At 65.7% G+C, this 56,388-nt stretch carries 54 protein-coding genes and 3 tRNA genes (1 of these 57 only partly in view); 29 read left to right on the top strand and 28 right to left on the bottom strand.

Annotated elements, in window-relative coordinates:
* A protein-coding gene (locus tag ABUA28_RS08570) for an alpha-galactosidase (RefSeq protein WP_349903627.1) crosses the window boundary here: on the top strand, nt 1-1,095 show its 3' portion. It extends 1,008 nt beyond the left edge of the window; only the last 1,095 of its 2,103 coding nucleotides appear in the window; its start codon lies off the left edge, out of view; its stop codon occupies nt 1,093-1,095.
* 21 nt (nt 1,096-1,116) lie between these two features.
* Here the strand turns inward: ABUA28_RS08570 and ABUA28_RS08565 are convergent, their stop codons facing one another.
* Nucleotides 1,117-2,301 carry an MFS transporter gene (locus tag ABUA28_RS08565; protein ID WP_349903626.1) on the bottom strand — a complete coding sequence of 395 codons (1,185 nt, stop codon included), beginning with the start codon at nt 2,299-2,301 and terminating at the stop codon, nt 1,117-1,119.
* 422 nt (nt 2,302-2,723) lie between these two features.
* On the opposite strand from ABUA28_RS08565, the gene ABUA28_RS08560 reads away from it, so the two are divergent.
* From ABUA28_RS08560 to ABUA28_RS08550, 3 genes are all read left to right on the top strand, one after another.
* The gene (locus tag ABUA28_RS08560; RefSeq protein ID WP_349903625.1) at nt 2,724-3,839 is read left to right on the top strand and encodes a substrate-binding domain-containing protein; all 1,116 of its coding nucleotides are present in this window, start codon (nt 2,724-2,726) and stop codon (nt 3,837-3,839) included.
* A gap of 2 nt (nt 3,840-3,841) precedes the next feature.
* Nucleotides 3,842-4,951, top strand: coding sequence for an ABC transporter permease (locus ABUA28_RS08555; RefSeq protein WP_349903624.1), 1,110 nt, complete (start codon nt 3,842-3,844; stop codon nt 4,949-4,951).
* Between the two features lie 76 nt (nt 4,952-5,027).
* Entirely contained in the window at nt 5,028-5,816 is a 789-nt protein-coding gene (locus ABUA28_RS08550) for an ATP-binding cassette domain-containing protein (protein ID WP_349903623.1), read from the top strand.
* A 9-nt stretch (nt 5,817-5,825) separates the two neighbouring features.
* Here the strand turns inward: ABUA28_RS08550 and ABUA28_RS08545 are convergent, their stop codons facing one another.
* A complete protein-coding gene (locus tag ABUA28_RS08545; protein ID WP_349903622.1) occupies nt 5,826-6,665 on the bottom strand; it encodes a helix-turn-helix transcriptional regulator in 840 nt (279 codons plus the stop codon).
* 147 nt (nt 6,666-6,812) lie between these two features.
* On the opposite strand from ABUA28_RS08545, the gene ABUA28_RS08540 reads away from it, so the two are divergent.
* Nucleotides 6,813-7,751 (top strand): SDR family oxidoreductase, encoded by a 939-nt coding sequence (locus tag ABUA28_RS08540; RefSeq protein ID WP_349903621.1) that lies wholly within the window; start codon nt 6,813-6,815, stop codon nt 7,749-7,751.
* On the opposite strand, the gene ABUA28_RS08535 is transcribed toward ABUA28_RS08540, so the two are convergent.
* The gene (locus ABUA28_RS08535) at nt 7,737-8,108 is read right to left on the bottom strand and encodes a glyoxalase superfamily protein (RefSeq protein ID WP_349903620.1); all 372 of its coding nucleotides are present in this window, start codon (nt 8,106-8,108) and stop codon (nt 7,737-7,739) included. The two genes, ABUA28_RS08540 and ABUA28_RS08535, sit on opposite strands and share 15 nt — an antisense overlap.
* 82 nt (nt 8,109-8,190) lie before the next feature.
* On the opposite strand from ABUA28_RS08535, the gene ABUA28_RS08530 reads away from it, so the two are divergent.
* Both ABUA28_RS08530 and ABUA28_RS08525 read left to right on the top strand, forming a co-directional pair.
* A complete protein-coding gene (locus ABUA28_RS08530) occupies nt 8,191-9,183 on the top strand; it encodes a helix-turn-helix transcriptional regulator (protein WP_349903619.1) in 993 nt (330 codons plus the stop codon).
* A 99-nt stretch (nt 9,184-9,282) separates the two neighbouring features.
* A complete protein-coding gene (locus ABUA28_RS08525) occupies nt 9,283-10,569 on the top strand; it encodes an adenylosuccinate synthase (RefSeq protein ID WP_349903618.1) in 1,287 nt (428 codons plus the stop codon).
* Between the two features lie 49 nt (nt 10,570-10,618).
* Here ABUA28_RS08525 and ABUA28_RS08520 read toward each other — a convergent pair whose 3' ends face one another.
* From ABUA28_RS08520 to ABUA28_RS08480, 9 genes are all read right to left on the bottom strand, one after another.
* Complete coding sequence (locus tag ABUA28_RS08520; protein WP_349903617.1) at nt 10,619-12,052, bottom strand: rhamnulokinase; 1,434 nt, start codon at nt 12,050-12,052, stop codon at nt 10,619-10,621.
* A gap of 34 nt (nt 12,053-12,086) precedes the next feature.
* Nucleotides 12,087-14,123, bottom strand: a complete 2,037-nt coding sequence (locus ABUA28_RS08515) for a bifunctional aldolase/short-chain dehydrogenase (protein ID WP_349903616.1) — start codon at nt 14,121-14,123, stop codon at nt 12,087-12,089.
* Between the two features lie 2 nt (nt 14,124-14,125).
* Nucleotides 14,126-15,292 (bottom strand): L-rhamnose isomerase, encoded by a 1,167-nt coding sequence (rhaI, locus tag ABUA28_RS08510; RefSeq protein WP_349903615.1) that lies wholly within the window; start codon nt 15,290-15,292, stop codon nt 14,126-14,128.
* Nucleotides 15,289-15,711, bottom strand: coding sequence for an L-rhamnose mutarotase (locus ABUA28_RS08505; protein ID WP_349903614.1), 423 nt, complete (start codon nt 15,709-15,711; stop codon nt 15,289-15,291). Before ABUA28_RS08505 ends, rhaI begins: the two co-directional genes overlap by 4 nt.
* A gap of 80 nt (nt 15,712-15,791) precedes the next feature.
* On the bottom strand, nt 15,792-16,802 hold the full coding sequence (locus ABUA28_RS08500) for a LacI family DNA-binding transcriptional regulator (protein WP_349903613.1): 1,011 nt from the start codon (nt 16,800-16,802) through the stop codon (nt 15,792-15,794).
* 39 nt (nt 16,803-16,841) lie between these two features.
* Complete coding sequence (locus ABUA28_RS08495) at nt 16,842-19,523, bottom strand: family 78 glycoside hydrolase catalytic domain (protein ID WP_349903612.1); 2,682 nt, start codon at nt 19,521-19,523, stop codon at nt 16,842-16,844.
* 8 nt (nt 19,524-19,531) lie between these two features.
* Nucleotides 19,532-20,356: a carbohydrate ABC transporter permease gene (locus tag ABUA28_RS08490; RefSeq protein WP_349903611.1), complete on the bottom strand. Its 825-nt coding sequence runs from the start codon at nt 20,354-20,356 to the stop codon at nt 19,532-19,534.
* The gene (locus ABUA28_RS08485) at nt 20,353-21,297 is read right to left on the bottom strand and encodes a carbohydrate ABC transporter permease (protein WP_349903610.1); all 945 of its coding nucleotides are present in this window, start codon (nt 21,295-21,297) and stop codon (nt 20,353-20,355) included. The genes ABUA28_RS08490 and ABUA28_RS08485 overlap by 4 nt, the downstream gene beginning before the upstream one ends.
* A 7-nt stretch (nt 21,298-21,304) precedes the next feature.
* Nucleotides 21,305-22,612 (bottom strand): ABC transporter substrate-binding protein, encoded by a 1,308-nt coding sequence (locus ABUA28_RS08480; protein ID WP_349903609.1) that lies wholly within the window; start codon nt 22,610-22,612, stop codon nt 21,305-21,307.
* A gap of 494 nt (nt 22,613-23,106) precedes the next feature.
* On the opposite strand from ABUA28_RS08480, the gene ABUA28_RS08475 reads away from it, so the two are divergent.
* Nucleotides 23,107-24,114 (top strand): LacI family DNA-binding transcriptional regulator, encoded by a 1,008-nt coding sequence (locus ABUA28_RS08475; RefSeq protein WP_349903608.1) that lies wholly within the window; start codon nt 23,107-23,109, stop codon nt 24,112-24,114.
* On the opposite strand, the gene ABUA28_RS08470 is transcribed toward ABUA28_RS08475, so the two are convergent.
* The 5 genes from ABUA28_RS08470 to ABUA28_RS08450 all read right to left on the bottom strand — a co-directional run bounded on the left by ABUA28_RS08470 (nt 24,111) and on the right by ABUA28_RS08450 (nt 27,443).
* Nucleotides 24,111-24,539: a type II toxin-antitoxin system VapC family toxin gene (locus ABUA28_RS08470; RefSeq protein WP_349903607.1), complete on the bottom strand. Its 429-nt coding sequence runs from the start codon at nt 24,537-24,539 to the stop codon at nt 24,111-24,113. The two genes, ABUA28_RS08475 and ABUA28_RS08470, sit on opposite strands and share 4 nt — an antisense overlap.
* Nucleotides 24,539-24,796, bottom strand: a complete 258-nt coding sequence (locus ABUA28_RS08465) for a hypothetical protein (RefSeq protein WP_349903606.1) — start codon at nt 24,794-24,796, stop codon at nt 24,539-24,541. The genes ABUA28_RS08470 and ABUA28_RS08465 overlap by 1 nt, the downstream gene beginning before the upstream one ends.
* Nucleotides 24,797-24,904: 108 nt before the next feature.
* Nucleotides 24,905-25,630: a FadR/GntR family transcriptional regulator gene (locus tag ABUA28_RS08460; protein WP_349903605.1), complete on the bottom strand. Its 726-nt coding sequence runs from the start codon at nt 25,628-25,630 to the stop codon at nt 24,905-24,907.
* Between the two features lie 86 nt (nt 25,631-25,716).
* Nucleotides 25,717-27,021 (bottom strand): MFS transporter, encoded by a 1,305-nt coding sequence (locus tag ABUA28_RS08455; protein WP_349903604.1) that lies wholly within the window; start codon nt 27,019-27,021, stop codon nt 25,717-25,719.
* A gap of 5 nt (nt 27,022-27,026) precedes the next feature.
* On the bottom strand, nt 27,027-27,443 hold the full coding sequence (locus ABUA28_RS08450; protein ID WP_349903603.1) for a MarR family winged helix-turn-helix transcriptional regulator: 417 nt from the start codon (nt 27,441-27,443) through the stop codon (nt 27,027-27,029).
* A 149-nt stretch (nt 27,444-27,592) separates the two neighbouring features.
* Here ABUA28_RS08450 and ABUA28_RS08445 point away from each other — a divergent pair, with 149 nt between their 5' ends.
* From ABUA28_RS08445 to ABUA28_RS08425, 5 genes are all read left to right on the top strand, one after another.
* Complete coding sequence (locus tag ABUA28_RS08445) at nt 27,593-28,477, top strand: alpha/beta hydrolase (protein WP_349903602.1); 885 nt, start codon at nt 27,593-27,595, stop codon at nt 28,475-28,477.
* 11 nt (nt 28,478-28,488) lie between these two features.
* Nucleotides 28,489-28,917, top strand: a complete 429-nt coding sequence (locus tag ABUA28_RS08440) for an HIT family protein (protein WP_349903601.1) — start codon at nt 28,489-28,491, stop codon at nt 28,915-28,917.
* A 29-nt stretch (nt 28,918-28,946) separates the two neighbouring features.
* A complete protein-coding gene (locus ABUA28_RS08435; protein ID WP_349903600.1) occupies nt 28,947-29,996 on the top strand; it encodes a lipoate--protein ligase family protein in 1,050 nt (349 codons plus the stop codon).
* A gap of 31 nt (nt 29,997-30,027) precedes the next feature.
* Complete coding sequence (locus tag ABUA28_RS08430; RefSeq protein WP_349903599.1) at nt 30,028-30,315, top strand: hypothetical protein; 288 nt, start codon at nt 30,028-30,030, stop codon at nt 30,313-30,315.
* 199 nt (nt 30,316-30,514) lie between these two features.
* The gene (locus ABUA28_RS08425) at nt 30,515-31,381 is read left to right on the top strand and encodes a DNA-methyltransferase (RefSeq protein WP_349903598.1); all 867 of its coding nucleotides are present in this window, start codon (nt 30,515-30,517) and stop codon (nt 31,379-31,381) included.
* Nucleotides 31,382-31,406: 25 nt separating this feature from the next.
* Here the strand turns inward: ABUA28_RS08425 and ABUA28_RS08420 are convergent, their stop codons facing one another.
* Nucleotides 31,407-31,802, bottom strand: a complete 396-nt coding sequence (locus ABUA28_RS08420; RefSeq protein ID WP_349903597.1) for a RidA family protein — start codon at nt 31,800-31,802, stop codon at nt 31,407-31,409.
* 103 nt (nt 31,803-31,905) lie between these two features.
* Here ABUA28_RS08420 and ABUA28_RS08415 point away from each other — a divergent pair, with 103 nt between their 5' ends.
* Entirely contained in the window at nt 31,906-32,286 is a 381-nt protein-coding gene (locus ABUA28_RS08415; RefSeq protein ID WP_349903596.1) for a Fe-S oxidoreductase, read from the top strand.
* Between the two features lie 120 nt (nt 32,287-32,406).
* A complete protein-coding gene (locus ABUA28_RS08410) occupies nt 32,407-33,741 on the top strand; it encodes an MFS transporter (protein ID WP_349903595.1) in 1,335 nt (444 codons plus the stop codon).
* Nucleotides 33,742-33,753: 12 nt separating this feature from the next.
* Here ABUA28_RS08410 and ABUA28_RS08405 read toward each other — a convergent pair whose 3' ends face one another.
* The 4 genes from ABUA28_RS08405 to pgm form a co-directional block, all read right to left on the bottom strand.
* Nucleotides 33,754-34,824 (bottom strand): LacI family DNA-binding transcriptional regulator, encoded by a 1,071-nt coding sequence (locus ABUA28_RS08405; RefSeq protein WP_349903594.1) that lies wholly within the window; start codon nt 34,822-34,824, stop codon nt 33,754-33,756.
* A gap of 130 nt (nt 34,825-34,954) precedes the next feature.
* Nucleotides 34,955-35,983, bottom strand: a complete 1,029-nt coding sequence (locus ABUA28_RS08400) for a LacI family DNA-binding transcriptional regulator (protein WP_349903593.1) — start codon at nt 35,981-35,983, stop codon at nt 34,955-34,957.
* A 33-nt stretch (nt 35,984-36,016) separates the two neighbouring features.
* On the bottom strand, nt 36,017-37,465 hold the full coding sequence (locus tag ABUA28_RS08395; RefSeq protein ID WP_407075432.1) for a GH1 family beta-glucosidase: 1,449 nt from the start codon (nt 37,463-37,465) through the stop codon (nt 36,017-36,019).
* 160 nt (nt 37,466-37,625) lie between these two features.
* A complete protein-coding gene (gene pgm, locus ABUA28_RS08390; protein WP_349903592.1) occupies nt 37,626-39,263 on the bottom strand; it encodes a phosphoglucomutase (alpha-D-glucose-1,6-bisphosphate-dependent) in 1,638 nt (545 codons plus the stop codon).
* 173 nt (nt 39,264-39,436) lie between these two features.
* On the opposite strand from pgm, the gene pheA reads away from it, so the two are divergent.
* From pheA to ABUA28_RS08375, 3 genes are read left to right on the top strand one after another with little or no spacing between them, the layout of a single operon-like run.
* The gene (pheA, locus tag ABUA28_RS08385; RefSeq protein ID WP_349903591.1) at nt 39,437-40,390 is read left to right on the top strand and encodes a prephenate dehydratase; all 954 of its coding nucleotides are present in this window, start codon (nt 39,437-39,439) and stop codon (nt 40,388-40,390) included.
* On the top strand, nt 40,390-40,851 hold the full coding sequence (locus ABUA28_RS08380) for a hypothetical protein (RefSeq protein ID WP_349903590.1): 462 nt from the start codon (nt 40,390-40,392) through the stop codon (nt 40,849-40,851). The genes pheA and ABUA28_RS08380 overlap by 1 nt, the downstream gene beginning before the upstream one ends.
* Nucleotides 40,852-40,853: 2 nt before the next feature.
* Nucleotides 40,854-41,105: a hypothetical protein gene (locus ABUA28_RS08375; protein WP_349903589.1), complete on the top strand. Its 252-nt coding sequence runs from the start codon at nt 40,854-40,856 to the stop codon at nt 41,103-41,105.
* Between the two features lie 238 nt (nt 41,106-41,343).
* On the opposite strand, the gene ABUA28_RS08370 is transcribed toward ABUA28_RS08375, so the two are convergent.
* A complete protein-coding gene (locus ABUA28_RS08370; RefSeq protein ID WP_349903588.1) occupies nt 41,344-42,309 on the bottom strand; it encodes a diacylglycerol/lipid kinase family protein in 966 nt (321 codons plus the stop codon).
* Nucleotides 42,310-42,351: 42 nt separating this feature from the next.
* On the opposite strand from ABUA28_RS08370, the gene serS reads away from it, so the two are divergent.
* From serS to ABUA28_RS08340, 6 genes are all read left to right on the top strand, one after another.
* Complete coding sequence (serS, locus tag ABUA28_RS08365) at nt 42,352-43,617, top strand: serine--tRNA ligase (RefSeq protein ID WP_349903587.1); 1,266 nt, start codon at nt 42,352-42,354, stop codon at nt 43,615-43,617.
* Nucleotides 43,617-44,438 carry an HAD family hydrolase gene (locus tag ABUA28_RS08360; protein WP_349903586.1) on the top strand — a complete coding sequence of 274 codons (822 nt, stop codon included), beginning with the start codon at nt 43,617-43,619 and terminating at the stop codon, nt 44,436-44,438. Before serS ends, ABUA28_RS08360 begins: the two co-directional genes overlap by 1 nt.
* A 47-nt stretch (nt 44,439-44,485) precedes the next feature.
* The gene (locus ABUA28_RS08355) at nt 44,486-45,742 is read left to right on the top strand and encodes an LCP family protein (protein WP_349903585.1); all 1,257 of its coding nucleotides are present in this window, start codon (nt 44,486-44,488) and stop codon (nt 45,740-45,742) included.
* 77 nt (nt 45,743-45,819) lie between these two features.
* Nucleotides 45,820-45,904: transfer RNA gene (locus ABUA28_RS08350), tRNA-Ser, on the top strand.
* 47 nt (nt 45,905-45,951) lie between these two features.
* Nucleotides 45,952-47,199, top strand: coding sequence for an LCP family protein (locus ABUA28_RS08345; RefSeq protein WP_349903584.1), 1,248 nt, complete (start codon nt 45,952-45,954; stop codon nt 47,197-47,199).
* A gap of 6 nt (nt 47,200-47,205) precedes the next feature.
* On the top strand, nt 47,206-48,279 hold the full coding sequence (locus ABUA28_RS08340; RefSeq protein ID WP_349903583.1) for an acyltransferase family protein: 1,074 nt from the start codon (nt 47,206-47,208) through the stop codon (nt 48,277-48,279).
* On the opposite strand, the gene ABUA28_RS08335 is transcribed toward ABUA28_RS08340, so the two are convergent.
* Nucleotides 48,276-48,404, bottom strand: coding sequence for a hypothetical protein (locus ABUA28_RS08335; RefSeq protein ID WP_349903582.1), 129 nt, complete (start codon nt 48,402-48,404; stop codon nt 48,276-48,278). The genes ABUA28_RS08340 and ABUA28_RS08335 overlap by 4 nt on opposite strands.
* Before the next feature lie 193 nt (nt 48,405-48,597).
* Between ABUA28_RS08335 and ABUA28_RS08330 the strand changes: the two genes are divergently transcribed.
* A tRNA-Ser gene (locus ABUA28_RS08330) sits at nt 48,598-48,688 on the top strand.
* Nucleotides 48,689-48,742: 54 nt separating this feature from the next.
* Here ABUA28_RS08330 and ABUA28_RS08325 read toward each other — a convergent pair.
* Entirely contained in the window at nt 48,743-49,576 is an 834-nt protein-coding gene (locus ABUA28_RS08325) for an alpha/beta fold hydrolase (RefSeq protein WP_349903581.1), read from the bottom strand.
* A gap of 191 nt (nt 49,577-49,767) precedes the next feature.
* Between ABUA28_RS08325 and ABUA28_RS08320 the strand changes: the two genes are divergently transcribed.
* A tRNA-Arg gene (locus ABUA28_RS08320) sits at nt 49,768-49,843 on the top strand.
* 63 nt (nt 49,844-49,906) lie between these two features.
* Here the strand turns inward: ABUA28_RS08320 and ABUA28_RS08315 are convergent.
* Nucleotides 49,907-50,803: an amidase domain-containing protein gene (locus ABUA28_RS08315; RefSeq protein ID WP_349903580.1), complete on the bottom strand. Its 897-nt coding sequence runs from the start codon at nt 50,801-50,803 to the stop codon at nt 49,907-49,909.
* Between the two features lie 100 nt (nt 50,804-50,903).
* The gene (locus ABUA28_RS08310; protein WP_349903579.1) at nt 50,904-52,862 is read right to left on the bottom strand and encodes an MDR family MFS transporter; all 1,959 of its coding nucleotides are present in this window, start codon (nt 52,860-52,862) and stop codon (nt 50,904-50,906) included.
* A 192-nt stretch (nt 52,863-53,054) separates the two neighbouring features.
* Between ABUA28_RS08310 and ABUA28_RS08305 the strand changes: the two genes are divergently transcribed.
* The 3 genes from ABUA28_RS08305 to ABUA28_RS08295 are packed head-to-tail and all read left to right on the top strand — an operon-like array spanning nt 53,055 to nt 55,805.
* Nucleotides 53,055-53,975, top strand: a complete 921-nt coding sequence (locus ABUA28_RS08305) for a pseudouridine-5'-phosphate glycosidase (RefSeq protein ID WP_349903578.1) — start codon at nt 53,055-53,057, stop codon at nt 53,973-53,975.
* Complete coding sequence (locus ABUA28_RS08300) at nt 53,976-54,863, top strand: carbohydrate kinase family protein (RefSeq protein ID WP_349903577.1); 888 nt, start codon at nt 53,976-53,978, stop codon at nt 54,861-54,863.
* Nucleotides 54,864-54,902: 39 nt separating this feature from the next.
* Nucleotides 54,903-55,805, top strand: coding sequence for a hypothetical protein (locus ABUA28_RS08295; RefSeq protein ID WP_349903576.1), 903 nt, complete (start codon nt 54,903-54,905; stop codon nt 55,803-55,805).
* Here ABUA28_RS08295 and ABUA28_RS08290 read toward each other — a convergent pair.
* Entirely contained in the window at nt 55,799-56,245 is a 447-nt protein-coding gene (locus tag ABUA28_RS08290; protein ID WP_349903575.1) for a MarR family winged helix-turn-helix transcriptional regulator, read from the bottom strand. The two genes, ABUA28_RS08295 and ABUA28_RS08290, sit on opposite strands and share 7 nt — an antisense overlap.
* Nucleotides 56,246-56,388: the final 143 nt, after the last annotated feature.

The following is a 56,388-nucleotide window of genomic DNA, read 5'->3' as shown; positions in this document are numbered from 1 at the left end:
GATACGGCGGGCCTGGGAGACTGGTACGTGGATGAGGATGTCTGGCCGGGTGGGCTGACGCCGCTCATCGACGCGGTGACCTCCCGCGGCATGAGGTTCGGCCTGTGGGTCGAGCCGGAGATGGTCAACGAGGACTCCGACGTGATTCGCGCCCACCCGGACTGGATCAGCGGGCCGGGCACGCACATCCCGCCGCAGTGGCGAAACCAGCAGGTGCTCGACCTCGTGAACGCGGAGGCGTGGCAGTACATCTACGACCGGCTCGATGCCCTGCTCGGCGAGAACGACATCTCCTATCTCAAGTGGGACCAGAACCGCGATCTCACCGAGGCGGGCCACGAGGGGCAGGCGTCGACGCACGAGCAGACGCTCGCCGCGTATCGGCTGTTCGACGCCCTGCGCGCCGCGCATCCGGACGTGGAGATCGAGAGCTGCTCCTCCGGTGGTGCGCGCGTGGATCTCGGAATCCTCGAGCGCACCGACCGGGTGTGGGCCTCCGACTGCAACGACGCGCTGGAGCGGCAGACCATCCAGCGGTGGACCCAGTCCGTGCTTCCGCCGGAGCTCGTCGGCAGCCACGTCGGCCCTCCTACCTCGCACACGACCGGCCGCACCCACGATCTCTCCTTCCGCGCCGCGACCGCGCTGTTCGGCCACTTCGGCATGGAGTGGGACATCCGCGAGGCCGAGGGCGAGGTGCTCGCCGAGCTGAAGGATGCCGTCGCGCTGTACAAGAAGCACCGCGCGCTGCTGCACTCGGGCGTCGCCGTGCACGCCGACCTCGTCGACCCCGCGTACCTGCTGCACGGCGTGGTCGCGCAGGATGCCTCCGAGGCGCTGTTCGCGTTCGTGAGCGTTGCGAGTTCGTTCGCCGAGCACCCCGGCAGGGTGCAGTTCCCCGGGCTCGACCCCGAGCGGCGTTATCGCGTGACGGTGGCGTTCCCGACCGGTGGACATCCATTCATTCAGCGACAGGCACCCGGATGGCTCGCCGCGGGATTCGAGGCGACCGGCCTCGCACTGGCGAAGGTCGGCCTGCCGATGCCCATACTGAACCCCGAGCACGCGATCGTGCTGGAGGTCGTGGCCGCCTGATCGGGCATCCTGCTTCGGCGATCAGCGAGCGGTCTCCTCGACCGGCTCCGCGGCATCAGGAGTTCGTCTGGCACCCCTGCGCGCGAACTCGACCAGGACCAACGCGACCACGGTGAGCGCCGCGCAGATGACGAAGACACCCTGGTAGCCCATCGCGGTCGTGGCGCCCAGCCCGATGATCGGGCCGGAGATGATGGCACCGACACGACGCGTGTTCGTGAACAACCCGGATGCCACCCCGGGCCGCCGGATGATCTGCTGGAACAGCGTGAGGCCGATCCCCGCGACCACTCCGAAAAACCATGCATTGAGCACCTGCAGCGCGACCAGGGCGATCGGCCCCGTGACGAGCGCCATCGCCGCGTAGTAGACGATTCCGGCGATGCAGCCCGAGGCGATGAGCGCGAAGCTGGACACGCGTTGCACCAACCGCCCGATCGTGAGCAGCGCGGGAATCTCCAGCAGCGCCGAGACGCCGAGCGCGACTCCCGACCACAGCAGCGGGAGCCCGAGTCGATCCGTCACAAACAGGCTCATGATCGCCACGGCCGCGTTGTTGGTCGCCTGCAGGGCGACGAATCCCGCGACGATGGCGATCAGCGCCCGTCGCGGCACCTGACGATGATCGTCGTCGGCCGATCCACGAGGTGTGAGCGAGACCGGATGCCTGCGCTCACGGGCAATCGTGAGGAGTGCCGTGGCCACGTTGAAGACGGCGACCACCGCGAGCACCGGCAGGATCGATCGGTTGCCCAGGGCTCCCATGATGATGGTCGCGAGCGGCGGTCCGGCCACCCACGCGAACGACACGACGGCGCGCGCGTTCACCACCGATCGGGGTCCCGCACCCGAGTGCTTGAGGTCGGCGAACAGCAGCGAGGATCCGACCCCGGCAGGGCCCCCCAGTACGACGAGCGCGATGACGACGATCGGCAGTGAGGTGGTGAGGGCGAGTGCGCAGACCAGCGCGAACGTCAGGATGCCGCACACCAGCATCGGGCCGAGGTAGTTGCGGTGCCGATCCGCGTAGGCGGGCACGATGAGCGACGCGATGAACCCGCTCGCGTTGTAGACCATGAGCACCCAGCCGACCTCAAGCGGTGTCGCGCCGAACAGCGAGACCAGCAGCAGGGCCAGCACGGGGTTGAGAAACGCGGCCTGGAGTCCCCAGAACAGAGCAGAGGACGACGAGAGAAGTCGCTTCATGCGACGGGTGCGCTCAGCACGGGATGAGCTGCGTGCCGTTGCCGGTCGCTGGCGCGGTACTTTGACGCATTCTTCCTCCAGTCGGCGACGATACACCGTCGGGACCGCGGCCGGAAATATAAAGATTTCCTGAGGATTTAGCCCTTGTGGCGTCACGGCGGCGAAGTAATACTATGGTTTTGTTAGCGTTCACACTGTAGGTTGTTAGCGTTAACAATTCGGTGGGCTGTTCCTGGGCTCACCCGGATAGAGGCGAAGGAGTCACACGGCCGATGACGGTTACGCGCAGCTCCTCGTCAGTCACGCGATCAGGCGCAAATGCCACGGGCTTCCCTGCCCACCCACAGCTCAACAGACGTGAGGGTGTTCGGGTTTAACCGCGTGACGTGGCACCAAGTAGATATTCATTCGAGGAGGAAACGATGTCTGAAAGTACGAAGTTCGATACTGAGGTTGCCCCGGAGCGTTTAGCGCTGTCACGGCGGCGTCTGCTTCGCAATGTCGGGATCATGGGTGTCGGCGCGCCGGCCTTGGTCGCACTGCTTGACGCATGCACCGGCACGAGCACAGCGGATGCGACGACGGTCGCGGGCGGGGGTGTCTACCCCGGTCACAAGAAGTACAACTTCACGCTCGTGAACCACGTGACCACGAACTCGTTCTTCACGCCGACCCGTTTCGGCGCAGAGGATGCGTGTGCACTACTGGGCTGCAGCTACAGCTGGACCGGGTCGAAGGACTCGATCGTGTCCGAGATGGTCAACGCGATGAACAGCGCGACCACCGCCAAGGTTGACGGCATCGGTGTTCCGGTGATCGACCCGACCGCCTTCACGGCGCCCACCGAAAAGGCGCTTGAGGCCGGTATCCCGGTCGTCGCGTACAACGCGAACCCACCAGCAGACAGCAAGACCCCGATTATGTCGTACATCGGCCAGGACAACACCGCGGCCGGCGTTGCCGCAGGCAAGCGAATCCTCGAGCAGGTGAAGCCGGGCGACACCGTGGCCTGCATGATCGCCACGCCCGGCAGCGGCAACATCCAGCCGCGCGCCGACGGTGCCAAGGGCGTGCTCGAGGCCGCTGGCGTGAAGTACGTGCAGGTGGCAACGGGAGCTGCGGAGGGCGCTGAACTCTCGGCAGTCGAGGCATGGTTCCAGGGCCACCAGGATGCGAAGTTCCTCTACGCTGTCGACTCCGGCAGTGGAATCGCCGTCGCCAAGACGGTCGAGAAGTTCGCATCGACCGGCGTCAAGGGCTCCGGCTGGGATGTCGGAACGCCGACGCTCGACCAGGTGAAGGCCGGCAAGCTCGACTTCACGATCGACCAGCAGGCCTACATCCAGGGCTTCCTGCCGATCCTGCAGCTGTTCCTGTACCAGGTCTCCGGTGGACTCATGGGTCCGGTCAACACGAATACCGGACTCAAGTTCGTGCTTAAGAGTAATGTCGACCCCTACACGGCGAGCAAGAGCCGCTTCGAGGGTTCGACCAGCAAGGCGGCTGTGCTCGCTGCACCGTCCTCGATTCAAAGCTGACAATGAGTTCATCAGTTTCTTCCGCTACGCCGGGCGGCGCAAGCCGCCCGGCGGCAGCGCCGTCTGCTGCCCGACTGCGGTGGCGTCGATTCCTTCAGGGCCAGGAACTGGTCATCGGGATCATCGGCATCGCATTGATCATCTTCTTCAGCGCGGCGACTACCTCGTTCGGCACTCTCTCCAACCTGGCAACGGTGTCCAGCTACGTCGCTCCCATCCTGTTGGTGGCCGTCGCTGAGGTCTCCGTGCTGACGCTCGGCGAGATCGACCTGTCGGTCGGTGGCGTGTACGTGCTCTCGCCATTCCTGGTCGTCTACCTGAATGACGCGGGCCTGCAGGTCATCCCCGCGATCATCGTCACTCTGCTGATCTCGATCGCCATCGGGTGCGTCAACGGCCTGATCACCGTGCTGCTCAAGGTGCCGTCGTTCATCACGACCCTCGGCACCGTGTTCGCTCTCGAGGGCTTCGTTCTTCTGTCGTCAGACGGAATCCAGATCAACCCCGCGGGAGAAGGCGCCATCACCGACGTGCTCGGTGGCTGGGAGTACTCCTCGATTCTGTGGGCCCTGGGCATCGGCGTGATCCTGCACATCGTGTTCAAGCGCACGACGTTCGGCCTCCACGTGGTCGCTGTCGGCGGAAACCAGACGGCAGCGGGCGAGGCGGGCATCCGAGTTGCCTGGGTCAAGGTCGCGTGCTTCGCCATCTGCTCCCTGCTCGGTGGCTTCCTCGGACTGCTGGATGGCTACCGGATCGGCAGCCTGAACCCCGGCACCGACGGACTGACCCTGATGTTCTACGGTGTCGCAGCGGCCGTCGTCGGCGGTACAGCACTGACCGGCGGGCGGGGCACCATGATCGGTGCCGGCATCGGTGCAATCGTCCTCGGCGTGCTGCAGGACGGCTTCAACATCATGGGCGTCAACGCATTCGCCTACCAGCTCGTTCTGGGCCTGGCGATCCTGGCCGCGATGATCCTGAACATTCAGATGGATCGTGTTCGCACCGGACGCGACAAGCGCGTGGTCCCGAAGGGCGCGCCGCGTGCGGCAGCAGCCAAGGCGGCCGATGCGCCACCGGCCAATTCCGCTCCTCCCGGAGCGAACTGACCACTCACTCGCCAAGCGAACCACGAACATCGGCGGCCTCGAGTACCGCGAGCGTACCGAGGCCAAGGGAGACACAATGGAACAATCACAAGGCAATAACGGGGTGCCCGACATCCTTCGAACCGAAGAGGTCGCGAAGAGTTTCGGACCGGTCACGGCGCTCGAAGGAGTCAGTCTCCATCTGGCTCCGGGCGAGGTGCTGGGGCTCGTCGGCTCGAACGGCGCGGGCAAGTCGACCCTCGTCAAGATCATCACCGGGTACTACCGTCCGGACGCTGGCCAGATCTACATGGATGGCGAGCCGGTCAACTTCCGGTCCGTCGAAGACGCGCGCAAGCACGGCATCGAGACGGTGTTCCAGGATCTGGCTCTCGTCGACGAGCTGTCGGTGTTTCACAACCTGTTCCTCAACCGGGAGCCCACCTTCGGTGGTCCGTTCCGGTTCCTGAACAATCGGCGGATGAGGGAAGAGGCCAAGCAGTACCTGCGCGACATCCAGGTCAACATCCCTTCGGTGGATGTTCCCGTGGAGAAGCTCTCCGGCGGTCAACGCCAAGCCATCGCGGTGGCTCGCGCGACCAGGCAGCCCGGCGTGAAGGTGTTGCTGCTGGACGAGCCGCTTGCCGCCATGGGTGCGCGCGAGGCGTCGCTCATCATCGAGCTGGTCAGGAACCTGGCCAAGTCCCGAGGTGTCGCGATGCTGGTGGTCGATCACAACTACACGCACATCTTCGAGCTGTGCGACCGCATCAACGTGATCGAGCAGGGTCGCGTGACGCTCGACAAGCGCATCGAAGACACCTCGCTGAACGAGCTGACCGAGTTCATGATCACCTCGTACCGCGAGCAGCTCCAGGGCGCCTGAGCCGCGCGGTCAGGCAGTCATGCTGTCGACGCCGATCACCGAGAGCAGTTCGAGTTTCTCGTAACTCTCGGTGCCCGGCGTCGCGGTGAAAACCAGCAGGGTCTGCGACTGGTCTGCGTCGAAGAGTCGCTGGCAGTCCAGTTCGAGAACGCCCAGTTCCGGATGCCGGATGCGCTTGCGACGGTCCGGGTGTCCGTCGACGAGATGCCGGGCCCAGAGTGCCGCGAACTCGGCGCTGGTCTCGAGGAGGTGATCGATCATCGGGACCAGCTGCGGGTTGTTCGGCTCCCGCGTCGCGGCGATCCGCAGCTCGGACACGACGATGCGGCTCTGCCCGGCGTGCTCCTCCTCCGGGTAGATGCACCGCGCATCCGGATCGGTGAACCAGCGGTAGCCGACGCTGCGTGACATCCCGGTGAACTCCGTCTCGACCCCGAGCAGGGCGATCGCGAGCCGGTTCTGCAGGAGCGTCTCGCCGAGGCCGCCCATGATCTGGGCCGGAGTGTCCTGCATGCGATCCATCACCCGAAGCAGGCCGGGGGTGATGTGCGTGCTGTGCAGCGAACGGGCCGGTGCGTTGTGCCCGGCGAGCCTGAACAGGTGGTCGCGCTCGTCCAGGCTCAGGTGCAGCGCGCGAGCGATCGAGGCGAGCATCGGCAGCGAGGGCTGTGGGCCACGCTGCTGCTCGAGCCGGCTGAGGTAGTCCGTCGACATCCCGGCCAGGAGCGCGACCTCTTCGCGGCGGAGCCCGGATGTGCGCCGTCTGGCGCCGCGGGGGAGTCCGACGTCCTGCGGCTGAAGCGCTTCGCGACGGGTGCGAAGAAAATCGGCCAGCTGCTCTCTGTTCACTCAGCCCAATATCGTCGGTGTCCGGGCCATTAGCAAGGGATCGGCGATCCGTGGTTGTGTGCGCCCTGGCTGTCCCTCGGCGAGGGTGTGAGTCTGGGGATGCGGTGCCCGGGTGTGGTGCCTGACCAGACAGGACGAAGGAAGACCATGACTCGCTCGACATTCATCGACCTCCCCGATTTCAGGGGACAGCGCGCGATCATCACCGGCGCGAGCGACGGCATCGGGCTCGAGATCGCGCTCGGGTTCGCGCGGGCCGGGAGCGAGCTCGTGCTGCCGGTGCGGACTGTGGCGAAGGGCGAGGCCGCGGTGCGGAAGATCCGGGATGCCGTGCCCGGCGCCGTGGTATCGACCAAGGCGTTCGACCTGTCGTCGCTCGAGTCCGTCGCAGCCTTCGCCGACGGGGTGCTCGCCGACGGGGCGCCCGTGACGCACCTCATCAACAACGCGGGCGTCATGACTCCGCCGCTGCGGCAGCTCACTGCAGATGGATTCGAGCTGCAGTTCGGAGCAAACTATCTGGGGCACTTCGCCCTCGTGCAGCGACTCATGCCCCTGCTGCGCGCGGGAGGCGCGCGGGTCGTGAGCCAGACGAGCTTTGCCGCGGATGGTGCCCGGATCAACTGGGACGACCTGCAGTTCGCGCGTCGCTACAGCGCGCAGAGGGCCTACGGGCAGTCGAAGCTCGCCCTGATGCTGTTCGCCCTCGAGCTCGATCGGCGCAGCGAGGCCGGCGGGTGGGGGATCGAAAGCAGTGTCGCGCATCCCGGTATCGCCCTGACCAACCTGCTGGCCGCGCATCCGGAGCTGGGGCGCACTCGCGACACGGGGCTCGTGCGCGTCATCCGGCTGCTCGTGCGCCTCGGCATCCTGGTGCAGACCGCGGGGGGCGGTGCTCTTCCCGCGTTGTACGCGGCGAGCAGCGTGAGACACGGTGCGTTCTTCGGCCCAGGTGGGTTCCTGCACCTGTCCGGGGCACCGGCGGAGCAGGAGGTGTACGGGTCGGCGAGCAGCCGCAGCGACGCAGAACGGCTGTGGGACGTTTCAGAGTCGCTCACCGGTGCCGCGTTCTCAGCGCGGCAGTAGTTCCTGGAGCGACCACGTGTTGCCGTCTGGATCAGCGAAGCGAACGAAACGACCCCAGGCCAGGTTCTCGACTTCACTCGCCTCGACACCTTTTTCGAGAAGGTGCTCGCGAGCCTCGTCTGCGTCCGGGATCACCACTTGGATGCCTCTCTGGGTGCCGGGGAGCATGTCGATGCCGAGACCGGTTCCGAAGGCGATCGAGCAGGCAGAACCCTCTGGTGTCAGCTGCACGAAGCGCAACTCTTCTGTGACCTGCTGGTCGAAGTCTGCGTGGAACCCGACCTGGTCGACGTAGAAGGCCTTGGCCCGGTCGACGTCGGTGACGGGGATGAAGATGAGTTCGATCTTCCAGTTCATGATGTTCTCCTTGGGTTGGTGTTTCTCCACGGTAGAAGACAATCAGGTCGCTTTCCGTCCTGATTGATCAGAGAATGGGGACATGGCAGAAACGACGTCTCGGACCCTCGCGCTGCTCAGCCTTCTACAGACTCACCGGCAGTGGTCTGGCCCGGAGTTGGCGGAGCGACTCGGTGTGACCGGGCGCACTCTGCGCCGCGACATCGAGCGCCTGCGAGAGCTCGGATATCGAGTAGGTGCGGCACGCGGCGCCGCCGGAGGCTACCGACTCGAGGCCGGGTCGCAACTCCCCCCGCTGCTGCTCACCGACGAGGAGGCGGTCACGATGGCGATCGGTCTGCGCATTGCGGCGACCCGGGGTCTGGTCAATGGCGAGCAGACTTCGCTGAGCGCGCTCGCCAAGTTCGAGCAGGTGCTGCCGTCGGCACTGCGGCAGCGGGTGAACGCCCTCGCGGGCAGTGTGCTCGCCGGTCGACCGCGGCCGCAGGGTTCGCACGGTGTCCCGGTGTCATCCGAGCTGCTCGTTTCATCCGAACTTCTCGGTCAGCTCGCGCTCGCCTGCCGCGATCACGAGCGCATCCGCTTTCACTATGTCGCGGCGGGCGGCGCTGAGACGGATCGCGCGGTCGAGCCGCACACGCTCGTCGCGGCCGAGCGCAGCTGGTTCCTGGTCTGTTGGGACCTGCAGCGCGGCGACTGGCGCACCTTTCGCGTCGACCGGATGAGCAGTTACTTCGGCACTCGGCGGCACTTTGTGCCGCGAGAGCTTCCCGCAGTGGACGCGGCAGAGTTCGTGACGGCGGTAATCGCATCCATGCACAGCCGAGTCCAGGCGGAGGTCGTCATGCGGATGCCTCTCGCGGCCATGCGCGAACATTTCGGCCCGTGGTCGGAGGGTGCGGTCGCGATCGATGAACACACCACGAGTTGGCCGATCAGCGGGGACACGTTCGAGCTCATGCTCTCGGCCCTGGTTTGGGTTCCCGCGGGCATGGAATACGAACTGCGCGGCAGCGACGAGTTTCTGGCGTTCGCGCGTGAGGCGGCCACGCGCATGTCTCGCGCCGTTGCCTGACCGGCCTGGCTCTGACGGGAGTCGACCTTTTCTAGTGGCCTGTCAGTGGCTACACGATAGGCTGGGGTGTAATCCCCACCGATCTCGAAGGGATCAGTTATGCCTGCAATCGTTCTGATCGGCGCCCAGTGGGGCGACGAAGGCAAGGGCAAGGCCACCGACCTTCTCGGCAGCCGCGTCGACTACGTCGTCAAGTTCAACGGCGGCAACAATGCCGGGCACACGGTGGTCGTCGGCGACGAGAAGTATGCGCTGCACCTGCTCCCCTCCGGCATTCTGACCGAGGGCGTCACGCCGGTGATCGCCAACGGTGTCGTCATCGACATCGAGGTGCTCTTCGAAGAGCTGGATGCGCTCAGCGCCCGCGGCGTCGACGTCTCGCGCCTGCTCGTGAGCTCAAACGCGCACGTCATCACGCAATACCACCGCACCCTCGACAAGGTGACGGAGCGCTTTCTCGGCAAGCGACAGATCGGCACGACGGGGCGGGGAATCGGTCCGGCGTATGCCGACAAGATCAACCGGGTCGGCATCCGCATCCAGGACCTGTTCGACGAGAACATCCTGCGCCAGAAGATCGAGGGCGCGCTCGCCCAGAAGAACCACCTGCTGGTGAAGATCTATAACCGTCGCGCGATCACCGTCGACGAGATCGCGGATGAGCTGCTCAAGTATGCGGATCGCCTGCGCCCCATGGTCGCTGACACCGGCCTCCGCCTGAACCAGGCCCTCGACGCGGGAGACACCCTGCTGTTCGAGGCGGGCCAGGCCACGATGTTGGATGTCGACCACGGCACCTACCCGTTCGTCACGTCGTCGTCGGCCACCTCGGGTGGTGCGGCAACGGGATCCGGGGTCGCACCGAACCGCTTCGACCGCGTGATCGGAGTCGTCAAGGCGTACACGACCCGCGTCGGCGCCGGCCCGTTCCCCACCGAGCTGTTCGATGAGTCTGGCGACTTCCTGCGCGAGAACGGCTTCGAGTTCGGCACGACCACCGGGCGCCCGCGCCGCTGCGGCTGGTACGACGCTCCCATCGCTCGCTACGCCTCGCGCGTCAACGGCATCACCGACTTCGTGCTCACCAAGCTCGACGTGCTCACCGGGCTCGAGCAGATCCCGGTCTGCGTCGCCTATGAGGTCGACGGAGTGCGCGTGGATGAGGTGCCGACCTCGCAGACCGACTTCCACCACGCGATCCCCATCTACGAGAACTTCCCGGGCTGGAGCGAAGACATCACCGGAGCTCGCAGTTTCGAGGATCTGCCGCAGGCCGCACAGGACTACGTGATCTCGCTCGAGAGGATCAGCGGATCGCGCATCTCGGCGATCGGCGTCGGCCCCGGCCGCGACGCGATCGTCGTGCGGCACGACCTGTTGGGGTAGCAATGTTCCCTGAACCGCGGCCGCGGCCGCGGCCGCGACTGTGGCCGCGTCAGCGGGGTGCGGAGGTTCGCGGGCGGTAGGCAACGGGGTGGAAGGCTGCCGCGACGAGTGCGCGAAGTGCCTCAAGGTCACCACTGACGGCATCCTGGGCCCGCGCCTGCACGAGCACGTTGCCGATCGCTGTCGCCTCGACCGGGCCCGCCAGCACAGGCAGGCCGCTGCGGTCGGCGGTGAGCTGGCAGAGCAACTCGTTCTGCGAGCCGCCGCCGACCAGGTGGATGACCGAGACCGGTTTCCCCGACAACTCTGACGCGCGCCGCACTGCCGTGGCAAAGGCATCCGCAAGGCTTTCGAGAATGCAGCGCACGAACTCCGCGCGGCTCTGCGGAACCGGCAGTCCGCGCTCGGCCAACCAGTCGGAAATGCGCGCGGGCAGGTCGCCCGGCGCGAGGAAGCGCTCGTCGTTCGCGTCGAAGATCGGGACCGGCGTGGTCACCGCCGCAGCCGCACCGAGGAGCGACACGAGATCAATGGATGGGCCATCCGACTCCCACACGCGCACCGACTCGCTCAACAGCCAGAGGCCCATCACGTTGTGCAGGAAGCGCACGCGGCCATCGACGCCGCCCTCGTTGGTGAAGTTCGCCGCGCGGCTCGCCTCGGTGAGCACGGGGGCCTCGAGCTCCACGCCGACCAGGCCCCAGGTGCCGCAGGAGATGTAGGCGAAATCCGGGGCGCTCGCCGGGATGGCGACGACAGCGGATGCCGTGTCGTGCGACCCGACGGCCGTCACGGTGAGTCCTGGCCCGGCGCCGATTCTCGCGGCAACATCCGGGAGCAGTCCGCCCACGCTCGACCCCGGCGTGACGAGCTCGGGGAAGATGCCGCGCGGGAAGCCGAGCCGACGGATGAGGGCGTCGTCCCACTCGCCGCTGCTCACGTTCACCAGCCCCGTCGTCGAGGCGTTCGTGCGCTCCGCGCGGCGCTCGCCGGTGAGCCAGAAGTCGATCAGGTCGGGGATGAGCAGCATGGTGTCTGCCTCATCCAGCAGCCGGGGCGACAGCTGCTCCGCGGCCAGCTGGTACAGGGTGTTGAAGGGCAGATGCTGCAGGCCGTTCGCGGTGTAGAGCTCTGCGGGGCTCGCGATGGCGTGAACTCTCTCGACGCCGGCCGCGGATCGCGCGTCGCGGTAGTGAAACGGGGGCGCGAGCATCCGCCCACCCCTCAGCAGCGCATAGTCGACCGCCCAGGTGTCGACGCCGATGCTGGCGAGGTCCGGCTCTTCGCGCAGGGCCGCGGTGAGCCCGTCCAGCACGCTCTCGTAGAGCGCCTCGATGTCCCAGTGCAGGCCTTCCGCCGCCGCTACCGGGCCGTTGGGAAAGCGCGCGACCGGTCGCAGGCTCAGCTCGTTATGGCCGACGTACCCGAGCATGACCCGCCCGCTGGTCGCGCCGAGATCGACCGCCGCGACCGCGGTCAGCATAGTTGCTCCTCGCTACTCGACCAACAGATGAGGTTCATCGCAGGAACGCCGCCGCGACGCCCGCATCCACGGGGATGTGCAGGCCGGTCGTATGGTCGAGGTCCGACGAGCAGAGCACGAACACCGCGTTCGCGACGTTCTCCGGCAGCACCTCGCGCTTCAGCAGGGTGCGCTGCGCGTAGTATTCGCCGAGCTTCTCCTCCGGGACGCCGTAGACCGCAGCCCGCTTCGCGCCCCAGCCACCCGCGAAGATACCGGAGCCGCGCACGACACCGTCCGGGTTGATGCCGTTGACCTTGATGCCGTACTCGCCGAGCTCCGCCGCGAGCAACCGCACCTGGTGCGCCTGGTCTGCCTTGGTCGCCGAATAGGCGATGTTGTTCGGGCCAGCGAACACCGAGTTCTTCGAGGAGATGTAGACGATGTCTCCGCCGAGCTTCTGGTCGATGAGCACCTTCGCCGCCGCCCGGCTCACGAGGAATGAACCCTTGGCCATCACGTTGTGCTGCAGGTCCCAATCGGCGACCGTGGTCTCGAGCAGCGACTTAGAGAGCGAGAGTCCGGCGTTGTTGACGACGAGGTCGAGGCCGCCGAACGCGAGCACGGTCTGGTCGATCGCGGACTGCACCTGGCGCTCGTCGGTGACGTCCGCCTTGATGCCGATGGCGACATCCGTGGTGCCCAGCTCGGCAGCGGCGGCCTGTGCCTTCTCCAGGTCGAGGTCGGCGATGACTACGCAGGCTCCCTCGGCGGCGAGGCGCGTCGCGATGGCCTTGCCGATGCCGGATGCCGCCCCGGTCACGAGCGCAACGCGCGACTGGAGAGGCCTGGGCTTTGGCATCCGCTGCAGTTTGGCCTCTTCGAGCGCCCAGTACTCGATGCGGAACTTCTCGCTCTCCGGGATCGGGGTGTAGCTCGAGATGGCCTCCGCACCGCGCATCACGTTGATCGCGTTGATGTAGAACTCTCCGGCGACCCGCGCGGTCTGTTTGTTGGCGCCGTAGCTGAACATGCCGACCCCGGGGATGAGTACGACGAGTGGATCCGCACCCCTGATTGCGGGTGAGGCCTCCGTTGCGTGCCGGTCGTAGTACGCCTGGTAGTCGGTGCGGTACTCCTCGTGCAACTCGTGCAGCCGTGCGATCGTCTCCTCGATGGAGGCGCTCGCAGGCAGGTCGAGCAGCAGCGGCTTCACCTTGGTGCGCAGGAAGTGGTCCGGGCAGCTGGTGCCGAGCGCCGCAAGGCGTGGGTGCTCTGAACGGGACAGGAAGTCGAGCACGACCTCCGAGTCCGTGAAGTGCCCGACCTGGGCTTTGTCGGTGGAGACCAGTCCGCGGAGGGCCGGCGCGATCGCGGCAGCCTTGGCTCTGCGCTCTGGCTCGCTCAACGGCCCGTAACCATCAATGACGGTTCCAAAGGGATCCGTGCGCCCGTGCTCCTGTATAAAGGCCTCCGCGGTCTCGATGATCCAGAGCGAGTTGGCCTCGGCCTCCTCGGACGTCGAGCCCCATGCCGTGATGCCGTGGCCGCCGAGAATGCAGCCGAGTGCCGCAGGGTTGTTCCGCCTGATCGCCGCGATGTCTTCGCCGAGCTGCCAGCCGGGGCGTCGCCAGGGGACCCACGCGACCTTGTCGCCGAAGGCCTCCGCGGTGAGCTCCTCACCATCGGAGGCGGTGGCGAAGGCGATGCCGGAGTCCGGATGCAGGTGGTCGACGTGTGCCGCATCCACCAGCCCGTGCATGGCGGTGTCGATCGACGGGGCGGCCCCACCCTTGCCGTGCAGCACGTACTCGAACGCCGCGACCATCTCATCTTCGCGCTCGACGCCCGGGTACACCTTCGACAGTGCGCGCAGTCGGTCGAGCCGCAGCACCGAGAGACCCTGCTCGGTGAGGGTGCCGAGGTCTCCGCCCGAGCCCTTGACCCAGAGCAGTTCGACCTGCTCCCCGGTTGCCGGGTCGATCTCGAGGCCCTTGGCGGAGGTGTTGCCGCCGGCATAGTTGGTGTTGCGAGGGTTGGCGCCGAGTCGGTTGCTGCGGGCGATGAGCTCTGCGGCGGTCGGATTGGTCACGCTCACGCCCCCCAGCTGGCCTGCTGGCCGCCGACGCGGTCCGCGACGATCTGCTCGCGGTATCCGCTGGAGTTGTAGGCCGCGATGGGGTCTCGCGGAAGGCCGCGACTCTCGCGCCAGTCTGCGAGCATCGGGCGCACATCCGTGTAGAAGGCGTCCATGAGGATGCCGTTGGCCGCAAGCACATCGCCCGCGGCCTGGGCGGCGGCGAGGGCTTCGGTGTCGACCAGCAGCGCCCGCGCCGTCATCTCCTGCACGTTGAGCACGGAGCGGATCTGGCCGGGAATCTTCTCTTCGATGTTGTGGCACTGGTCGAGCATGAACGCGACTCCGGACGACGCGCCGTACCCACCGCCGCGGATGACCTCGTACAGGATGCGGAACAGCTGGAACGGGTCTGCCGCCCCCACGATGAGGTCGTCGTCCGCGTAGAAGCGCGAGTTGAAGTCGAAGGAGCCGAGCTTTCCGAGCCGCAGCAATTGCGCGACGATGAACTCGATGTTGGTGCCAGGCGCGTGGTGTCCGGTGTCGAGGCAGACCATGGCGCGCTCGCCGAGTGCCGCGACCTGCGCGTACGAGGTGCCCCAGTCCGGAACATCCGTGTGGTAAAAAGCCGGCTCGAAGAACTTGTATTCGAGCACGAGGCGCTGGTCGTCGCCGATCCTGGCGTAGATCTTCTGCAACGAATCCGCGAGGCGATCCTGGCGGGCGCGGATGTCGTCCTGGCCCGGGTAGTTCGTGCCGTCGGCGAGCCAGATCTTCAGGTCGCGCGAACCCGTCGCATTCATCACGTCGATGCACTCGAAGTGGTGATCGATGGCCTTCTGGCGTATGCGCGGATCGGAATGCGTGACGGAACCGAGCTTGTAGTCGTCATCCTGGAAGGTGTTCGAGTTGATGGTTCCGAGCGCGACGCCCTGATCTTCGGCATAGTGCCGGAGTGCGGAGTAGTCGTCGACCTTGTCCCACGGGATGTGCAGGGCGACCGTCGGGGCGAGGCCGGTGAGCCTGTGCACCTGGGCGGCATCCGCGATCTTCTCCTCCGGCGTGCGCGGGCCGCCCGGCTGGCTGAACACTTTGAAGCGTGTTCCCGAGTTGCCGAAGGCCCAGGAGGGCAATTCGATTGCCTGCTCTGCGAGCAGCGGTGCGATCGAGTCGAAGGTGGTCATGGTGTTGTCCTGTTCTGTGTGTTGCTGGTGGGGATGCCCTCGGCCGCATGGTGGGTGGCTAATTGCTCCTCGAGGTTGAAGATTTCGTCGAGCACGAGAAAGCCGGTGTCTGGGGGCTGGTCGCCGAGATCCTCGAAGAACTCGGCCATCTCCGCCTGCCACCTGGCGTTGATCTCCGTGTCGGCCATGCCCGCCTGGGCGGCCTCGAGCGACGGAGTCTCGAAGTATCCGATCAACAGACCGTCCGGACGTAGGAAGATCGAGTAGTTGTGCCATCCCGTGGAGGCGAGGGCGTGCAGCATGTCTGGCCAGACGGCCGTGTGGCGCGTGCGGTATTCGGCGATGCGGTCTGGTTTCACCTGGAGCTGGAAGCAGACTCGCTGAAGGTCGGCAGCGTTCGTGATTCCTCCTTGAGTCACCTCACACCCGTTTATGAATCGTTTCACAAAGTGTAGCGGCAATCGCGAGAGGTCACAGCACCTCGGTGATGTTTCTTCCGCTACCGCACCCCGCTGCTGGCGCGCACGATCAATTCGGGCTGAAGCAGGTGTCGTCCATGCCTGTGGTTCTCGTCACCTGTGACCTCCTGCTCGAGCAGCTCAAGCGCAGCGCGGGCCAGGGACTCCCGCGGCTGTCGGATGGTGCTGAGCGGCACGACCGTGGATGCCGCGAAGTCGATGTCGTCGTAGCCGACGACAGCGATGTCGCGGGGGATGGACAGCCTGCGATCCACGATGAGGGCCTGGACGACGCCGATCGCGAGCAGGTCGTTCGCGGCGAACACGGCATCCGGTCGGTCCTCCTCACGCAGCGCGAGGATCCGTTCGGCAACGAGCCGTCCGTGTTCGACCGTGAGGTCGGGCGTTTCGATGATCGACAGGGTCACACCCGGCGTCTCCTGCGCGGCTCGGGTCGCCCCGGCCAGGCGGTCGCCGATCTGCGACAGTGGACCGCCGGCGACGACCAACCGTCGCCGACCCGACTCGACGAGGTGTCGTACCGCGAGGTATCCGCCCGCCGACCCGTCCAGTCCGACCGAGCACACTTCATCGGACTCGATGTTGCCGTCGAAGAGCACAACCGGAGTCCCGCTCGCACGCAGTCTGCTGAGGCGCGGGGTGAGCCCCTGCTGGGGCACGATCAGCAGCCCACGCACGCGATGCTCGTCGAAGAGGTCGATGTAGCGACGTTCCCTCGCGGCGTTCTGATCGCTCGAGCCGAGCACGATGGTGTGACCGACCTCCTCTGCCGCCGCTTCGAGCTCGTGCGCGAGGTCGGCAAAGAACGGGTTCGCGATATTGACGACGACGAAGCCGATCGCCGCACTCCTGCCCATGCGAAGCTGGCGCGCCAGGTCGTTGCGCACGAACCCCAGGGACTGCATCGTTTGCTGCACTTTGGCGAGTGTCTTTGCACTCACCTGGTCCGGGTAGTTCAGCACGTTCGACACTGTGCCGACGGAGACGCCGGCGGCCTGGGCAACGTCGCGGATGCCTACGTTGGCCCTCATGTGATCGCTGGCAGGTTAATCATGGGAATAAGGTGCAGCCTACCGGCGAGCCCGCCTCTCGGAGCTCTGCCTCTGGCCGTGATGTCGTCCCACGGCAGACGTCTCGAAACCCGTGTCGGAGGAGTACGCGTGGTGACCGTGTTCGACGTGTGAGTGCACGGTCCCGTCCGGCAGTTCGACGGTCGCCGTCACGCCGACCGGTACCAAGAGCTCGAGCTCGAAGCGATGATCCACCTGTTCCCAGTCCACCCGGATACGGCCGTAGGGCGAGTCGTAGGTCATGGTTCCGCTCGTGAGCCCGGCGCCCGGAACGGGAGCCACCCGCACCGTCCGGCTGGCCGGCGAAAGTTCGCCGAGGCCGCCAATGGTGCGGTGCATCCAGTTCGCCACGGCACCGAAGGCGTAGTGGTTGAACGACGTCATGGTGCCGGGGTTCACCCTGCCATCCGCGAGCAGGCTGTCCCAGCGCTCCCAGATTGTTGTTGCGCCGAGGTCGACCGCGTAGAGCCAGCTGGGGAATGCCCGTGTCGTGAGCATCCGGTACGCGTCGTCCGTGCGCCCGGCGAGAGTGAGAGCGTGCAGCACGACGGGGGTGCCGAGAAATCCTGTCGCCACGGTGAACCCCTGGGATTCCACGAGTTCGGCAAGGCGCTCGCCCGAGCGTGACCGCACGGACGGATCGTCGATCAGGTCCCAGGCCAGCGCGAGTGCGTACACTGTCTGGCAGTCGCTCCTGATGTGCCCATCATCCTGCACATACGCCGTGGAGAAGGCCGCGCGGATGTTCGTTGCGAGTGTCGCGTAGCGCTCGGCGTCGGCGGCAAGCCCGAGTGCTTGCGCGCTGGACGCGAGCAGGTCGACCGAGTGATAGAAATACGCGGTGGCGACGACGTCAGGATCGGCCTGGGCCGCGGCGGGATCGTTCGGGGGTGCGAGCGGATCGAGCCAGTCGCCCAGTTGCTGGCCGCCGCGCCAGAGCAGTTCATCGCCTGCGAGGCTGCGCACGTGGTCCACCCATGCGGTCATACTCGCGTACTGCCGACGGAGAACGTCGACATCGCCGTAGCGCTGGTACAGCACCCAGGGCACGACCACGGCAGCGTCGCCCCAGCCGGCCAGGGCAGATTCGTCGAGGAAGACCCGTGGCACAGTGGCGGGAACGGTGCCGTCCGGCAGCTGGTCCAGGGCGAGCGTCTCAAGCCATCCGCCGAGAAAGGCCGAGACATCGAACAGAGTGGATGCGGTGGGCACGAACACCTGGATGTCGCCGGTCCACCCCAGACGTTCGTCGCGCTGCGGGCAGTCGGTCGGAATATCGAGGAAGTTGCCGACCATGCTGTTCACGACGTTGCGATGCAGTTGCGTCAGCGCGGCGTCGGAACAGGAGAACCAGGCGGTGCGGGTCAAAGCACTGCCCAGAGACACCGCTTCGAGTGCGATGATCGCATCGGACGGGAGGCCGTTGATCTCTGCATAGCGAAAGCCGTGGTAGGTGAAGCCGGGTTCGAGCAACTCGCTGGCTCCGCCGGCAAGCAGATATCGATCGGTGGCCTCGGCGGAACGCAGCGGGCGAATCGAGAGCTCGCCCAGCTCCATCACCTCGGCGTGACGAACGGTCACCGCCGTCCCGACGGGTGCCGTGACTCGCAGCCTCACCCAGCCCACGAGATTGCGCCCGAAGTCGACGATGATCGTGTCTGACTGATCGGGGCGCGCTGGTCGCCTGATAAGAGCGGACGGCGCGACCGTCTCCAACTCCCTGACGGGGGGAGCTGCGGCGAAGCCGAGTCGCGCGGGCTCGACGCTGAGGCGCTCGACGGGGGCGTCCAGCGATGGCCGCACGGGCATCCGCAGGTCTGTCGTCTGTCCGTCGTAGAAGTCGTTGGCGAGGACACGCGAGGGGGCAGTTCGCCAGTTCTCATCGGTGCCGATCGTGACGCGTCGGCCGTCAGGGTATTCGAGTTCGAGCTGCGCGAGCAGGGCAAGCCGGTCACCGTAGGTGCTACCCCGATGAATGGGCAGCGAGGCGATCCGCCCGCGATACCAGCCGTTGCCGATCACCGCACTGAGCTCGTTGGTTCCCTCGTGCAGCAGCGCCGTCACGTCATAGCTGCGAAAGCGAACGAGTCTGTCGTACGTCGTCCAGCCGGGCGTGAAGTGATCGCCCGATACGCGTTCGCCGTTGATTTCGGGAACGACGATGCCGAGCGCGGTGATGTGCAGCCTGGCGGTGATGAGGCGGGCATCCACCTTGAGAGTCGTGCCGATGATGGGTGCCGGATCGTCGACAGTGGCTCCATCAGCCGCCGTGATCCAGCTCCCGGTCCAGTCGGATCGCTGCAGGAGGGATGCCTCGACCGTCGCACGGGGACTCCACGCACTCCAGCCGTTCCGGCCCGTGACGCGCACCCGCACGTCGACCCGGTCTCGTGATGCGAGTGGAGCACACGGCCAGTCGACCAGGATCTGGCTGTCGTTGTCGAAAGACGCGTGCCGCGTACTGTGGTCCGGGTACCTCACCTCTATCTCGCTGCCGAGCTGACGCCACCCGGCCGGGGCAGATGCGATGCGCCAGCTGAGCCGGGGAGCGGCGACGCCGACAAAAGTGACGGATGTGTCCCCCGGGCGCACCGAGGTCGACGGGCTCGATTGCTCGAACCGTATCGGTTCCTCGATGCGCACGCTGGCATCCACCGCGACGTGCGCGGAGTCCTGTTTCACGATGCCGCCTACTCGAGGCCGGTGCCGGCGATGCCGCGAGTGAACCATTTCTGGAACAGGACGAACACGACGAGCACCGGAACCATGGAAATGACCGCAGCGGCGAATCCGACGGAGGGTGAGATGTTCGAGAACTGGGTCGTGGCGAGCGGCGCAAGGGCGAGTGTGAGCACCCTCGTCTGCTCGCCGGGCGCAGCGAGCAGCGGCCAGATGTAGAGGTTCCACGCGGTGAGGAACGTCACAACCGAGTACGCCGCGATGATCGGGCGCGCGAGCGGCAGCGCGATGCGGAAGAATGCCTGGAACCAGTTGGCGCCGTCGATGCGAGCAGCCTCGACCAGCCCATCCGGGAGCGTGATGAAGAATTGCCGGAAGAGGAGAACCCCAACAGATGCCTGCCCGGCAATCGGAAGCACGAGGCCGAAGAAGGTACCCACGAGTCCCAGTTGCAGTGTGACCACGAAGGTGGGGATCAGCAGCAGGTTGGTCGGCATCAGGACGGGCACCAGGAACAGTGCGAACACCGCTTTGGAGCCGCGGAACGTGATCTTCGATAGTGCGAACCCGGCCGGCAGGCAGATGGCGAGTTGGATAAAGAGAACGCTTCCCACGAAGACGAACGTGTTGATGACTGTTCGAGGCGTGAGGTAGCTCCACGCCTGGATGAAGTTGTCCCAGATCGGTTCGGTTGGGAACAGGCGCGGCGGGTACTGCGCGATGTCATGGAAGGACATGAGCGAACCAGACAGCAGGTACAGCATGGGAAAGGCGATGACGAGGCCGAGCAGGATGATCGTCGAATATCGCCCGACGCGTGAACCAATGGATCTCATCGCGAGAACCTCCTGATGGCGAAACGACTGACGCCTATGACAAGGACGATGATGGCCATCTGGAGCACGGAGAGCACGCTCGCGTAGCCCACATCCTGGTTGGAGAAAGCTTGCCGATACGCATAGAGGCTGAGCGCGGTTGTTGCGCCGAGCGGTCCGCCGTTGGTCATGATGAGCGAGACGTCGAGTGAGCTCGCCACGTAGTTGACGAGCTGCAGGATCGCCACCACGAAGGTCGTGGATCCGACGTTGGGCCAGGTGATCGACCACAGCGTGCGCCACGATCCTGCACCGTCGAGCGCAGCGGCCGCATAGATGTCTTCCGGCACGCGCTGCAGGCCCGCCAGGTACAGGATGATGACGATGGGCAGGGCCAGCCAGATCATCATGACAACGAGAGCGGGCAGGGCCAGGGTGTCCGTGTTCAGGATGTCTATGGGCGGCAGCCCGAGCAGGTGCAGCAGAGAGGCGATCGGCCCCTGACGTGGGTCGTAGATGAAGGCCCAGAGCACGGCGGATACCGCCACAGAGAGCACGACGGGCACGAAGTAGAGCACGCGCAGGATTCCCACTCCCGGCATGTTCGAGTTGATGAGGACGGCCAGCATGAAGCCGATGGCAATCGTGGGAGCCACGCCCAGGAGCACGAAGAGCAGGGTGACCCCCAGTGAGGTCCAGGCGGCAGGGTCCGTGGCGAGTTTCGTGAAGTTCGCCAGTCCGACGAAGGACGGGGTGTCGAAGAAGTTCCACTCGTAGAAGCTCAGCCCGACGCCGACGATCGTCGGGACGATGATGAAGGTTATGAAGAGGATGAGCGACGGGGCCAGCAGAAGCCATGCCGACGCCGCATCCGCCTTGCGGTATCTGGTCGTGTTTCGGTGAGGTGACCGGGGGTGCCGATGCCCGGCATCGGCACCCCTTGTGGTCTCAAGAACGGTCAAGGCGTCGCTACTTCAGCAGCTTGTTGAGCTCGTCCTGCGCTGCCGTGTACGCCTCCTTGATCGACATTCCCTTCAACACGACCTGCTGGAGGGCTGTCTGGAGCGCGGGAACAACCTTCGGCTGGATGGCGTCCGGGATCGGGTTCGGAAGGATGGCCTTGGGAACGGAGGCCTTGATGGTCTTCACGAAGCTCGGCGGAACGGGTGCCGCTTCCGTCAGCCAGGCGCCGTGCGCAATGCCATCGACGGTCGGCGGGATGACTCCATCCGGCTGCGCGGTCTTCATGCCACCATCCGTCGAGTAGAACCACGCCATGAACTGGTACGCGCCCTCCTTGTTGTCGGACTTCGCGCTGATCGAGAGCGAGTATGAACCGCCGCCGGTGCCCGACTTGCCGTTCACCGTCGGCATGGGAAGAACATCCCAGGCGTCCTTCATCTTCACGCGGAGACCGGCGATGCCAGCTGTCGAGCCGACGCCCATCGCGTCCTGGTTGCTTTCAAACAGCGTGCTGTTGGTCGCGAGAGAGTACGGCGTGCCGAACTTCTCGGTGTATGGGCGCAGGAGCTCCGTCCAGGCCTTGATGCCACCCTCGTTAGCGAAGATGAACTTCTTCGTGTCTGGGTCATAGATGCCGCTGCCGTAGGCCTTCAGCGTGGGGTAGAAAGTGAAGACAGAGGCACCGTCGACGAGCGGGGTCTTGATGCCGTACACCTTTCCGCTCGACTTCTCGGTGATCGCCTTCGCTGCGGCGTACATGTCTTCCGTGGTCCAGTCCGCCGTCGGCACCGGGACACCGTACTTTTCGAAGAGGGCGGTGTGAATGACCACGACGCCGGTGTCTGCACTCACCGGAATGCCGGTGACGGTGTCGCCGACTCTGTATTGGTCGAGGAACGCCGGAATGAAGCTGGATGCCTTGAGCCCGTCGTGACCGGAATCGAGCCACGGCTTGAGGTCGTACAGCAGGTGGTTCGAGTTGAGGGTCTGGTTCAGTGAGTCGTAGTTGAAGATGATGTCGGGCAGGGCTTTGCTGAGCCCCTGGGTGACGAGCTGTTGGATGTAGTCAGGCTGCGCGTCGGGTACGGCCTTGACGGTGATCTTGAAGCCTTTGTGAGTCTTCTCGAATTCTTTGGCGTAGCGCTGGAACTGCGGAACCAACCCGGAGTTCATCCCGATGAGGATGTCCTTGCCCGCCTTGGCGTCGGTGGTGTTGCCGCCGCTGGTGCTACCGCACGCTGCAAGGCCGGCCGCTAATACTGCCGTCGCGGATAGTACTGCGATCTGTCGGATGAGGTGCTTTTTGCTGACCAAGATGTCAACCCTCCTGTTACGTCGTTGTAATTGCAGACCAGGATCACGAAGAATCCCGTTCCGGGCAGTGCGCCCGGGCGTTCGGAGCTTTCTGATACGTTTCAGAACCATCCGAGTGTCGCACCCGCCCATCCCGATGTCAACAGAAAATTGATTCGTTTCATATCGCGGCGTGGCAGGCGCTGCAGGCATGGATGGCGGCTACTGCACGAGTGCTGTCCTGAATCCGGGCCCGGGAACCGCGCTTCCCACTGCGGCGGTCTAATCTGGACGCGTACACATAGAACGTTTCAGTTTGATAACGCGCGATTAGGCGTTGGCCGCGTGTTCTCCGCGGCGAACAATTCCGGAACCTCCGGCGGCCGGCCCCTCCATGGCGTGAAACGCGCCGTGGGTCCCACAGCATTACGTGGATCTCAGCTGAATCCTTACAATGAGGGCACACTCGCGCTTTCTGCGCGGCACGGTTCGGAGCTGATCGAGGTGGAGCGACGGTGGCGGTGAGCGTTCGTGAGGTCGCGGCACTCGCCGGCGTCTCCGTCGGCACGGTGTCGAACGTTCTCAATCGACCAAGTCAGGTGACCGAGGCAACGGCCGCGCGCGTGCGTGCCGCGATCGAGTCCCTCGGTTTCGTGCGCAACGACGCCGCGCGGCAGCTGCGCGCCGGCCACAGCAAGTCCATCGGTCTGGTTGTGCTCGACGTGCGCAACCCCTTCTTCACCGACCTTGCTCGAGGCGCGGAAGACCAGGCCGCAGTCTTCGGCCTTTCCGTCATCCTCGGCAACAGCGACGAGAAGGCGGATCGAGAGGCCAGCTATCTCGATCTGTTCGAAGAGCAGCGGATGCACGGGGTCCTGATCTCCCCGTTCGGCGACGTCACGGCTCGCCTGCGTCGTCTCCGCGAACGCGGTATCCCCGCCGTGCTGGTCGACCGCACGAGTGCAGATGCGGCATACAGTTCCGTGTCGGTGGACGATGTGGCCGGGGGCGGTCTGGCGGTCGAACACCTCATCAGTCTGGGCAGGCGCGCCATCGCGTTCGTCGGTGGGCCCCAGGAGATTCGCCAGGTCGCCGACCGTCTGGAGGGAGTCCGCAAGGTGGTGGCGCGGCACCCGGGAGTCTCGATCGAGGTCGTGCCCACCCGGGCTCTCAGCGTGCTGGAGGGTCGGGAAGCGGGGAACGCCATTCTGGCCCGGGATCCCCGGGATCGGCCGGATGCCGTCTTCGCGGCAAACGACCTTATTGCGATGGGCGTGTTGCAGGCGCTCAATATGCAGGGTGCATTGCACGTTCCCCGTGACATCGCGCTGATCGGGTACGACGACATCGACTTCGCGAGCGCGTCCGTGGTACCGCTGTCGTCGATTCGTCAGCCGAGTGCGCTCATCGGAAAGACCGCGGTCGAGATTCTCCTCGAGGAGGCCGAGGATCCCACGCTCGCGCCGCGGCACGTGGTGTTCCAGCCGGAATTGATCGTGCGCGCCTCCACGATCGACGGCTAATTCCTCGCGAACTCCCGCGGGTCGATTCTGCTCAGCCCGGGGAGCCCGTCGAAGGCGCGATCGGGCGAGACAATACGGTCGATGCCATAGGCCAGCGCGGTTGCCGCGTGCACAGCGTCTCGGCCACGGATCGTGGGGATGCGTTCGATGAGGTCGAGAGCAAGGTCGAGCACCTCACGGTCGAAATTCAGCAGGGTGCAGACGGATGCGGCATCCCTGGCCTGCTGGACCGACCCGAGCCGATCGCCTGTTCGACGCAGGCGGTGATGCACGATCTCCTGGATCATCTCGACGCTGGCATACGCGCGGAATATGTCTTCTTCGGCCATTCGGAGTACTTTCTGGCAGGAAGCCTTCCACGGGCTGTCGGCTCCCAGTGCGTGACCGACCACCGCGCTGTCGAGGAGAGCTGCGGGGTCCGTCATCACAGATCGTGCAGGTGGTCGTGCTCGAACGATTTCTTCTCTTCTTCCCAGTCGAGGGGAGGCCCGCTTCTGTCTGCGCTGGCAAGCAGCCTCTCTATCGCCTCGTGCCTGCTCGCCTTGCGGGCTCGCAGGCGATCATCGACGGATTCTCGGATGATCGCGGCGACGCTCTGCTTGTGAGCCGCAGCTTCCGCCTCCAGTGCGGCGTATTGGGCGGGGTCGAAGAGCACCTGGACACGGCGTTCGAGGGTTGCCATACACATACTGTAGCATGTGTATGTTTTGTGCTCGGCTCCTCAAGCTGATCCGACTGCACAGAGTTCCGGTTGGAGGTGACCGATCCGTCGCCCTGAGGGCACGCACCGTCAGCCGCGGTATGGGATGCTTCGCACGAGGTGCGTCTCTGCGTAGTAGTTCGAGATGTGGTTGTAGACCCGCTCGGCGGCGAGCGCGCCGTCGCCATCGATGACGGCCATCGCGATTCCGCGGTGCTCGTCTCGAAGGCGGTCGACGACTGTGGTCCACCCGACCAGGCCGGGAGCGCCCTTAAGAGCGAAGTTCTCGATCGACTTGCGAAGGCCTGCCATCACGGCGGTGACCACCTGGTTGTTCGCGGCTTCCGCAAGGGAGAGGTGGAACTGGGCGTCGAGCGCGAGGAACTCTCCCTGCGAGAGCTCCGGGCTCTCCATCGCGTCGAGTAGCTGGATCATCGAGCTCAGGTCTGCGGCTTCGCTGTGAGCGGCCAACTCCTTGACCACCGAGGTCTCGAGCAGCAGGCGGGTGCGCACGACATCCTCGACCTGGATGCCCTGGGCCGCGACCTGCAGGCGCATGAGCGAGCCCATTCCGCCGGCCGGTGACGCGACGATGATGACGCCTGAGCCGGCCTCGGCGTTTGTGGGCGCACGCACAAGCCCGAGTACCTCGAGCACCCGGAGGGCCTCGCGCACGGCAGAGGGTCGCACGTTGAGTCTGCCGGCGAGTTCCCGATCCGGAGGGAGGCGATCCCCCGGCTTGAGTTTGCCCGAGACAAGGTCGCCCTCGATGGAGTCAAGCACCAGTCCCCAGGTCTGCCCGCGCTTGCGTCGCATAAACGTTCCCCCCGGATCGTCTTGTGTGCCCAAATCCTACAACGGCGCCGGTACCGAATCGGGAAATATTGTGCATCTCCTCCGAGTCACACCTTGTCTGTGGCAGCTTCCTCCGCTGCGAGCGCCTGCTTGGCGGCCTCCGCGTCACGGGATGCCGTGTGGCTGAGGCTGAACCGGCGAGCGGCGTAGTGCACGCGCAGTCCGCGGTATTTCACGAGCCAGTACAGTCCGACGAACAGTGCAGCGATACCGGATGCTGCGGCCACTCCCAGCCCCCAGCGCGGCCCGAACTGGTTGGCCACCCATCCCACGATCGGCGCGCCGATGGGGGTGCCTCCCATGAAGATCGCCATGTAGATGGCCATCACACGCCCGCGCACTGCGGCGTCGGATCCGAGCTGCACCGCGCCATTGGCCGTGGTCATGAAGGTCTGCGCGGCGACGCCGACCGGGATCAGCGCGAGGGAGAACAGCCAGAACGACGGCATGACCGCCGAGGCCGCGCAGAAGACTCCGAAGGCTGCGGCCGCGACGAAGAGGTAGCGCATGCGCGGCGCCGCCCGATTGGCCGACAGCAGCGCGCCGGCCACGGAGCCGAGCGCCATGATCGACGAGAGCACGCCGAACTCTGCTGCTCCCGCGTTGAACTCGATCTTGGCCATGGTCGAGATGAAGATGGGGAAGTTGAGCCCAAAGGTTCCGATGAGGAAGATCATCACGAGAATGACCATGATGTCTGGTCGCTTCCAGACGTAGCGAAATCCCTCCGCGAGGTTGCCGCGCCCTCGCACGGCCTTGGGTGCTGCCCTCAGCTCGCCGGTGCGGAGCAGCAGGAGCGATGTGAGCACCGCAAGAAACGAGGCCGCGTTGATCAGGAACACCCAGCCTGTGCCGATGACGGCGATCAGCAGGCCTGCAACGGCCGGGCCGATCATCCTGGCCACGCTGAACGACGCCGAGTTCAAGGCCACGGCATTCGAGAGGTTGCGGCGTCCGACCAGCTCGGAGACGAAGGTCTGGCGGGCCGGGGCGTCGAACGCCGCGGTGCAGCCGAGGAGAAGGGCGAACACGTAGACGTGCCAGAGCTGCACGAGGTTCGTCACCGTGAGGATGCCGAGCAGCAGCCCCAGCAGCCCCATGGTCGACTGGGTGACCATGAGGATCTTGCGCTGGCTGAAGCGGTCCGCGGCAAGACCCGTGACGGGCAGCAACAGCAACTGAGGGCCGAACTGCAGGGCCATGACGACGCCGACGGCGAAGGCATCGTTGTGGGTGAGCTGCGTGAGTACGAGCCAGTCCTGGGCGGTGCGCTGCATCCAGGTGCCGATGTTGGAGATGATCGCGCCGCCGGACCAGACTCGATAGTTGTAGCCCGTGAGGGAGCGAAACATGGACGTCACTGGTCGGCGAGTTCTTGCAGGATGGGCGTGGCCGCCTCGAGGATCTGCCGCTGTTCGGGGTCGAGGGCGGCCAGCCGCTTGGTGAACCAGGCGTCGCGGCGGCGCCTGGTCTCCTTCACGAAGGCGCGGCCGGCATCCGAGAGATCGAGCGTGATCTTGCGTGCGTCGTCTTCCGCGGTCGCCTTCGTGACGAGACCGGCGGCGACGAGTGCGGTCGTGGTGCGGTTCATGCTGGGCGGCGTGACCTTCTCGCGCTCGCTGAGCGAACCGAGCGTCTGGGGGCCATGGTTGTCGAGTTGGAACAGCACGGAACGCTGGCCCTCGGTGACCTGGTCATCGGCAGCCATGGCGCGGATGCGTCGGCTCAGCCGCTGGATGGCAAGCCGGAGTTCCGGAGAGTTGTTGTGAGGCACAAATAGTTAGCATAGCAAATTAGCTAGGCTAACTAAAGGAGTATTCGAGAGGCCGTTGGGGTATCGGCGCCTTCTCTGTTCGAAGTGCTGCACGACGGCGCACCCCTCGCCGTACACTGGGCAATCAGCATCGTCGTCAGGGAGTGATCGTGATCCAATTCACCGCAGCGCGTCAGGACCGCACCTTCGTCGACGCCAGGGGAGTGAGGGTGCACTTCTACCAGTGGAAGGCGGGCAAGCCGATCGGCGTCGTGCAGGTCGCACACGGCCTCGGCGACCACGCGCTGCGCTACGAGGAGCTCGCGCAGAAGCTGGTCACCGCGGGCTTCACCGTCTACGCGGACGACCACTACGGCCACGGTCAGACCGGGCTGGAGCAGTGGGGCGGCGACAGTTCGAAGCTCGGCAGGCTGGGGCCGACCGGGATGCGCGGAACGGTCGAGTCCGTGCGCGAGCTGACCGACCTCATCCGCTCGGAGAATCCTGGGCTCCCCCTCGCGCTGCTCGGCCACAGCTGGGGCTCGATCATCGCGCAGAAGATCGTCAACCGGCACTCCGGCGAGTACGACGCGCTCGTGCTCACCGGCACGGCGTATCGCACCTTCCAGCACATGAACGGCGGAGACCTCAACGCCCGGCACAAGCAGTTCGGAACCACGGGCAACGAGTGGCTCAGCCGAGACTCCGCCGTCGCGCGGGACTTCGAGAGGGATCCGCTCACCTTCAGCGCGAAGGCGATCAAGCTGTTCGGCCTCGCCGACAGCCTGCGACTGCTCGGGCGCCCGGCGAAGAACCTGCCGAACGACCTGCCGGTACTGATCCAGATCGGCAGCGACGACTCCTTCGGCGGCACCGAGAGCGCAGAGCTTCTGGCCCAGGCCTACCTCACCAGGAGTGGCCTGAGCGACGTCGAGCTCATCGTCTACACGGATGCCCGCCACGAGGTCTTCAACGAGACCAACCGCGAGCAGGTGTTCACCGACACGATCGCGTGGCTGAAGGACCGCCTGCCCGCCTCTCGCACGAAGGCGTGAGCCGCGCATCCATGGCCAGCATCTTCACCGACATCATCGAGGGGCGCGCGCCTGCCCGCATGATCTGGACGGATGACCGTGCGGTCGCCTTCCTCACCATCGAACCGAGGCAGCCGGGCCACACGCTCGTGGTGCCGCGACTCGAGGTCGACCGCTGGCTCGATCTGCCGGAGGAGCTCGTGGCACACCTCATGTCCGTCGCACGCCAGATCGGCCTCGCCCAGCGCGAGGAGTGGCAATCGGATCGCGCGGGGCTGATGATCGAGGGGTACATGGTGCCGCACGTGCATGTGCACGTCTGGCCGTCGTGGTCGCCGTTCGAGTTCCACCCGAGCGGTATCGACCGGGGCGCTGTGCCCGCCGCGCTCGATGAGGCGGCCGTGCGCCTGCGTGCTCGCCTTCGCCTGCGGGGCCATGGAGACACCGTCCCGGCGGAATAAGCTGGGGAAAAGGAACTGAGGGAGCACCCATGCATGGTGAATACAAGGTGCCAGGCGGCAAGCTCGTGGTGGTCGACCTCGAGATCGCGGATGGCAGGATCGCGGACTTTCGTCTCGCGGGTGACTTCTTCCTCGAGCCCGACAGTGCGCTCGAGTCCATCAATGCGGCGGTCAACGGTCTGCCGGAGGACGCGGATGCCGTGACGATCGCGGCCGCGGTGCGCGGTGCGCTCCCCGAGGGCGCGACCCTGCTCGGCTTCTCTGCGGAGGCGGTCGCCGTCGCGGTGCGACGCTCGCTCGCCCACGCGACGAGCTGGCGGGACTATGACTGGCAAATCATCCACGGCGAAGCCTACGAACCCTTGCTGCAGATGGCGCTCGACCAAGTGCTTGCCGAGGAGGTCGGTGCGGGGCGTCGCAAGCCGACGTTGCGCATCTGGGAATGGGACAAGCCGGGGGTCGTGATCGGCAGCTTCCAGTCGGTGAAGAACGAAGTCGACATGGACAACGCCAAGAAATACGGCTTCCAGGTGACCAGGCGCATCAGCGGTGGCGGTGCGATGTTCATGGAGGCGGGCTCGGTCATCACCTATTCGATCTACGCGCCGAGCGATCTCGTGCACGGAATGACCTTTGCAGACTCCTACGCGTTCCTGGACGAGTGGGTCATCACCGCGCTCAAGTCTCTCGGCATCGAAGCGTTCTACCAGCCGCTCAACGACATCACGAGCGCCAAGGGCAAGATCGGCGGTGCAGCGCAGAAGCGTCTCGGCACCGGTGCCGTGCTGCACCACGTGACCATGAGCTACGACATGGACGGCGACAAGATGGTCGAGGTGCTGCGGATCGGCCGCGAGAAGATGAGCGACAAGGGCACCAAGAGCGCGAACAAGCGTGTCGACCCGCTGCGCAGCCAGACCGGCCTCAGCCGAGCGGAGATCATCGACAAGATGAAGGCCACGTTCGTCGGACTCTACGGAGCGACGGATGGCGAGGTGACGCCGGACGAGCTGGCGAAGGCACGCCAGCTCGTGGACGAGAAGTTCGCCACCGAGGAGTGGCTGTACCGCGTTCCCTGACGGCAGGTGATCCACCGGTTAGGCTTAAGCGATGGAATGGTGGGTCTTCGGCGCAATCGTGCTCGGTATTGCTGCGTTCGGCTACCTGCTGCAGCGACTTCGCCTCATCGATCTCTCCGGCGCCACGGGCAGGAAGAGTTCGGGCCACGGTGGCGGCCTCATGGGCATCGGCGACGAGGTGTTCGCGCCAGCCAGGTATGAGGCCTCTCTGGAACAGGACCGACAGACGAGGCTTCCCGCGCCGGCGCCCCTCGCGGGCGATGGTGACAAGGGCATCTTCAACGGCAAGGTCACGATAGACGTCTCCGACCGCCGCTAGTCAACCCGCCCGCGTGTCCATCCCGCGCAACGGTCGTCGGACACCGAGCCGAAGGCGGGGCGTGGTGGGCCTCTATGCGCGCTGGAGCTATGAGGAGCGCGGAGCGGTCCTGCGACGCCAGCGCCGACTGAGCCTGCGAAGTCGGTTCAGCCTTCGGCTCGATGTCCGCCGACAACTCACGGGATGCGACAATGGCACCATGCCCACCGCCTGGTCGCCCACCGGAGCCGACCTGGTCATCCACGGCGACAACCTCGACGTGATCGCCGCTCTCCCCGAAGGCGCGTTTACTCTCATCTACCTCGACCCGCCGTTCAATACCGGCCGCAGCCAGGCGCGACAGTCCACGACGAGCGTGCGCAGTGCATCCGGAACCATCAAGGGGTTCAAGGGTGAGCTGTACGAGCGCATCCGCGGCGACCTGATGAGTTACGACGACCAGTTCGAGGACTACTGGTCGTTCCTTGAACCGCGTCTTGCCGAGGCCTGGCGCCTGCTCGCCGATGACGGCACGCTCTACCTGCATCTCGACTACCGTGAGGCTCACTACGCCAAGGTGCTGCTCGACGCCCTGTTCGGGCGGGAGAGTTTTCTCAACGAGATCATCTGGGCCTACGACTACGGTGGCAAATCGAAGAGCAGGTGGCCGGCGAAGCACGACACGATCCTCGTCTACGTGAAGAACCCGAGCTCCTATTACTTCAACTCGGATGAGGTGGATCGCGAGCCGTACATGGCTCCGGGCCTCGTCACGCCCGAGAAGGCGGCGCGCGGCAAGCTGCCGACGGATGTCTGGTGGCACACGATCGTCTCGCCGACCGGCAAGGAGAAGACCGGCTATCCCACGCAGAAGCCGCAGGGCATCCTGCGCCGCATCGTGCAGGCGTCCAGCCGAGAGGGTGACTGGGTGCTCGACTTCTTCGCGGGCTCGGGCACGACCGGGGTGGTCGCGGCCGCGCTCGGCCGCCGCTTCGTGCTCGTCGACCAGAGTCCGGATGCCGTGGCCGTCATCCAGAAGCGTCTCGCGACCGCGCGCGTCGACTTCGCCCTCGTCCCCGGCGCCTGAGGTAGCGGGCGGATCGAGGCGCGCGTCAGTCGACGACCGCGATCGCCTCGACCTCGAGCCGGATCCAGTCGAACACGAGGCCACTGACCTGCACTGCCGAGCTGGCCGGCGGATGCGCGGTGTTCACGAACCTGTCCCGCACCTCCCGTACTGCGGGGAAGTCGGCCATGTCGATCATGAAGAAGGTGAGCTTGACGACGTCTTCGAATGCCGCCCCCACGGCTGTGAGCGCGGTGGAGAGGTTCGCGAAGACCTGCTCGGTCTGGAGTCTCGTGTCGCTGCCGCCGACGATCTCGCCCTCCGGGGAGAGTGCCACCTGGCCCGAGAGGTAGATGGTTCTGCGGCCCGTCGACTCAGCGACGTGACTGTATCCGTGGGGCGTGTGAAGCGCCTGCGGGTTGAGGAAGCGTGCTGCTGACATTGCTCTCCGATCGACAGTGGTGCGGGGAGGTGCTGCTGCCCTCATCGTATACAGGACGCTCCGGCGCACGGCGAACCGGCTACTTCGTTACGGTGGAGAGATCATGTCTGTCTTCCGCGCGACCAAGGCCGTTCTGCTCGACTCCCCGATCAGCCGGGTCGGCTACGGCTATGCCACGGCCGTCGGTCTGGCCTGGGGTTTCATCTGGAGCACGGGCCACATCGAGCGCCGCAATGGTCTCGTCGTCTTTCGCGGGATGCCGAAGTGGACCTTTGGGCGCGGCGGCTCCTGCGTCGGCGGGGTGTATCTCACCGACGACAACGTCACGGATGACGTGCTCGAGCACGAGGCGGTGCACAGGAAGCAGTGGTCCCGCTACGGCATGCTCATGCCGGTGCTGTACTTCTTCGCCGGCCGCGATCCTCTGAAGAACCGCTTCGAGATCGAGGCGGGCCTGACCAAGGGTGGCTACGTCCGCGACTGACACCCACTGCTGGCCGCCAGACCTCACGACACGAAGGTGGGGAGGGCCATTGAGAAATGTAATGTTAGTTATAGCTTGGATAATGGCGTCGAATGTGACAGCTCGATCTATCCTTAACTAATGGCTCCTGACTCTGCGGTAGATGACACCGCAACGGCGCCTATCCCCGTGCTTCTGAAGCCGCCGCGGTGGCGCGACACCTTCAGTTCCCTGCGCATCCACAACTATCGGCTCTACGTGATGTCGCAGTCGATCTCGAACACCTCGGTGTGGATGCAGCGCATCGCGATCGACTGGCTCGTGTTCGAACTCACGGGCAGTGTGACGGCGGTCGGCATCACCGCCGGCCTGCAGTTCGGGCCGATGCTGCTCTTCGGCCCCTTCGGCGGCGTCATCACTGACCGGTTCAAGAAGCGCCCGACGCTCGTCACGACCCAGAGCGTGGCGGTGGTTCTCTGCGGAGTGCTCGCGGCCCTCGTCTTCACGGGGATCGTGCAGGTGTGGCAGGTCTACCTCACCGCGTGCCTCCTCGGCTTCGTGGATGTCGTGGACCAGCCAGCGAAGAAGGTCTTCGTCAACGAGATGGTCGGCCAGCGCCACCTCAGCAACGCCATCAGCGTGAACGCCTCCATCTGGCACCTCGGCGGTCTCGTCGGGCCGGCGATCAGCGGCGTCATGCTCGCGCTCGTCGGCGCGGGCTGGGCCATCGGCATCAACTCGCTCGCCGGATGTTTCGTCATCGCCGCACTCCTCGCGATGCGCAAGTCCGAACTGCTGCCCTCGCTCGTGGTCGAGCACGCCAAGGGCCAGATCCGCGAGGCGCTGCGCTACATACGCTCGAAGCCGTCGATCTTCTGGCCCATGGTCATGCTCGCCTTCGTCTATACCTTCGGTATGAACCTGCCCGTGCTGCTCGTGGCGTTCGCCGACAGTGTGTTCGGTTCAGGCGCGGCGGGCTACGGACTCTACAGCTCGGCGGCCGCGGTCGGTGCGCTCGTCGGTGCGATCGCATCCACCCGGAGGATCACCTTCCGGCTCCGCTTCATCGTGTTTGCGGCAGGGCTGTTCGGCTTGACGCTCATTCTCACCGGACTCGCTCCAGTGCTGAGCGTCTTCCTCGTCGTGCTGGCGAGCATCGGATTCATGCGAATGCTGTTCTCGACCACGGCAGAGGCGATCGTGCAGCTCTCGTCCAACCGCATCATCCGGGGCCGCGTCATGGCGCTGTACTCGATGATCGCCGTCGGTGGCCAGGCGCTCGGAAGCCCGGTCATGGGATGGCTGGCCGAGGTCTTCGGTGCACGCGCAGCAATGGTGGTCTCTGGTGCAGTCCCGTGCCTGGCCGCGATCGTCGTCGCCGTGCTGCTCGCGCGATCGGGCGGACTCTCCCTGCGGTTCCGGCTGCGCAGGCACTCGAGGCTCATGAGCATCGAGCCGCGCGGCCAGATCGGCTAGACAGACTGTCGGCTAGGCCGAGTCCCGCACCACGAGTGTCGTAGCGATCATGGCGTGCTTGTCCACCGGCCTGCCTTCGATGATGTCGAGGAGCATTTCGGCGATCTTCGCACCGTGCAGGCCTGTCGGTTGCTCCATTGTGGTCAGCGGAGGCTCGGCGTTGATCGCGAACTGGTCGTTGTCGACCGTCGTGATTCCGACGTCGCCAGGAACGCTCAGTCCGGCGTCGCGGAGCACGGTGAGGGCTCCCGATGCCATCTGCGACGACGCGATGAAGATTCCGTCAAAGGGCTGCTCGTGCTTCAGCAGGCGGCGCATCGCATACACCCCGCCCACCGGGCTGAAGTCGGCGGACTCGATCGGCCCGGGCTCGAGGCCAGCCGCGGCCAGCGCAGCCTCCCAGCCTGCGACACGATCGGCGCTCGTCACCATGTTCTGCGGCCCGGCGATCGTGGCGACACGGGTGTGACCGCGTTCGATAAGGTGCCTTGTGGCCGCGGCCGCCGCGCCCACGTTGTCGATGTCGACGTAGTACGCGTCGTCACTCTCGATCCCGGTTGGACGACCGGCGAAGACCACGGGTACCGACTCGCCGAGCTTCAGATATGAACTGTCGTCGGAACGGTGCGAGATCACCAGTACGCCGTCCACGTGCTCGCTGTGGAGGTGGCGCAGGATCTTGTCGGATTCGGTGGGCGAGCCGACCAGGAGGTTCAGCACGTAGTCCGTGTCGTCGAGAAATGCCGCGGCGCCCTGGATGATGGAGGCGAAGTAGGGGTCGGCGAAGAATTTGCCCGTGGTCTCCGGGATGAGGAGAGCGATGGAATGGCTGCGGCGACCCGATCCGCTGCTTCCGTGTTGGGGAGCGTAGCCGAGGTCCGCAGCCGCGGAGATGACACGGTCAACGAGATCGGCCGGAACGTCTCCAGAGGCATCGAGCACCTGCGCCACGGTGGACCGCGAGACTCCAGCACGCTCAGCCACCATTTCGAATGTCACGGCGGAATCGACCACCGATCCTGTCGCGTCGATGGATCCGGGGTTCGCGCGTGACTTGCCGCCCGCTCGAAATAGTCTTGGCATGTTGGTGGTCGTTCTCCTCGGTCACGCGTCGTCGTCGTTTAATAGAGGTTAGCCAGAGCATCGCGTTTGGAACAGCCTTGGCCTGCCCCCATTGCGCGTGTCCCGCGACGGTGACACAACGACCGCGCGCTCAGGCGGAGTCGCGGATGACGAGCCTGGTCTCCAGCAGGTGGACCCGGTCGACGTTCTCGCCTCGCAGCAGACCGAGCATCACCTCGGCCATCTTTTCGCCCATCTCGTACGACGGCTGGTGCACGGTCGTGAGCTGGATCGGGCCGGCTACGGCTGCGGGGCTGTCATCGAAGCCGACGACAGCGATATCCGCAGGGACGGCAATGCGGCGCTCGGCGAGCACTCCGAGCGCTCCGGCGGCCATCAGGTCACTCGCGACGAAGACGCCGTCGGTATCCGGATATGCTTCCAGCAGTTCCCGCATCGCGCGCGCTCCGCTCATGAGCGAGAAGTCACCGTTGGCGATTCGATCGGCGGGCAACCCGGCATCCGCGAGTGCCTTCTTCCAACCCGTGGTGCGGTCGATCCCAGCTGGCATGTCCGTCGGGCCGGCGATCATGCCGATGCGCGTCCGGTTGAGGTCGATGAGCCGCTGGACCCCGACGGTGGCAGCAGTGACATTGTCCACGTCGACGTAGTAGCTCTGGGTCGCCGTGGGGTCGAGCGGACGACCGCCGAAGACAACCGGGAGGGTGGCGCTGAGCGTGGTGAGGAAGTCGTCACCGACGTGGTGGGAGATGACGAACGCGCCGTCCACGTTTCCGCCCAGAAGATAGCGTGTCGTCTTGGGGGACGGGCGCGATGGGTGTGCCAGCTGCAGGTTGAGCACGTAGTCGCTGTCTTCGAGGCCATTCGCGATGCCCTGCACGACCGCGGAGAAGTATGGATCGCCGAAGAAGCGGGAGGTGTCTTCCGGAACGACGAGTGCGATCGCCATGGTCTGGCTGTTCGCGAGCGACCTGGCCGCGCGATTGGGCACGTAGTTCAGGAGTTCAATGGCGTCCTGCACGGCGGCCAGGACATCCTCACTGACCTGGCTCGACCCGTTCACCACGCGCGACACGGTCGACCGTGAGACCCCGGCTGCCGCCGCGACCTCTTCGAGCGTGGGGGCGGAACGCCGCCCTGTCTGCTTCACGGTGGTCATGGGACTGTGGGCTCCGCTTCGAAAGCGTGCCGGTCAGAGCTTCCTGGCCGCGATGATGCGCTCATACTCGATGGCGCTGTCCTTGGGAGTTCTCTGCTGTGTCTTGTAATCCACGTGCAGCAGTCCGAAGCGCTTGTCATAGCCCCACGCCCACTCGAAGTTGTCCATCAGTGACCAATAGAAGTATCCCTTGACCTGGATGCCCTCATCGATCGCATCGAGGATCGCATCGAGATGCAGCTTCAGGAATTCCGTGCGGTCGGCGTCGTGCACCCGTCCGTCGGATTCGACTATATCGTTGTATGCCGCGCCATTCTCCGTGACGTAGAGCTTCACGGTGTCGCCGGTGTAATCGTCGTGGATGCGGCGAAGCAGCCGGGTGAGTCCCTCCGGCTGGACCTCCCAGTCCATCGCCGTCATGGGCAGGCCGCGCGGGTGCCAGTAGATGCCCTCTGCCGCGGGGAACGGCGAGCGCTTCGGGCGCTCGCTCGGCGCCGCGGTCGAGGTCTGATGCTCGACCGGGTGCACGCTCACCGCCTCGCCGTGGTAGTAGTTCACGCCGAGCACGTCGATGGGTGCGGAGATCGTCTCCAGGTCGCCTGGCCTGATGTATTTCTCGAAGCCGTACTGTGCGACATCCTCGAGCAGGTCCTCGGGATAGGTGCCGCGGAAGATCGGGTCGGTGAAGACCCGGTTGAACTGTCCGTCGATGCGCCTGGCCGCATCCACGTCACCCTCGTCATTCGGGTCGACCGGGTCGGCCACCGTGAGGTTGAGAGTGATGCCGAGTTCGAGCGAGGAGTTTCTCGAGCGCAACTCGGTGATTGTCTGGCCGTGCGCGAGCAGCAGGTGGTGCGCCGCGGCGAGGCCTGCCTCCGGGTCCTGGCGGCCGGGGGCGTGCTCGCCGCCCGTGTAGCCGAGGAACGATGCGCACCACGGTTCGTTGAGTGTGGTCCAGGCGTCGACTCGATCGCCGAGACGATCGTGCACGTCAAGGGCGTACTCGACGAAGCGGGATGCGGTGTCGCGGTTAGCCCAGCCGCCCTTCTCCTCGAGCGCCTGGGGCAGGTCCCAGTGATAGAGGGTCAGCCACGGCTTGATGCCTTTGGCGAGGAGCTCGTCGACGAGCTTCGAGTAGAAGTCGAGCCCCTTCTGGTTGGCCGGGCCGCCATCCGGTCGCACGCGCGACCAGGACGTGGAGAAGCGATAGGTCTGGAGTCCCATGTTCGCTATGGTCTCGACGTCTTCTGCGTAGCGGTGGTAGTGGTCGCAGGCCACATCGCCGTTCTCGCGACCCACGACCGCTCCGGGGATGCGGCAGAAGGCGTCCCAGATCGAATCCGTGCGGCCGTCTTCGTGGGCTGCGCCTTCGATCTGGTAGGCGGCTGTCGCGACGCCGAACAAGAAATCCTTGGGGAAGTCGCGCTCGGTGCCGGCCGTGCGCGGGGAGGCGAGTGCGCTGCCCTCAGTCAGTGTGGTCACCCTTGTACCGCTCCTTGCGTAGATCCGGCTCGGAGCCGCGTGCTCGCGACGACGAAGTGGAAAATCAATAACGGGAGCACAAGGAGCGCTCCCACAGCACGACACACTAGCCGAAGAAGCGGCCCGTGTGCAGCGGGACTACATCAATCCGGAAACTATTTCAGGCGCCGAGGGCCTCGTCCACGATGGTTTTTGCCTCCGCCTGCACTCGCGCGAGGTGCTCTGCGCCGAGGAAGGACTCCGCGTAGATCTTGTACACGTCCTCGGTGCCGCTCGGTCGCGCGGCGAACCAGGCGTGGTCCGCGACGACCTTCACGCCGCCGACCGCGGCGCCATTGCCCGGTGCCTCGCTGAGCTTTGCGGTGATCGGTTCACCCGCGAGCTCGGTCGCGGTGATCGCGGAGCCGTTGAGCTTGCCGAGGGCTGCCTTCTGCGCCTTGCTGGCCGGGGCATCCACTCGCTGGTAGGCGGGATCGCCGAACTCGGCGACCAGTTCTGCGTAGAGCTGCGACGGCGTCTTGCCCGTGACAGCGAGGATCTCGCTCGCGAGCAGGGCGAGCAGGATGCCGTCTTTGTCGGTCGTCCAGACCGTGCCGTCCTTGCGCAGGAAGCTGGCTCCGGCGCTCTCCTCGCCGCCGAACGCGACCGAGCCGTCGATGAGCCCGGGGACGAACCACTTGAAGCCGACCGGCACCTCCCAGAGGCGTCGGCCGAGCGAGACTGCGACCCGGTCGATCATGCTGCTGGAGACGAGCGTCTTGCCGACCGCGGCATCCGCTCGCCACTGCGGCCTGTGGGTATAGAGATACTGGATGGCCACGGCGAGGTAGTGGTTGGGGTTCAGCAGGCCGCCGTCCGGCGTGACGATGCCGTGCCTGTCAGCATCCGCGTCATTGCCGGTGAGCAGGTCGTAGTCGTGCTGGTGCGTCAGGACGGAGACCATGGCCGACGGCGAAGACGGGTCCATGCGGATCTTCCCGTCCCAGTCGAGGGTCATGAACCCCCACTGCGGATCCACCAGCGGGTTCACCACGGTGAGGTCGAGCCCGTAGCGCTCGGCGATGAGTTCCCAGTAGTGCACGCTTGCCCCACCGAGCGGATCCGCACCGATGTGCACGCCGGCCTTCTTGATCGCGGCGACGTCGATGATGTCGGCCAGGTCATCCACATAGTTGCCGCGGAAGTCGTAGGTCTCGACCGCACTCGGCTGCGCCCGCAGCACGTCCCGGTTGCCACCCGCGATGATCTCGTTGGCGCGGTTCGCGATCCAGGAGGTTGCATCGCTGTCGGCCGGGCCTCCGTGAGGAGGGTTGTACTTGAAGCCGCCGTCGCGGGGCGGGTTGTGGCTCGGCGTGATGATGATGCCGTCGGCCTGCCCACCGCTGGTTGAGCCTGTCGAAACCCCGGCCGCGTTGTATTTCAGGATCGCGTGGCTGAGCGCCGGGGTCGGAACGAAGTCGCCGAACTCGTCCACGAGCATCCGCACCTTGTTGCCCGTGAGCACTTCGAGCGCGGTGGTCTCGGCGGGCTGGGAGAGCGCGTGGGTGTCGCGCCCGATGAAGAGCGGGCCGGTGATGCCCTGGCTCGCGCGGTACTCGACGATGGCCTGGGTGATGGCGGCGATGTGTGTCTCGTTGAAGGCGCGGTCGAGCGATGAGCCGCGGTGGCCGGAAGTGCCGAAGACGACCTTCTGTTCCGGAATGCGCACGTCGGGCGTGAGCTCGTAGTAGGCGTGAAGCAGCGCCTCGATGTCGACGAGGTCGGAAGCCTGGGCTGGTTTTCCTGCGCGATCATTCATCGCTCCAGTCTTTCACCCGTCTCCCCTCCCAAATGAAGGCATTTCGGATGTTGGGAGCGGTTTTGCAGGCAACGGAGACCGTCGCGGATGAAATGCCTTCATTTGGGAGGGGGGAGGGAGGGCGGGAGGGCGGAGCTTTCGGGACGGACGGGGCGGTGGCCTAAAGTTGGGACATGCCAGACGAGCCGAACCCCGCGGAGACCTACAGCTACCTGGGCCCCGCTGGCACCTTTACCGAGGCGGCGCTCGCTCAGGTCCCGGAGGCCGCGGGCAAGACCTGGCGTTCGGTCAACAACGTGGGCGAGGCGCTCGACGATGTGGTGTCGGGGCGCAGCGTTGCAGCGATGATCGCGATCGAGAACTCGGTCGAGGGCGGCGTGAGCGCGACCCAGGATGCCCTGGCGAACATCCCGAATCTGCGCATCATCGGCGAATACTTGGTGCCGGTGAACTTCGTTCTGGTCGCGCGGCCGGGCACGGCACTGGCCGACGTGAAGGTCATCAACGCGCATCCGGTCGCCTACGCCCAGTGTCACCTCTGGCTCGACGCGACCCTGCCGGAGCACGGGCACATCCCGGCGAGCTCGAACGTCGCGGCAGCCGCGTCGCTCTTCGGAGCGTCACCGGCGGACGCGGCCATCGCACCGCCCGGCATCACCGCGCACCACGATCTCGTCGTGCTGGCTGAGAACATCGGCGACAACCCGCACGCCGTCACCCGCTTCGTGCTCGTGAGCCACACCGTTCCTACGCCGCCGGCGACGGGCGCGGACAAGACCAGCATCATCGCCGAACTTCCGGATGACCGCGCCGGCGGCCTGCTCGACATGCTCGAGCAGTTCGCCACCCGCGGCATCAACATGAGCCTGCTGGAGTCGAGGCCGATCGGCGACAACCTCGGCCGCTACCGCTTCGTCATCGACCTCGACGGACACATCCTCGAGGAGCGGGTGGCGGATGCCCTGCTCGGCCTGCGCAGGTTCAGTCCGAACGTGACCTTCCTGGGCTCGTATCCCCGTGCCGACCGCACCACTGTCGTGTTCGATCAGCGCTATCGCGACGAGGTGTTCACCGAGGCGCGGGACTGGCTGCGCGGGCTCATCTCGGGAGAGCCGGGAGTCGAGTGATGACGGAGCAGCCCACTTTCGATCCCCGATTCGACCCCGCCTTCCAGCGCGGCTACGTGCCGCCGGCGGTTGCACCGGTGATACCGGCCGCTCCCATCCCGACAGTCTCCATCGATGAGCCGGATGCCGATGACGGCGAACCGGATGCCACTGCCGAGTCGCAGCAGGAGGAGGCGATTGCGCCGGAATTCGCTCAGCGTCGCGGGATCAATCCTTACCTCGTCATCCTGTGGGTGGTCGGTGTGATTCTTCTTCTGGGAGGGGCTGTGCTCCTCTTTGTGAGCTACCTCCAATTGCTGGCAGGGTATTCGACAGGACCTTCGCAGAGCTCTGCAGCGCAAATCCTGTATCTCTTCGGCAACGTGTTCGGGGTGCCTGCCATTACCGTCGGCCTGATCACGATCGTCGGCCTGATCTTCTTTTCGGCCTGGCGCTCGTCGCGACGACAGGGTGGGACCTGATCGTGAACCGCTACGAAAAGGCCCTGCTATGGATTGCCGCAGTCCTGTTGCTCTCCGCATGGGCGCTGTTTTCCGATGTCAACCAGCCTCAGGGCGGTTGGGTCGAGGGAGAGATTCCCTGGAAAGTGCTGTTCTGGCAGTTCCGGCAGCTCGTCGCCCCGCCACTCGCCCTGGTGGGACTAGCCTCCGCCGTCGGTATCCTCTTCCTCCGGGCGGTGCGCTGGGAGAAGGCTCCTTCAAGGCCGGTCGAGTAGCGAGGGACGAGAGTATCGAGCGCCGTACTGAGCCTGTCGAAGTGGCCCACACGGGGTCACGTGCAGGAAGGTCTCGATGCGGCTGCTCCTTCGTCAAACCGACTTCGCTCCCCACCGGCACGGCCGCCCGATGCTGGCGCATCGTTCGGAACCGGCGGCGTGGGCCCAGCTCAGTCGGCGCTGGCGTCGCGGGATCGCTCCGCGCTCCTCATAGCTCCAGCGCGCTACTCGACCCGCCTTAGGGAACCTTCACGGTGAGCGCACCCGCATCCACCCAGGTGCGCACCGACTGCGCCTCGCCGAACTCGTCGCCGTCGAGCTGGAACTCCTGCGGTTCGCTCACAGAGATGCGCAGCGACCGTGCCTGGAAGTAGGTGACATCCTTGACGTCCTTCGACAGGTCGATGATCTTGCGCCCGACCGCGGACTTCCGCAGCACGCCGTTCTCCCAAGTGACCTTGTTCCAGACGCGTAGCCAGCCGAACCTTCCCTGGGGCCGCAGCGCTGCGATGTCGAGCAGGCCGTCATCCGGTTTCGCGTCCGGGATGAGCAGGATACCGCCGGGCAGCGCGCCGCAGTTGCCGATCAGTATCGTGTGCACGCTGAGCTGCTTCTCCGTGCCGTCGTCGACGCTGTAGCGCAGGCGAATCGGCTTCAGGCTCGGGATGGCGCGCACGCCCGCGTCGACGTAGGCCAGCCAGCCGACGGCCTTCTTGAGTTTCGAGTCTGTCATGGCGATCATCTTTGCGTCGAGGCCGAGCCCCGCCATCACGAGGAAGACGTTCTCCTCGACGGTGCCATCCGGCCGCGTGATCTCCGCGAGGCCGAGGTCGATGCGCCGGTCGTCCCCGGTGAACGCCGTGAGAACCGAGTGCTCGACGCTGTTCAGCGGCAGGTCGAGGTTGCGAGCGAGCAGGTTGCCCGTGCCTGAGGGGAGCAAGGCGATCGGAACGCCGCTGTCGCGCAGGGCCTCGGCGACCGCGCGTACGGTGCCGTCACCGCCGGCAGCGATCACGACGTCGGCTCCGGCTGCGAGCGCCTTCCTGGTGCCGCCCTGGCCCCAGTCGTCTTCGCTCGTCTCGAACCAGTGCGTCTTTCCCCAGCCAGCGGATGACTCAGCGCGCGAGACAACCTTCTTCAGCTTCTTCATGTCGACCTTGATCGGGTTGTACACGATCGCGGCTCGCCGCTCGGACGTCGTCACCCAGCCAACGGTACGGCATTCGCCGCCGAATAGACTGGTGCGGTGATTGATCCGCAGTTACTTCGAGACAACCCCGACGCGGTGCGGGCATCCCAGATCGCGAGGGGGGCATCCGCGTCTCTCGTCGACGAGGCGCTCGCGGCCGATGTCACGAGGCGCTCCGCGATCTCCGAGTCCGAGAGCCTGCGGGCGAGCCAGAAGGCACTGGGCAAGCAGGTCGCTGCGGCGAAGGGCGACGAGAAGACGCGGCTCCTGGCCGAGGCACAATCCCTCGCGGCCCGGGTCAAGGAGTTGAGCCAGGGGGCGACGGATGCCGAGGCCGAGTTCTCCAGGCTCGCCAGCGCCATCGCCAACCCGATCGTCGACGGCGTCCCCTCGGGTGGAGAAGAGAACTTCGTCACCCTGCGCGAGGTCGGTGCGAAGGCGAGCTTCGACTTCGAACCCAAGGATCACGTCGAGCTCGCCGAGGGCCTGCGCGCTCTCGACCTGGCCCGCGGCGTCAAGGTGTCTGGCAGCAGGTTCTACTTTCTCCGCGGCATCGGGGCGCGTCTCGAGATCGCCCTCATGAACCTCGCGCTCGACAAGGCGCTCACCGAGGGCTTCGAACCGCTCATCACGCCGACCCTGGTGCGCCCGGAGATCATGGCGGGCACCGGCTTCCTCGGTGAACACTCCGACGAGATCTACTACCTGCCCACCGACGAGCTCTACCTCACCGGCACGAGCGAGGTGGCGCTGGCCGGGTTCCATTCCGATGAGATCCTCGACCTCTCCGCCGGGCCGCAGCGCTACGCCGGATGGTCGACCTGTTACCGCCGCGAGGCCGGCTCCGCGGGCAAGGACACCCGCGGCATCCTGCGCGTGCACCAGTTCAACAAGCTTGAGATGTTCAGCTACGTGCTGCCAGAGGATGCCGAGGCCGAGCACGAGCGGCTCGTCTCCTACCAGGAGTCGATGCTGCAGGCCTGCGAGCTCAGCTACCGCGTGATCGACGTCGCCGCGGGGGACCTCGGTTCGAGCGCCGCGCGCAAGTTCGACATCGAGGCGTGGGTGCCGACGCAGGGCACGTACCGCGAGCTCACCTCCACGAGCAATTGCACGACGTACCAGGCCAGGCGGCTCGACATCCGCTATCGCACCGAGTCGGGCAAGACCGCACCCGTCGCCACCCTCAACGGAACACTCGCGACGACGCGCTGGCTCGTCGCAATTCTCGAGACCCACCAGCAGGCCGATGGCTCGGTGCGCGTGCCGACCGCGCTGCGCCCCTATCTCGGTGGTCTCGACATGCTGGAGCCGGTTGCTTGATGGCTGAGGGCACAAACGCGGGCACGGACCGCTGGCTGATCGCGCTCGACATCGATGGCACGGTCATGCTCGAGGACGGCGAGATCAGGCAGACCGTGATCGACGCCGTACACCACGCGGTGGATGCGGGGAACGAGGTCATGCTCGCCACGGGACGCTCCGTGGCGATGACTCTGCCCGTGCTGGATCGCCTCTCGATCACCCCCGACTACGTCGTCTGCTCGAACGGGGCGATCACCCTCAAGCGCGATGCCGACGCACCGACCGGATATTCGCGCGTGCACGTCGACTCCTTCGATCCGACCGAGGTGCTGCGCACCGTGCGGGCGAGTCTCGCGGACGCGAGCTACGCGGTCGAAGACGAGACCGGTCTCTACCACTTCTCCGGGCAGTTTCCGGATGACACCCTTGGCGCCACGAGCGTCAAGGTCGAGTTCGACGAACTGCTGGGCCTGTACGCGACCCGCGTTGTCGTGATCTCGCCCGGCCATGACATCGACGACTTCCTCGATATCGTCGAGAAGATGGGCCTGCACAAGGTCACCTACAACGTGGGCTGGACGGCCTGGCTCGACATCGCACCGGATGGCGTGAACAAGGCGACCGCGCTCGAGCGCGTGCGCGAGTGGCAGGGCGTCCCGCGCTCGAGGGTGATGGTCGTCGGCGACGGACGCAACGACATCGACATGCTCGCCTGGGCATCCGCGGAGGGTCGCGGCGTCGCGATGGGGCAGGCCCCCGACGAGGTGCGGGCGGTCGCGAACGAGTTCACGGGAACGGACCTGGAAGACGGGGTCGCCAGGGTTCTTGCAGCGTTTTAACGGCTGCGGTCATCCATAATCGGATGCCGGAACCAGGAAGGACACCCGTGAGCGATCTGCGACCACGCCCGTACCGCGTGCGCGCTGCAGTGCGCCATGGCAGGGTCAAGGGCTCGCGTCCCGTGCTCACGGCGTTGAAGTATCTCTCCGCCGGACTCGCCGTGGTGCTCGTGAGTGGTATCGCCGTCGCGGGCATCTCGATCGGCCAGATCAGCAGCAACATCAAGACCGTGAGCCTGGTCGGCGAGACCCAGGGCCCGCCGCCCGCACTCGGGGACTACGAGGGCGGATTCAACATCCTGCTCGTCGGCAGCGACACGCGCCAGGGCCAGGGCGAGGCGGGGCCTCCTGGCGCAAGGAATGACGTCAACATCCTGCTGCACGTCTCGCACGACCAGACCAACGCCGTCGCGGTCAGCATCCCCCGGGATCTCATCGTCGACGTTCCGCAGTGTCCGCGCGAAGACGGCAAGGGCAGCTACCCCGCGCGTTCCAATACGCCCATCAACACCTCGCTCGGCACGGGCGGACTGGCCTGCACCGTGCTCACCGTGAGCAAGCTGACCGGTCTCGACATCCCGTTCGCCGGACTCATCACCTTCGACGGGGTCACAGCCGTCTCGACCGCGGTCGGCGGGGTTCCGGTGTGTGTCAATGGACCGTTCCACGACCACTACACGGGCTTCACGCTTCCCCAGGCCGGCACATACAACCTGTCGGGTCACCAGGCGCTCATGTTCCTGCGCAGTCGCCACGGTGTCGGCGACGGCAGCGACCTCGGGCGCATCAGCTCACAGCAGGTGTTCCTCTCCTCGCTCGTGCGCACGGTGAAGAGCAACAGCACGCTGACCGACTTCGGCAAGATGTTCAACATCGCCACCGTCGTGTCGGAGTCGATGACCCTCTCGAGCAGTCTCAAGAACGTGAACACGATGGTGTCGATGGCGCAGGTGCTCAAGAAGCTGCCGCTCGACCGCATCATGTTCGTGCAGTACCCGGGTGCCACGGGGGGCACGGGTGCCTTCGCGGGCAAGGTCATGCCGATCACGTCTCTCGCGAACGCGTTGTTCGCGAAGATCAAGGCGGATGAGCCGTTCTCGCTCGAAGCCGGCAAGACGGGGCGGGGGTCCGTGCAGGATCCGAACGCGCCGGTCGACGCGGCTGCGACGTCGCCCACGGGGGCGGCGACCACATCCGCTCCTTCCGCGACGGAGGCGCCGGCGACGGATGCTCCCTCGCAGGTTCTCGATGGAGTGCTCGGCCAGTCCGCCGCCGACTACACCTGCTCAAAGGTGAACAACTGAGGCGGAATCCGACGGTTTCTCGCTGGCGCTCGCGGCGTCGCCGAACAACTCGGTTACAATCGTGCCTTGGGTCTCCTGGAGGGCTGTCCGAGCGGCCGATGGAGCCAGTCTTGAAAACTGGTGGGCAGAAATGTCTCGTGGGTTCGAATCCCACGCCCTCCGCGTGTAACTATCGTGCGTCATGACTATGGATTGAAAAGGAGTATCTCGTGAGTGAGCTCCGTCCGCGATCAAGAGCGTCCTCCGCGCCGTCGACCGCTGCGCGGCACGGTCGTCTGAAGAAGTCCAATCCGTTTCTCACCGTGCTCGGGTGGTTCTCTGCCGCGGTCGCTGTCGTGCTCGTCAGCACTGTCGCCGTCGTCGGAGTGTCCTTCACCCAGATCAACAACAGCATCAAGACCGTCAAGCTGGTCGGTGAGACCGAGGGACCACCGCCCGCCCTCGGCTCCTACGAGGGCGGCTTCAACATCCTGCTCGTCGGAAGCGACAGCCGAGCCGGCACCGGCGAAAAGGGGCCGGACAGCGTTCTCAACGATGTCAACATCCTGCTGCACGTCTCACAGGACCAGACCAATGCCGTCGCGGTGAGCATCCCCCGCGACATGGTCGTGCCGATTCCCTCGTGCCCCCGCGAGGACGGCAAGGGCAAGTACGGTGCCATGGCCGGCCAGCCGATCAATGTCACGCTCTCGTATGGAGGGCTGCCCTGCACCGTGCTGACGGTGCATGAGCTCACGGGTCTCGACATCCAGTACGCCGGACTCATCACCTTCGAGGGCGTCATAAACGTCTCGACCGCGGTCGGCGGTGTTCCGGTGTGTGTGAACGGTCCGTTCCACGACCACTTCACCGGGCTCACGCTTCCCAAGGCCGGCACCTACAATCTCTCCGGCCACGACGCGCTCATGTTCCTGCGCAGTCGCCACGGCGTCGGTGACGGCAGCGATCTGGGGCGCATCAGCTCACAGCAGGTGTTCCTTTCTTCCCTCGTGCGCACGGTGAAGAGCGACAGCACGCTGACCGACTTCGGCAAGCTGTTCAAGATCGCCACGGTCGCCTCGGAGTCGATGACCCTCTCCACCGGCCTCAAGAACATCAACACCATGGTGTCGATGGCGCAGGTGCTCAAGAAGCTGCCGCTCGACCGCATCATGTTCGTGCAGTACCCGGGCACGACCGGTGGCACGGGCCTGTACGCCGGTAAGGTTCAGCCGACGACGTCCCTCGCGAACGCGCTGTTCGCGAAGATCAAGGCGGATGAGCCGTTCTCGCTCGAGGCCGGTAAGACGGGGCGGGGGTCCGTGCAGGATCCGAACGCCCCTGCTCCGACGACGGATGCGACAGCGGAGCCGACCACGGACGCTGCCGCAGCCGGTGATGGGACCGCCCCGCCCGTTCTGCAGGGCGTGCTCGGGCAGTCCGCGGCGGACTACACCTGCTCGAAGGTGAACAACTAGGCTCCGGTGGATACCTTCACCGAGGTTGCACGGCGCAACAACAACTTCGATGCGTTGCGCATCGCGGCGGCCGTCGCGGTCATCCTCGGCCATGCCACCGACCTGAGGGGGCACCCCGAGAACATGGCCGTGGTTCTCGGCCTCCCGGTGAGCCAACTCGGCGTTGCCGTGTTCTTTGTGATCAGCGGATACCTCATCACCGGCAGTTGGGAACGGCGGCCGCACCTGCCGCGATACCTCACCAGCCGGGTACTGAGGATCATTCCCGGCCTCGCCCTGGTGTCGGTGGCCGCCGCGTTCGTGCTCGGCCCCATCGTGACGGTGCTGTCACCGCAGGCATACTTCAGCAGCGGCGAGACGTACTCCTATCTGCGTAACGCCGTGCTGATTCCGGACTACGTGCTGCCGGGGGTCTTCGGCACGAACCCGTATCCGGTCACCGTCAACGGTTCGCTGTGGACCTTGCCGGCCGAGTTCGCCTGCTATCTCGTCGTTCCCGTTCTCGGCCTGCTGTCCACGCGTCTGCGGGTGACGGCCTGGCTGCTCTTCGGGCTCGCCTCCGTGGTGCTCGCCACGATCCTGCCGCTGCAGTTCTTCGGCGCTCGGGTCGAGTCTGCCGCCGCGATGTGGGTGTTCTTCGCGGGCGGCGCGATCGTGCGGCTCACGGTCGCGAGGGCGCGACTGCGCGTCGACGTCGCCGCAGGGCTGCTCGTTCTCTGGCTCATTGTCGCGGCGATTCTTCCGCAGTACGCGCTGTACCTGGCGTGGATCATGCTGCCGTATTGCCTACTGGTTTTCGGTTCGCAGTCGACCCCGGTCATCCGCCGGGCCTCTCGCTTCGGCGACCTGTCGTACGGGCTCTACCTGTGGGCGTTTCCCGTGCAGCAGACGATCGTGCACTATTTCGGCGTGCTCGCCTGGGGCATCGACGTCGTGATGGTCACGGCGATCACCGCCGTGTTCGCCTTCGCATCGTGGCACCTCGTGGAGAAGCCGTGCATGGGCCTGGCGCAGAGGCTGCCCTGGTCGCGGGAGGTCACCGCCCGTCCCACGGCGGTCGTGGGTGCTGGTGGCGCTTAGGGTCTGCCGACTTCACCTTTGCGGGTGACGAGGGATGCGATGGCCAGTGAGGCGATCAGGATCACGGCCGCGAGGCCGACGACGATAATGCTGACGGTGCTTAGATCAACATCGGAAAATGACATAGGGGTGCCTGCGCTTCGGGTAAGTAGTGTCTGTCAGATCGCACCGGGGTGGTCGGGTAACTTCCGGTTCCAACAACAGTTCTGACACTACTGGCGCGCTCCACGGCGAACAAGGAGGTGCCGTTCCCCAGTCCGGGGGTGGAATGAATCGGCTATGCCGAAATGCTCCGCTATGATTGCTGACGAACTACCGGGAGTCGTCGCATAGTTCGGCCTAGTGCACCACCCTGCTAAGGTGGAGAACCCTTTATTGGGTTCCGTGGGTTCAAATCCCACCGACTCCGCCCGTGATTTTTTCTCAACCAACCTCGCTTGCCCTCGCGCGTTGAATGGCCGGGCTACTTCGTGAGGAAGGCGAGCAGCGCCTCGTTGACCTCTTTCGCGTAGGTCCAGAGCAGTCCGTGGGGGGCGCCCTCGATCTCGACGTAGTCCGCCTCGGGCAGGAGCTTCGAGAATGGCCGACCGGTCAGGTCGATCGGCAGGATGTTGTCTGCGGTTCCGTGGACGATCAGTGCGGGAACGTCGATCTTCCGGATGTCCGCCCGGAAGTCCTCGTGCCAGGTCGGCACGACTGCGGCATCCGCGAACCACGATGACCCTGCGGCGACGTTCCAGTTGCTGCGCAGGGCGGCCTCGCTGATGCGCGTGCCGAGGGTGTCGTCCGTGTTGTAGAAGTTCGCGAAGAAGCTGTCGAACCAGGCGAAGCGATCCGCGGCAGCCGTCTCGAACATCTCGTGGAACACGCTGTGTGGCAATCCCTGCGGGTTGTCGTCGGTCTGGAGGAGGAACGGTTCGAGCGAGGCGAGGAACGCGGCCTTCGCGACGCGCGCGGAACCGTAGGTGCCGAGGTAGCGGGCGACCTCGCCCGTGCCCATCGAGAAACCCACGAGCACGACATCGTGCAGGTCGAGCGTCTCCAGTACCGTGTTCAGGTCCGCGGCGAAGGTGTCGTAGTCGTAGCCGACGGTGGGCTGGCTGGACTGCCCGAAGCCTCGTCGATCGTAGGTGATGACCCGATATCCTGCCCTGAGCAGAGCGGAGGTCTGGCGCTCCCAGGAGCGACCGTCGAGCGGATAGCCGTGAATGAGCACAACGGGCTGGCCGGTGCCGTGGTCTTCGTAGAACAGCTCGATGTCGGTCGTGTTCTCCTGGCCGACGGTGATGAATGACATGGTGTGCGCCTTCCTGTCGTGAATCGGATGCTCGGGTCGTTCGCTCCCGCGTGATCCACTTAACTCGCGGTCGGCCGTACGCGGAACCGTTCGCGGCAATTTGGCGGGTGTCGTGTGCTCGCGCTGAAGCATGCGATTCGCGGCACTCCCAACCGCTGGTATAGTCATCTGGTTGGGTTTCGCCGACAGTTGCGCCCGTAGCTCAGCGGATAGAGCAATTGACTACGGATCAATAGGCCGGGGGTTCAAATCCCTCCGGGCGCACCACGCTCAAGCCCCGCAATCCTCGCGATTGTGGGGCTTGCGTCGTCTCGGGCGGACGCCATCTGCTCACGAAGCGATGCTGAAGAAGTGGGCCGTGCCGCCAGGGTGCTCCGCGGTGATGGCCGTGTCCAGGTCGCGATACTGCGCGTCAACCGTGTGGCCGACAAGTTTGATGGCGATCGTGCCATCCACGTTCTTCTCCACCTTCGACACCACCATCGTGTGGTCGACGCCATCCCGCTTCTTCGGATCCCAGTCGAACATCACGACATCGCCCACCTTCACCTTCTCGCGCTGGTCGACGGAGTAGTGGGTGACGTCCGGCCGCGAGCTGAGGTAATCGAACATCGGGGTGCCGCGCACCCAGCTCAGGCTGAACCCTCCGGTCGTGGCGTAGTCGCTGTACCACGCGCGGGATTGCTTCCACCCGCGCTGCACGAGCGTCTGGTTCACGAAGTTGCCGCAATCGTTGCCGGTGAAGACACCCCATTCCGCCGTGTTGTAGTTCTTCCAATAGGTGAACGCGTAGAGCATCTGCTTGTCGACCGGCGTCACCGCGGCGAATTCGTAGTTCTGGGCGGTGTCGATCCGCTGGCCCCGCGGGCCGATGAGCTGAAGAGGCACGGAGACCGCGGCGTAATCGACCGACATCGGCGACGTGACGGTCGCCTCCGTGTCGCTCACGGCGGTCAGCGCCAGGGGCTCCCCCGAGCCGAACACGATGGTGCTTGCGGCGCGCAGGTTCTTGCCGGTGACCGTCACCGCGGTGCCCCCGGACAGGGATCCGGATGCCGGACTCACGCTCGTGACAGAGGGGATCGCCGGAGTCGGTGCCTGAGTCGGTGAGGCGCCTGCGGCCTTCGACGACGACTGGCTGCAGGCGGCGAGGAGGAGCACCCCGCCTCCCGCAGTCGCGGCGAGTAGCGCGCGGCGCGGGATTGTGGTCTCCGGTGCAGAACTCATGCCCTCCAGACTAACCACCAACCACCGAACACTCCGGCGCCGGGACTCGGGGCCGCGACCGGCCCGCTGGCCGACCGCGGTGACCCGCATCACCCGCGCGCTACGGAACCAGCGTGAGTTCGTCCTGGGACTCCTCGCCCGCATCCGCCTCCGCTTCGGCCTTCTTCTTCGCCGCATGCGCGTCATCCGCGGCCTCCTGCAGCGCAGACTTCGCCCGCAGCGCAGGCGTCTTGAAGAAGAGCGCGAGCACGAAGGCAAGCAGCACGACGCCGAACGCGAGCCAGTAGATCAGGATGGTCGACTGCGTGAAGCCGGTGAGGAACGGCTTCGCGAGCCGGGCATCCGCACCCTTGAGGAACGAGGTGTCATTGATCGCGCTGCTGCCGCCGGCGGAGGAGTCGCCCTTCGCGTCGCCGAGCTGCTTGGCGATCTGCGGCACCGCCTTGTCGAGCACCTGGCTGCGAACCTTCGGGTTCGAGAAGTCGAGGGGCTGGCCGGGCACCTTCGTGTCCGCGACCGCCTGCGGCACTCCCTGCGCAACGAGAGCCTGCACGCCCGCGGCGTGCGCGGCCTGCTGCGCACCGCCCTCCAGAGGCGTCACGATCTTCGTGTAGATGAGGTCCATGATGGCCTTGTTCTGAGGTGCGGTGGCCACGGTGGGCGTCATCGCGGCGTTCAGAGCGCTGCGCAGCGTCGGCGTATCCGACAGCGACGTCTGGATGTTCAGCGGCATGATCGTGAACAGGAGCGACAGCATGACGGCGGTTCCCAGGGTTCCACCGATCTGCCGGAAGAACGTCGACGCGCTCGTCGCAACGCCCATGTCTCGCAGGCCCACCGAGTTCTGACTCGCGATGGTGAGCGTCTGCATCAGCTGGCCGAGGCCGAGGCCGATGAGCAGCATCCCTCCGGCCACGAACAGGAAGGGCGAGTCGTACTTCAGGAAACTGAGGTACAGGAAGCCGGCGGCCATGAGCCCCGTGCCGAGGATGGGGAACATCCGGTACTTGCCATTGCGGGCGATCAGCAGACCACTGCCGATGGAGGCGATCATGAGGCCGAGAATCATCGGCAGCATCTGGAAGCCGCTCTCGGTCGGCGTGGAGCCGAGCACGATCTGCAGGTACAGCGGAAGCGTCATCATCGCGCCGAACATGCCGAACCCGACGAGAACGCCGATGATCGTGGCCATCGAGAAGGTCTGGGAGTGGAACAGTTTGATCGGGATGAGCGCGTCGCTCTTCATCCGGATCTCGATCAGGATGAACGCGAGGATTCCGATCGCACCGACGATGTAGCTGAGGATGGCGGCCGGGCTCGTCCAGCCCCAGTCCTGGCCCTTCTCGGCCACGAGCAGCAGCGGCACGAGTCCGACGATGACCGCGGTGGCACCCCACCAGTCGATTCGCACGGATGTGCCCGGAACCTTGGGCAGGTGCAGGAACTTGAAGACCATGCCGAGCGCGATGATGCCGATCGGCACGTTGATCAGGAAGACCCAGCGCCATCCGGAGATCCAGAGGATCTGGTCCGTGCCGGCGAACAGTCCGCCGATGAGTGGACCGAGCACGCTCGAGACACCGAACACCGCGAGGAAGTACCCCTGGTACTTCGCGCGCTCCCGAGGAGCGAGCATGTCACCCATGATCGCGAGCGGCATCGACATGAGGCCACCAGCACCAAGACCCTGCAGGGCACGGAAGCCGGCGAGCTCCACCATCGAGGTCGAGAACGACGACAGGACGGAGCCGATGACGAAGATGCCGATCGCAAAGACGAATAGCGGGCGACGCCCGAAGATGTCGGACAGTTTGCCGTAGATCGGCGTGCTGATCGTCGCGACGATGAGGTAGGCCGTGGTGACCCAGGCCTGGAGACTGAGGCCGTGCAGGTCATCGCCGATGGTTCGGATGGCCGTGCCCACGACGGTCTGGTCCAGGGCAGACAAGAACATCCCGGCCATGAGACCGAAGATGACCAGCATGATCTGGCGGTGGGACATGACCGCGGTTGCGCCCGTCGTGACGGGCACGGTGGGCGCGGAAGTAGTAGATGACATTCGTCCTCGAGACAAGATAGGGTGCGCACTCTTATATGCAGGGGAGCAAAGTTACTCCGTTTAAATTGCGATTTCGGCGCAGAGGGGCTGCATACGCGCAGATATCGCCAGAGGCGAACAAGACTTTTAGCCGACCGTGACTCCGGGGTCGCAGGCCTGGCATTCAGCGGCGCGCAGATACGATGAGACACCATGAACCAGCCGATCGTCGTTTCCGCGCCCGTTGCCGAAGCTCTCGCCCAGAACCGCCCCGTCGTCGCCCTTGAATCGACGATCATTTCGCACGGGCTTCCGCGTCCGAGAAACCACGAAGCGGCCCTGGAGTTCGAGCAGATCCTGCTCGATGCCGGAGTCACGCCGGCGACCGTCGCGGTGCTCGACGGGGTCCCGCAGGTCGGGCTGGATGCCGATGGCGTGCGTCGCATCGCCGAGGAGGAGCTGGCCAAGGCGAGTGTTCGCGACCTGCCGATCCTGGCTGCGGCAGGGGCATCCGGAGCAACCACGGTCGCCGCAACCGCTCACCTCGCCGCGCTCGTCGGCGTGCGGGTCTTCGCGACCGGCGGCCTCGGCGGAGTACACCGCGGGGCCAGCAGCACCTTCGACGAGTCCGCCGACCTCTCGACGCTCGCCGTCACGCCGATCACCGTCGTGAGCGCGGGGGTCAAGTCCGTGCTCGACATCTCCGCGACGCTCGAGCGGCTCGAGACCCTCAGCGTTCCCGTCGTCGGATACCGCACCAGGATCTTCCCGAGCTTCTGGCTCACCGAGTCTGCCTTCGACCTCGACTGGTCGGTCGATTCCGTCGCCGAGGTGGCCGCGATCATGAAGGCGCAGGATGAGCTGGGTCACGGCCAGGGCATCGTCGTGGCCAACCCCATCCCGAAGGACCAGCAATGGGATCCGGCCGAGCACGACCGGGTGCTCCTCGAGGCGCTCGCCGCAGCAGATGCGGCCGGGATGCACGGCAAGGCTGTCACGCCGTTCCTGCTCGATTACATCGTCGGCGCGTCGGACGGCCGCAGTCTCGAGGTCAATCTCGACCTGGCCCGCAACAACGTTCGGGTCGCGGCGGAGATCGCAAAGGCCTGGTCTTCGCTCACGAACGGCAGCTGAGTGCCTGGCGCGCGCATCGTCGTCTTCGGCGATGTCATCGACGACATCGTCGTCGTCCCGAACGGCCCGATCAGGCCGGACACCGACACCCCATCCTCGATCAGGCACAGCCCGGGTGGGTCGGCGGCCAACGCCGCGTCCTGGCTCGGAAGCGCCGGCGCCGAGGTCGACTTCGTCGGCCTCGTGGGGGAGGGGGATGTCGAGCGGCACTCGCTCGCGCTCGAGGCGCACGGCGTCACGCCTCATCTGTCCGCACATCCGACGCTGCCCACCGGGGCCATCGTGGTGCTCGTCGATGGGCAGAGTCGCTCCATGCTCACCGAGCGCGGTGCGAACGTCGAGCTCGGCCCGGACGATGTGTCGGATGCCCTGCTCGACCGGGCAGCGTTCGTGCACTTCTCGGGCTACAGCGTCTTTGCCAGCCGCGATCCGGATGCGTTCCGTCGCCTCATCGAGCGATCCGCGACCCGCGGAGTCGGCGTCTCGGTTGACCCCGGATCCGCGGGGTTCCTCGTCGACTTCGGGCCTGAGCGCTTCCTCGAGGTGATCGCCGGGACGTCCGTGTTCTTGCCCAACCTCGACGAGGGCAGGGTACTGACCGGGCTGCACGATCCAGACGAGATCGCGGCCGCGCTCAGCGAGCGATTCGGGGTCGTCGCTCTGACGCTCGGCGAAACCGGTGCGCTCGTGGCGATCCGCGGTGGCGAGCGGGTGCACGCGAAGGCGCACAGCGTGGAGATCATCGATCCGACCGGCGCGGGCGATGCATTCTCCGCCGGGTTCCTCGCGAGTTGGGTGCGTGACCACGACCCGGCGGCGGCGGCCGATGCGGGCGCCGCGCTCTCCGCGCGCGCGGTCTCCAGCACGGGCGGTCGCCCGACGCGCTAAAGTACAGCCACGCTCACGCGCAGGGAAGGAGACTACCCGATGGCTGTGGATCTTCCGGAGGGGGAAGATCTTCGGCGGGCGCGGTTCGAGAAGAATCGCGTGCTTGCCCAAGTGTCCCAACTCGCTTCTGACCACGCCATCCGTGTGCTCGTTGCGGGCGGCCCTGTGTTCGCAGCGCAGGGGCTCATCTCGCCGCGCGTTTCTCGTTATGCCACCCTCATCGTGGACGTCGCCACGATCGAAGACCTGCTGGCGCTCCTGCACAGAGCGGGCTGGGTGCAGGCCAGGCGATACAGCGGCGCCGCGGTCCTGCCGTCCGCGATGCTCATGCTCGTGCATCCGCAGTATGCGGTGGACCTTGCCCTCTACACGATCTTCCCGGGATTCTATACAGATCCGAAGAGGGTCTTCGCCATCTTGTGGGCCCGGCGCAGGAGCATGACTCTGGCCGGAAGCAAGGTTGCGGTGCTTGATCGACTGTGCACGGTGATGATGGCCGTGCATGACAGGCTCGGGCCGCAGTCGTGGAATCCGAGGGCGCACAACTTTGAGGTGTACCACATCGAGCAGTTCGCACGCGTGCTGGTTCCTCGCGAGCGCAAGGAGCTCCTCGAGCTCGTGCAGTCGCTCGGGGCGGTTGAGCCGATGCGTCTCCTGCTGAGCGCGCTTCACGTCGATGCGGGCCCCGTGATGCTGCCCACCGAGGGATACGCGCGATGGCGCCTGGTGATTCCGTCGGCGTCGCGGGCGACGCTGTACATGCTGGCGCTCGCCGAGTGTCCGCGGCAGCGCCGGTTCAGCCAGGCACTCAAGGTGATGCGGGCCGAACGGAGCAGGGTTTTGGCGGCCCTTCCCGGCATGCCGAAGTCGCTGTGGCTCATCCTGAGCTCGCGGCACCGGATGCGCGGCTACCGCCGCAGGCTGGCTCGCCTCGGTCAGTGAGCGGGTACCTCCGCGAAACGGAGCTTCTCGCACAGCTGGATGAGCGTCTCCATCTCGTCCTGGGTGAGCGCGCTGCCCACCCGTTCGTTGATGGATCGCACGTGCACGACCGCGGCGCGACGGAAGAGTTCGAACCCCGTGTCGGTGAGTTCGACGATGACGCCGCGTGCGTCATCCGGGTCCGCGAGCTTGACGACGAGGCTGCGGGCGACCAGGCGGTCGATGAGCCTGCTCACGCTCGGCTGGGTGAGCAGCATGTCCCGGTTCAGTTCGCGCAGGCGCAGCCGACGGTCGGGCCTGCGCGACAGCGTGAACAGCACGTCGTACTCGTTGAGCGTCACGTCGTCGATGGGGAAGTCGGTGCCGAGATACCGCATGACGGAGACCTGCGCGCGGAAGAGTGCCTCCCACGCGGTGACTGCTGTGGCTCGCGCGCTCATCGTGTATCCGTCTGCATGGATCCACTCTAGTAATGGGCCGCCTGGGGCTTATAGGCAAGAAGGTGTGGATGGGTTCTTGATCTGGGCCCGGGATTGCGGGGCTGGATCGGGGTTGTTATGGTCCGCGACCCTTAGTCGTGGAT

The organism is Parafrigoribacterium humi (assembly GCF_040227205.1).
GTDB classification, from domain to species: Bacteria; Actinomycetota; Actinomycetes; order Actinomycetales; family Microbacteriaceae; genus Parafrigoribacterium_A; species Parafrigoribacterium_A humi.
This window is presented reverse-complemented; position numbering and strand designations above follow the sequence as displayed.

What these genes read in the sequence shown, in the direction of transcription:
- ABUA28_RS08565 (WP_349903626.1), bottom strand. Translation starts at nt 2,301, where the DNA reads ATGAAGCGACTTCTCTCGTCGTCCTCTGCTCTGTTCTGGGGACTCCAG.
- ABUA28_RS08560 (WP_349903625.1), top strand. Translation starts at nt 2,724, where the DNA reads ATGTCTGAAAGTACGAAGTTCGATACTGAGGTTGCCCCGGAGCGTTTA.
- ABUA28_RS08555 (WP_349903624.1), top strand. Translation starts at nt 3,842, where the DNA reads ATGAGTTCATCAGTTTCTTCCGCTACGCCGGGCGGCGCAAGCCGCCCG.
- ABUA28_RS08550 (WP_349903623.1), top strand. Translation starts at nt 5,028, where the DNA reads ATGGAACAATCACAAGGCAATAACGGGGTGCCCGACATCCTTCGAACC.
- ABUA28_RS08540 (WP_349903621.1), top strand. Translation starts at nt 6,813, where the DNA reads ATGACTCGCTCGACATTCATCGACCTCCCCGATTTCAGGGGACAGCGC.
- ABUA28_RS08535 (WP_349903620.1), bottom strand. Translation starts at nt 8,108, where the DNA reads ATGAACTGGAAGATCGAACTCATCTTCATCCCCGTCACCGACGTCGAC.
- ABUA28_RS08530 (WP_349903619.1), top strand. Translation starts at nt 8,191, where the DNA reads ATGGCAGAAACGACGTCTCGGACCCTCGCGCTGCTCAGCCTTCTACAG.
- ABUA28_RS08525 (WP_349903618.1), top strand. Translation starts at nt 9,283, where the DNA reads ATGCCTGCAATCGTTCTGATCGGCGCCCAGTGGGGCGACGAAGGCAAG.
- ABUA28_RS08520 (WP_349903617.1), bottom strand. Translation starts at nt 12,052, where the DNA reads ATGCTGACCGCGGTCGCGGCGGTCGATCTCGGCGCGACCAGCGGGCGG.
- rhaI (WP_349903615.1), bottom strand. Translation starts at nt 15,292, where the DNA reads ATGACCACCTTCGACTCGATCGCACCGCTGCTCGCAGAGCAGGCAATC.
- ABUA28_RS08500 (WP_349903613.1), bottom strand. Translation starts at nt 16,802, where the DNA reads ATGAGGGCCAACGTAGGCATCCGCGACGTTGCCCAGGCCGCCGGCGTC.
- ABUA28_RS08490 (WP_349903611.1), bottom strand. Translation starts at nt 20,356, where the DNA reads ATGAGATCCATTGGTTCACGCGTCGGGCGATATTCGACGATCATCCTG.
- ABUA28_RS08470 (WP_349903607.1), bottom strand. Translation starts at nt 24,539, where the DNA reads ATGACGGACCCCGCAGCTCTCCTCGACAGCGCGGTGGTCGGTCACGCA.
- ABUA28_RS08465 (WP_349903606.1), bottom strand. Translation starts at nt 24,796, where the DNA reads ATGGCAACCCTCGAACGCCGTGTCCAGGTGCTCTTCGACCCCGCCCAA.
- ABUA28_RS08460 (WP_349903605.1), bottom strand. Translation starts at nt 25,630, where the DNA reads ATGCGACGCAAGCGCGGGCAGACCTGGGGACTGGTGCTTGACTCCATC.
- ABUA28_RS08455 (WP_349903604.1), bottom strand. Translation starts at nt 27,021, where the DNA reads ATGTTTCGCTCCCTCACGGGCTACAACTATCGAGTCTGGTCCGGCGGC.
- ABUA28_RS08440 (WP_349903601.1), top strand. Translation starts at nt 28,489, where the DNA reads ATGGCCAGCATCTTCACCGACATCATCGAGGGGCGCGCGCCTGCCCGC.
- ABUA28_RS08435 (WP_349903600.1), top strand. Translation starts at nt 28,947, where the DNA reads ATGCATGGTGAATACAAGGTGCCAGGCGGCAAGCTCGTGGTGGTCGAC.
- ABUA28_RS08430 (WP_349903599.1), top strand. Translation starts at nt 30,028, where the DNA reads ATGGAATGGTGGGTCTTCGGCGCAATCGTGCTCGGTATTGCTGCGTTC.
- ABUA28_RS08425 (WP_349903598.1), top strand. Translation starts at nt 30,515, where the DNA reads ATGCCCACCGCCTGGTCGCCCACCGGAGCCGACCTGGTCATCCACGGC.
- ABUA28_RS08420 (WP_349903597.1), bottom strand. Translation starts at nt 31,802, where the DNA reads ATGTCAGCAGCACGCTTCCTCAACCCGCAGGCGCTTCACACGCCCCAC.
- ABUA28_RS08415 (WP_349903596.1), top strand. Translation starts at nt 31,906, where the DNA reads ATGTCTGTCTTCCGCGCGACCAAGGCCGTTCTGCTCGACTCCCCGATC.
- ABUA28_RS08410 (WP_349903595.1), top strand. Translation starts at nt 32,407, where the DNA reads ATGGCTCCTGACTCTGCGGTAGATGACACCGCAACGGCGCCTATCCCC.
- ABUA28_RS08405 (WP_349903594.1), bottom strand. Translation starts at nt 34,824, where the DNA reads ATGCCAAGACTATTTCGAGCGGGCGGCAAGTCACGCGCGAACCCCGGA.
- ABUA28_RS08400 (WP_349903593.1), bottom strand. Translation starts at nt 35,983, where the DNA reads ATGACCACCGTGAAGCAGACAGGGCGGCGTTCCGCCCCCACGCTCGAA.
- pgm (WP_349903592.1), bottom strand. Translation starts at nt 39,263, where the DNA reads ATGAATGATCGCGCAGGAAAACCAGCCCAGGCTTCCGACCTCGTCGAC.
- pheA (WP_349903591.1), top strand. Translation starts at nt 39,437, where the DNA reads ATGCCAGACGAGCCGAACCCCGCGGAGACCTACAGCTACCTGGGCCCC.
- ABUA28_RS08380 (WP_349903590.1), top strand. Translation starts at nt 40,390, where the DNA reads ATGACGGAGCAGCCCACTTTCGATCCCCGATTCGACCCCGCCTTCCAG.
- ABUA28_RS08360 (WP_349903586.1), top strand. Translation starts at nt 43,617, where the DNA reads ATGGCTGAGGGCACAAACGCGGGCACGGACCGCTGGCTGATCGCGCTC.
- ABUA28_RS08335 (WP_349903582.1), bottom strand. Translation starts at nt 48,404, where the DNA reads ATGTCATTTTCCGATGTTGATCTAAGCACCGTCAGCATTATCGTCGTC.
- ABUA28_RS08325 (WP_349903581.1), bottom strand. Translation starts at nt 49,576, where the DNA reads ATGTCATTCATCACCGTCGGCCAGGAGAACACGACCGACATCGAGCTG.
- ABUA28_RS08315 (WP_349903580.1), bottom strand. Translation starts at nt 50,803, where the DNA reads ATGAGTTCTGCACCGGAGACCACAATCCCGCGCCGCGCGCTACTCGCC.
- ABUA28_RS08310 (WP_349903579.1), bottom strand. Translation starts at nt 52,862, where the DNA reads ATGTCATCTACTACTTCCGCGCCCACCGTGCCCGTCACGACGGGCGCA.
- ABUA28_RS08305 (WP_349903578.1), top strand. Translation starts at nt 53,055, where the DNA reads ATGAACCAGCCGATCGTCGTTTCCGCGCCCGTTGCCGAAGCTCTCGCC.
- ABUA28_RS08295 (WP_349903576.1), top strand. Translation starts at nt 54,903, where the DNA reads ATGGCTGTGGATCTTCCGGAGGGGGAAGATCTTCGGCGGGCGCGGTTC.
- ABUA28_RS08290 (WP_349903575.1), bottom strand. Translation starts at nt 56,245, where the DNA reads ATGAGCGCGCGAGCCACAGCAGTCACCGCGTGGGAGGCACTCTTCCGC.